The following is a 55728-nucleotide window of genomic DNA, read 5'->3' as shown; positions in this document are numbered from 1 at the left end:
CCACGCGCTGACCACGGCGGTCTTGGCCTGATTGCGGACCTGATCCAGCACGAGGCGGCTCTGCGCCGCCACTTCCTTGGCCTGCCGGGTCTGCGACGCCGCGGTGCCGCCGTCGTAGATCGGTTGCGTGAGCTGGCCGATCACCGAGGCCTGATCGGTGCCGAAGGTGCTGAGCGAGCTGTCGGAGTCGCGGTTCTTGCTGACGCTGCCCTGCACGGTGACACTCGGCATCAGGCTGCTCTCGGCGACCCGGATCGAGGTCGAGGCGACGTCGACGTCGAAACCGGCCGCGGTCACGGCGGGATGCTCGCGCAGCGCAAGCGCGATCGCATCCTCGCGGCTGCGCGGCAGCAGCCGGTCAGTGGTCTCGGCCGGCCGCAATTGCGATGGCGGGTTGCCGACCACCTGGGCATAGGTGGCCTGGCTGATCGCGAAGTTGACCTCGGCAGCATTGAGGTCGGCGAGACCGCGGTTGAGGCGGGCCTCGGCCTGGGCCGTATCGGTCGGCGTGACGTCGCCGGCATTGAGGCGGCGCTGCGTGATCGCCTGGGTCTCCTTCAGGAAGGCGACGTTGGCGCGCTGCGCCTCGACCAGCGTCTGGTTGGCCAGCACATTTGTATAGGTGGTGACGGCGTCGAGCAGCACGCCCTGGCCGACATTGCGCAGGGCCTCGCGGCCGGACTGCACCTGCAGCTCGGCGACGCGGACGCTGTTGGCGGTCTTGAAGCCGTTGAACAGGGTCTGGGTCACCGTGACCCCGATCTGCCACGGCTTCAGCGTCGCAGTCTGGATGACGTTGCCGGGCAGCTGGTCGCGAACCGCCTGGAGGCCGACCGAGAGGCCGGCGATGATCTGCGGGCGGTAGGCGGCCAGCGCCTGCGGCACGTTCTCGTCGGTCGCACGCTGCCGCGCCCGCTCGGCATTGAGCTGCGGATTGGTCTGATATGCCTTGACCAGGGCTTCGGGCAGGCTCTCGGCACGGGCAGCGGGGCCAGCCAGCAGCGCACACGCCAGGGCGCCGAGGCCGATGCCCGACAAAAGCACGTGCCTCGCTACATCGCCAACCCTCGCGGCACGCTCAACCATGTGATCCCGCAAACCAAAACCGCGGCAGTCCGCCTCCGCCGACGCCGCCGACACATCTACCTGTTTAGGGGGGCGTGCCGCCACAGGCAAACCGCCACGCGACATCTGCACATCATTTCAGTTCTTGTCTGTTGCCGGTTCGTCACAGGCGAACGCAACGGTCATATGAAGTATAAGCTCGAACCGTCCGCCGCCGATTCTGTGGCGCCGGTTATCCGCTGCCTGCTCCGGTTTCATTGCTGATGCCCATATTCTTCTCCGACCCCGAGGCGATCGCGGAGCACATCGTTCGTGATGTCGGAACCGAGCTGGTGGTCGGGCTGCCGCTCGGCCTCGGCAAGGCCAACCACATCGTCAACGCGCTGTACGCGCGCGCGGTGGCCGACCGTTCCATCAATCTGACGCTGTTCTCCGCGCTGACGCTGGAAAAGCCGAAGCCGAAGAGCCTGCTCGAGCAGCGCTTCATCGGCCCGGTGATCGATCGCCTGTTCGGCGGTTATCCGGATCTCGCCTATGCGGAGGCGCTGCATCGTGGCGCGCTGCCGCCCAACATCAAGGTGATCGAGTTCTTCTTCCTGGCGGGGCAGTGGCTGCACCAACCGTATGCGCAGCAGAACTACATCTCCGCAAACTACACCCATGCGGCGTCGTACCTGCTGTCGCGCGGAGTGAATGTCGTGCCCCAGCTGGTCGCCAAGCGCGTGGTCGACGGCGTGCCGCGCTACAGTTTGAGCTGCAACACCGATACAACGCTCGATGTGCTGCGTGCGCGCGCGCAGGGGCGGGCGTCATTCAAGCTGATCGGCCAGGTCAATCCCGAGCTGCCGTTCATGCCTGGGCCCGGCGATCTGCCGGCGGATGAGTTTGCGGCGGTGCTCGACGGTCCTGACACAGACTTCCCGCTGTTCGCGCCGCCGTCCGAGCCGATCAGCGACACCAAATACGCGATCGGGTTGCATGCTGCGGGCCTGGTCCGGGACGGGGGCACGTTGCAGATCGGGATCGGGCAGGTCGGCGATGCGCTGGCGCAGGGGCTCGTGGTCCGCCACCGCGACAACGCGCAATTCCAGGGCATCATGCGGCGCCTTGCGCCCGGTCGCGCACAGCTCGGGGCGGCCGAGACCGCGCCGTTCGATAAGGGCCTCTATGGTGTCAGCGAGATGCTGTTCGAGGCGTTCCTCGGGCTGATCGACGCCGGCATCCTCAAGCGCGACATTGGCGGCGTGATCCTGCACGGCGCATTCTTCCTCGGACCGCAATCGTTCTACCGGGCGTTGCGCGAGATGCCACCGGAGCAATTGGCGCGCATCCAGATGATGCCGGTGTCCTTCACCAACGAGATCTTCGGCGACGAGGACGGCAAGCGCCGCGCCCGCGTCGATGCGCGCTTCGTCAACAACGCGATGATGGCGACGCTTCTCGGCGCTGCGATCTCGGATGGTCTGGAGAATGGCCAGGTCGTCAGCGGCGTCGGTGGTCAGTACAATTTCGTCGCGCAGGCGTTCGCGCTGGAAGGCGCGCGCTCCGTGCTGGCGCTGGAGGCGACGCGCCAGTCCGGCAAGCAAGCGCAGTCGAACATCCGCTGGTCCTACGGCCACGAGACCATTCCACGGCACCTGCGCGATATCTTCGTCACCGAATACGGCGTCGCCGATGTCAGAGGCAAGTCCGACGCCGACGTGATTGCCGCGATGCTGCAGGTGACGGATTCCCGCTTCCAAAGCGAGCTGATGCGGCAGGCCAAGGATGCCGGCAAGCTGCCGCGCAATCACGAGATCCCGGCCGCGCATCGCGAAAACTATCCCGAGCGCATCAGCGACGCGCTGAAACCCGCGCGCGACGCCGGGCTTCTGCCGTCATTCCCGTTCGGCAGCGATTTCACCGACGTCGAGCAGCGGCTGATTCCGGCCTTGCAGATATTGCAGCAGGCGCAGCGCACGCCGCTGCAACTCGCGGGCCTGCTGTGGCAGGGCATGCGGCACCCGCCCAATGCTGCCGACCGCGAATGCCTGGCGCGGCTCGGTCTCGACAAGCCGACGCATTTTGCCGAGCGCGCCTATCGCGCGCTCGTCAACGCAGCATTGCAACGGAGCAGAACGGGTTAGCGGTTCTTGTTGACCGGCTTGCGCTTCTCGATGAAGGCCGCCATGCCCTCGGAACGATCCTCGAGCGCGAAGGTCGAGTGAAACAGGTTGCGCTCGACATTCATGCCTTCCGCGAGCGGCGTCTCGAACGCGCGGTTGATGGCTTCCTTGGCCATCGCGACGGCCGGACGCGACATCGAGGCGATCTTCTCCGCTGCGGCGAGCGCCTCTTCCACCAGCTTGTCGGCCGGAACGATCCGCGACACGAGGCCCGAGCGCTCGGCTTCCGCGGCATCCATCATCCGCCCGGTGAGGCAGAGATCCATCGCCTTCGACTTGCCGATCGCGCGGGTCAGGCGCTGCGTACCGCCGATGCCGGGAATGGTGCCGAGGGTGATTTCCGGCTGGCCGAACTTGGCGGTGTCGGCGGCGATGATGATGTCGCACATCATCGCCAACTCGCAGCCGCCGCCCAGCGCATAGCCCGCGACCGCCGCAATGGTCGGCTTGCGGCAACGGGCGACGCGGTCGCCGCCGATCGCGGTGAAGTCGCTGTTGAACATGTCGATGAAGCCCTTCGGCTGCATCTCCTTGATGTCGGCGCCGGCCGCGAAGGCCTTCTCGCTGCCGGTGATCAGGATGCAGCCGATCTTGTCGTCGGCCTCGAGATCGTCGACCGCCGCGGCGATCTCGCGGAACACGCCGAACGACAGCGCATTCAACATTTTCGGCCGGTTCAGCGTGATGACGCCGACCGGTCCCTTGCTTTCGACGATGATGAATTCGAACGTAGCCATAGACGCAAACCCCGTGCTGATTTGGCGGGCAATGTGCCCGCTGGCGGGATGCGCTTCAAGTGGCTGAAACGAGGCACCGGGCCGCGGTGCGGCGCACCCCGCGCCGCAGCCGCAAGCACCCTGGCTAGGCCATGAACATGCGCGCGGCGGAGGCCACCGTGAGCAGGGCGCCGAAGCCGATGAAGATCTTCCCGATCAGCGACGTCTGGTCCAGGCTCGAGCTGTCGCTGCTCGCGAGAACGGGCGCGGGCTTGGGTGCAGCTGCCACAGTCGGCGGCTGCGCCGGGGGCGGCTCCTGCTGGGCGGCCTGCGGTTGAGCCGGTTGCGGCTGTTCCGCCGGCTGCTCCTGCTGCAGGGCCCGGTCGACATCGTTGAGTTGGTCGGATGCCACCACGTTGCTGTCAGGCTGCGCGTCGGCGGGCTTGTCGGCCGCGGCAATCAACGCGTTGGCCTTCACTGTCGTCGCGGCCGCGTTGTCGTCGCCCGAGGTCAGCTCCGCATTGGCATTGGCGACCGTGGCAGGCATGCCTGTCGCGGTGACGCTGCCGGCGTCGTTACCGGCGGTCTTCTTGCTCTCGGATTTGTCGGAAGACTGGTGACGCGCATGGCGCCGGCCATGCCGCGAACTCTGCTGCGTGGACTTGTCGGTGGTCGTGGTGTCGGATTTCGTCACCGATGCGTCCGAACCGGCCGCATGCGCCGGCAACGGACCGGCAAGACCCACGAAAAGCCCGGTAAGCCCTGTCGCTACCATCAAGGCCAAGCGCCCGCTGGCTTTGATCTTCATTTGATGATCTCCCCATTTCGCCCGCCCGAGGGCGAAAAAAGACCCCGCTGCGTGTCCACACCGGGGCAGAAAAAGGGAATCTTCGGGCTTCCGGGGGCAAAAGCTGGGCAATTTCGTCCCGGTGCGTGATCGACGGCAGCAGCACCGATGCTTGTCGAAGCGATCAATGTTATGAGCCGTGACGTCTGGAAACCCGCCGGAGCGATTCTTTGGAGCCGATCCTCGGCGCGGTCTTGTCGGAGGATGATGATCACGAACTCGTGATCTCTTGGCTTGCCGCGTAACGAACTGAAAGATCGGCCGAATTGCAATTCAGGAGCCTGCGTGCGCGAACGTGAGGATGAATGGACCGACCTGATGCGGTCGGCCATTTCAGGCGATGACGCGGCGTATCATCGCCTGCTCAAGGCCATCACGCCGGTACTCCGTGCCGCGACGCGCCGTGGCTTGGCGCGCGCGGGACAACCGGTCGATCAGTCCGAGGACATCGTGCAGGACATCTTGCTGGCGGTACATTTGAAGCGGCAGACTTGGGACACCAACGCGCCGTTCGCGCCGTGGCTGTTCGCGATCGCGCGCAACAAGCTGATCGACGCACTGCGCCGCCGCGGCAGGCGCATCTTCGTCAACATCGACGATTTCGCCGAGACGCTGCCCGGAGAAACGCCGGAGCCGACGGCGTCGCCGAGCGAGGTGACCGCCCAGCTGCAGGCGTTGCCGGCACGGCAGCGCGACGTGCTGCAGTCGATTGCGGTCGACAGTGCCTCGATCAAGGATACCGCGGCGAAATTCTCGATGAGCGAGGGCGCGGTGCGGGTCGCGCTGCACCGCGGGCTTGCGAGCCTGACCGCGAAACTACGGGACCGATGAGCATGGACACGGATCAACTCATTCGAACCCTTGCCGCCGACAATACCTATCGTGCGCGGCCGGTCGGTCTTGCGCTGATGCTGGCGCTGCTGGCGGCGGCGCCGGTCTCGCTCCTGATCTTCTTCGCCGAGCTCGGCGTGCGGCCCGACGTGATGACCGCTATGCATAATCCGTTCTTCGACCTGAAGTTCGCGGTCACGCTGGCGCTCGCCGCTTCGGCGATTGCGGTCAGCCTGCATCTGTCACGGCCGGAAGCCTCGCTGCGCGGCTTCGGCTGGTGGCTGCTGATTCCGGCCGGCATCCTCGTTGCCGCGATCAGCGGCGAGATGATGATGCCGCAGCGTACGCCGATGATGACGCGGCTGATCGGCAGGAACTCGATGGCGTGCATGACCGCGATCCCGGCGATGTCGCTGCCACTCTTGGTCGGCGCGCTGTACGGGCTCCGGCAGGGCGCCCCGGCGCGGCCCGCGGTCTCCGGTGCAATCGCAGGCCTGCTCTCGGCCGGACTGGCGGCGACGATCTATGCGTCGCATTGCACCGATGACTCGCCGCTGTTCGTCGCCACTTGGTACACGCTGGCGACCGCGATCGTCGCGAGCGTCGGCGCCCTGATGGGACAGCGGGCGCTGCGATATTAGAGCGTTTCGAGCGAAGTGGGCACCGGTTCGCGTGAAGAAAACGCGTCAAGACAGAATCTAGAGCCCCGTTACGATTCAATCGGAACGGAAAAGGCTCTAGGCCGCGGGCGCGGACTGCTGCATGCGATGGAAGCGGAGCACCTGCTGCGCGGTGGATGGCCGCAGCCGCTCATAGGTGTCCTTGCAGGCCTGCAGGTCGGTCGGCTCGCCGCCCGAGATTTCGTCGCGCAGATTGATGATCGCCCGCACCGTCGACCATGACAGGCTCGAGACCTTGGCCAGGATCATCACGCCCTCGGCGCGGGTTTCGATCATCATGTTCTCGGCGACGCTGACCGAAACATTGGCGAGCGCGGCAAGCGAAGCATTGGTTTCGTCGAACTTGCCGGCCTCGGCGAAGGCTGCGAGCTGGAATTCGTCGAGCCGGCCGTCCTGATAAAGCGACTTGACCAGCGCATGCGCGATCGCGGTGTCGGGCGTCACGGCTGCCGACGCCGAGCGCGCGCGTCGCGTGGCTTCCTTCACCGCGATCGGAATCTCCTTGGCCTGCTGCGGGATGGCAGCTTCGAGCCGCTGCCTGACCGCGTCCGAGGCCTTGGCGACCAGCTTGAGATAGAGATGCCGCGGGATGTTCGGGCGCAGGCCGACGCAGGTCGACAGATTGTCGTCGCCCTCGGCGCGGCTGACCAGGCGGGTGAAGCCGCGCTCGGTGAATTCGGCGCCAGGATTGTTGACCGCGCTCTGGATCACCTCGTCATTGCCGCGCAGCACCAGCACATCGGTGACGGCGCCGCTCAGCGACTTGCGGTTCGAGATCGCGAGCAGATGCGCCTGGCTCTTGCTGCGCGCGGTCTCGATCAGGGTGTCGTCGTCAAGCCGCGGCGACAGCGTCAGCACCGGGCCGGCGACCTCGATCAGGTCATCGAAGGCGAGGGTGCGGATGGTCTGCGGCGGCGCGGTGTCGATCGGGGCGAGGCGGTTGGAAAGCAGCGCCTTGGCCGAGTTCTCGATGTGCTCGAGCAGGCATTGGAAGACGTCGTCGAACAGCACGATCTGCTCGTCCGAACAGTTCACGGAGCCGTTGATGAAGAGGTCGGTGACGCGACGCAGCGTCTCGACACGGCGTGCGACGGTGCCGTGGGCGAGGGTTGTCTGCAGCTCATCGAGCAGACTTTCGGGGGCGGTCGCGGGCTTCGAACTCATGACTCTGTCCTGGAGCGGTGGCGACGGCTTCTCCGGCGCCGAATAGGGAAATGAAAGGGTTCAGGCGCTGGCGATGCGGTTGCGTCCCCGGGCCTTGGCTGCGTAAAGCGCGCCATCGGCGCGGGCGAGTAATGTGTCGGAGTTTTCGCGCGGCTTCAGCGTCGTGACGCCGGCGGAGATCGTCACCTGCATGCCCGGCGAGAACGCGCTCCAGTCGAGATCGGCGATGATCTTGCGCAGCCGTTCGAGCGCGCGCATCGCCTGATCCTGCGACAGGTCGGGCAGCACGAGCAGGAATTCCTCGCCGCCGTAACGGCCGAAGCGATCGATGCTGCGGAGATTGGCGAACATGCCGATGGCGAAGGTGCGCAGCGCCTCGTCGCCGATCGGATGGCCGTAGACGTCGTTGATCCGCTTGAAATGGTCGAGGTCGATCAGCGCGACCGCGCAGGAGCTGCCGTTGCGGGCGCAGCGCGCGATCTCCTCTTCGAGCGTGCGCATGATGCTGCGGCGATTGGAGGTGCCGGTCAATTCGTCAAGCTCGGCAAGCTCCTCGATGCGGCGGTAGGCCTCCTTCAGCTTCAGTCCACTCTGATACAACGATTGCTGCATCGAGCTGGAGAAGATGCCGAGATACATGCAGCGCCCGATCGTCAGCGCGAACACCAGCATGGTGGCGAGGCGGTCGATCCGGGTGCCGGTCGGCATCCCGATCGCCTTGTCGGTTCCGAGGAAGAGTGCGGCGAGGCCCAGCACCATGATGGTCCAGACGATCGCGGTCTGCCGTGCCGAGGTGCGCAGCGCGCCGAAGCCGAACACCACGAACAGGTTGCAGAGGAACAGCACGCCGACTTCCGGCGCGATGTAGGTGAATACCAGCAGGTTCACCATGTTGATCGCCGATTGCGGCGCGACCAGATAGTGGTCGCGGAAGCGCTCGTGGAAGCCGCGCTCCGACAGCAGCACATAGACGGCGACCAGCGAGAGGCCGGTCAAGGCGTAACTGGTCGCGACCAAAACGGATGTGGTGCCGGCATGCGCGTAGATCAGCAGCACCACGGCATCGAGCACGAAGCAGGCGGCGATCATCGATTGGATCTGGCGGCGCTGCCTGGCGCGGCGCGCGAGGCGGTCGACCGTCAGCCTGGGACGGCCGCTTTCCGATGCGCCCGTGATCGGGCCGGGAAGTGACGACGCAGCGCTGCCCATGGTCTCGCCGTTGGTGAAATCCGGCGAAAATCTAAGTGGGAAAGCCTTTAGGTTTGGTATCTTTGGGAACCGAATCTGCTCCGGTGAAATGCGGGCACCACCCTTGTTTCGTAAGGGGAATCCGTGTCCCGGGGCTGGCTGCGAGCGATCCTGCGGGTGGCCGGCGCCGGTGCTGACGTCGCGAGGGCGCTGGCTTGCGGGCAAAGCCTTGATATGGTCGCGCCGGACGGTGGGCGTCCGCGAGAGTTCTAAGTATTATGATACCTCTTCCTGAGTCTCGGGCGATTTTTCCTTATTGTGATCGCCGACTGTGTCATAGATCACACATGCGGTCTGGACATTGCCGTATTGTGAAGAATCTTGCCTCTCGCGTCGAACCACGCACCATCCCCCTCAGACCAACTTTGCGAGACGGCCATTGAGCGCGACACAGGCGGCTTCAGACGAGGTTCTGATCGCTCGGATCGCTCAAGGCGACCGGCTCGCCATGCAGGTGCTGTACGGACGGCATCATGTCAGGGTGTACCGCTTCGGGCTTCGGCTCGTGCGGGACGAACAGGTGGCGGAGGACCTCATCAGCGAGGTCTTTCTGGACGTGTGGCGTCAGGCGGGCAAATTCGAGGGACGATCCGCCGTTTCGACCTGGCTGTTGGCGATTACCCGGTTCAAGGCTTTGTCTTCGCTACGGCGGAGGAAAGACGCCGAACTGGACGATGAGGCCGCGAACGCGATCGAGGACACGTCCGACGATCCGGAAACGGTAGTGCAGAAGAAGGACACCGGCGATACGCTGCGTAAATGCCTGAGGGGGCTATCGGCGGAACACCGGGAGATCGTCGATCTTGTCTACTATCACGAGAAATCCGTGGAAGATGTCGCTGAGATCGTGGGGATTCCGGAGAATACCGTGAAGACGCGCCTGTTCTATGCGCGCAAGAAACTTGCCGAGTTGCTGAAGGCAGCCGGTGTCGAGCGAGGTTGGCCATGATGGCTGCGAGCAAGAAGATGCTGGGTCAAGAACCCGATGATGTCGAGATGCTGCTGCCCTGGCACGCGGCCGGCACGCTGAACGCGCGCGATGCGCGTCGCGTCGAGGACGCGCTGGCGTCCGATCCGGAGCTGGCGCGGCAGTATGCCGTCATCCGCGAGGAATATGCCGAGACCATCGGCCTCAACGAGAGCCTCGGTGCGCCCTCGGCGCGCGCCATGCAGAAGCTGTTTGCCGCGATCGATGCCGAGCCGGAGCGCAAGCCGTCGGTGGGGGCGCGGATGTCGTCCGGGGTCTCCGAGTTCTTCGCAAAATTGTCGCCGCGGACGCTGGCCTGGTCGTCCAGCCTCGGTGCGGTCGTGGTGTTGCTGCAGGCGGGCGTGATCGGCGCGGTGCTGATGCGCGACCAGCCGGCCTCGATCCAGACCGCGTCGCTGGATGTCGCCGAGCGCAGCGCGGTGGCACCGAGTGCGCCCAGTGCGGCGGCACCGATCACCCGTGACCTCGGCGCCGGCGTCTTGGCGGCGCCGACGCGGCTCTTGGTGCGCTTTGCGCCCGATGCCAGGATCGCCGACATCTCGACGCTGCTCGAGAATTACCAGGCCTCGATCGTCGACGGTAAGGGCGGCATGTTCCGCCTGCAATTCCGTGCAATGGACAAGAGCGGCGTCGCCGCGCTGATTGCCCGTTTGCAGAAAGAGAAGATCGTCAACCTCGCGGTCGAAACGCCGTAGCCGGCGTCGGGCCGCTCTGCGCCTGGTTGAGCTCACCACGACCGCCGCGCCGGCGGGACGTTGCCATCACCGCCGACGACTGGACCAGGGCGCTTCGTTGCAGCACCCGTGGACAAACAGCCGCAGCCCTCGCAGACGCCTGCCGGCAATAACACTTCCGTGAGCCGCGCGTTGCATGCACCCGCGCCGTCGATCGCAGCGATGATTCCGCTGTAAATCACAGTGATTTTCGACGTCGAAGGCCTGCAATGGTGCGATGGAACCACGTCGCCAAAGGTTAAAAAAAACGCGGAGGATTTGAACGTCCGCCATCCTGTCACGACTTATATGTGTGGGAGCGGTTTATCCCTCCCCGGCTATATCAGGCGCGAGCGCCCATCCACCCCAAGCGCCCATATGGCTTTGACCCGTCCGGTTGTCCCCCCGGACGGGTCTTTGCTTTTGGGGCACCCCTGCATGACGGGCTCGACGAACGCGGCCGATCATTCGACGGCGCGCAGCGCGGTCGCGACGCGATGTCTGCCGCGGGCGACCGCATGCGACGGATTGCTGTGGATCATTCGTCCGGACGCGCTTTGCATCACCACGATGCAAGTCGATGACTTGACGGGGGTTCGCGCGAGAAACTCCGTAGTCGAGCGGACTTCTCTCATCGCCCGTTCGCGATTAAGAATTTAGTTAGACTTTATTTACCTTTTCCACAGAATATCAGCGTCGCGTCCAGTTGATTCGGTTCGGTTGCGTCTGCGTCCGTTTCTTTCCCTACGGGCAAGTTGAATGACACATCGGACCGACGTGGCCAGGGGCCAAGAGATCGTTGCGCGCTGGTGCAACCTGGCCGAGCAAAGGCTGGAACACCTTACCGAACTATTCGAAACCGGACGCTGGCGCCGCTATCACAGCGAGCGGGCCTTCCTCGAGAACATCAGGGAAGCACGGGCCGCGGTCGAGATCTGGCGGGAATTGCTGTCGCGCGAGGCCTCGCTCGACAATTCGCCGATTGATCTGTCCTGGCTCGGCCGCGGCAAGTCGATATTGCCGCCGCCTTACATCTCATCGGCGCCCTACGTCTCGCCCGCGCCGGAGCGCCGGTCGGAGGCTGCGACATTGGCGGAGGCCGCGATGAATGCGGTGGCGGCCGCCCTGGAGACGGCGACGGAAGTCCTGGAGGAGCCGCCCACCATGGCTGACGCACCGCCGCTGGAGATGCCGCAGCCGGTGCTGCGGCCGCCGGTGCTCGACCTCGACACCATCCAGCGGCGCTATCCCTTGCTGCGCAACGCGCTGTAGCCGAACGGTCGGCCAATTCGCTCGAAACGCTCTAGCGCCGCACCGCGTTCGCGCCGACCACGAGCTGCGCAAATTGCTGGGCGCCACCTACTGACAGGTCGGTGGTAACCGGGCGGGCGTGGTCGAGCCCGACCACCGCGCCGCGCGGGGTTTCCGAGATCATGTTATTGTTGATCAGCGCGGTGCCGGCGCCCGGCACCACCGAGACGCCGATGCCGACAAAGGCGTTGCGGACGACATTGCCTGAAATCGCGACGTCGCGCAGATATTTGCCCCAGCCGGCGACGATGCCGAAGGTGGGCGCGTTCTCGATCACGTTGCCGGTGACGGCGCTGTCCGCCTCGACATAGATGCCGATGCCGGCGCCGTCGTTCGGGTCGGTGCCGACAGGGCGCTTCGGCAACAGATTGCGGATGATGTTGCCCTGGACCACCGCGATGCGGCCGCCCTCGTTGAAATTGCACACGGAGACACCGATCGCGGCGCCGTCGACCGTGTTGTTGGCGATGACAGCGGCCTCGAACGCGAACTCCGAGTAGAGTGCGACCTCGCGGACATTGCTGACGCTGTTGTCCGTGATGTGGATGTTGGAGGCGGAGTTGCCGCGCACCGCCGAGAAGTCGCAGTTTTTGATGCGATTGCCGCGCACGATCACATTGCCGGCGCGGAACGCGTTGATGGCGTTGCCGTACTGTCCGGAGCCGCCGGGGCCGGCCTTGATGTCTTCGATCCGGTTGTCGGCGACGATCGAGCCGTCATCGCCGATCGCGGTGCGCAGGATCTCGATGCCGTTGTCGTTGGTGCCCTTGATGGTGTTGCGCGAGACCATCAGGCCGAGCGCGTCGAACGACACCAGCGCGGTGGTCGCGATGTCGGTGAAGATGTTGTTGCTGACGTCGCCCGACATCTGCTCGAACCAGATGCCGTTGCCGCCGCTGCCGATGAACTGGCAATCGGTGATGCGGATGTCGCGGCCGGACAGGCAATGCACGAGGCCGCGCCGTGTCGGCAGCGGGACGTTGCCGCCGTCGAAGCTGAGGCCCATCAGGACGATGCCGCCGGCGCCTTCGCCTTCCAGCAGCGAGGCGCCGCCGTTGAACACCAGGCGACTGGCGCCGCGCACGCCGATCAGCTGGCTGCCGGGCGCAAGCCGCAACAGCCCGGTGCGGTAGACGCCGGGCGGGAAAGCCAGCGGCACCTGCGCGCGCGCCGCATCATCGATCGCGCGTTGCAAATTGCGGGTCTGGTCGTCGGGGCTGCCGGGGCGGACGCCATATTGCGTGACGTCGCGGCCGAGCGAGCCGGTAGATGCCGCGGCGCGCGCAGCGTCCGGCGACATCGCAAGCGCACCGGCTGCGCCGGCAGCAGTTGCTCCGATCAGATGGCGGCGGTTGACGTCCATGGTGCATGCCCTCGCAAGAAGACGCGAGCAGTGGCGTTCGCGCCTGTTAGGTAACGCGAAATGCGGCGCCGCATGGTGAACACGCCGACGCAGCGGGGCGATTGTTGCCGGTAGGGTTAACCCCCGGTGCAGCCGATTCACATTGTCAAACAGCGATTTCACGGCGTCATCACCCGCGCAGGCGGGTGATCCAGTATTCCAGAGACGCCTGTCGTTGAGCCTCGCGGCCGCGGCGTACTGGATCGTCCGCTTTCTCTGGCCTGACACCGGGGAGAATGAGAGCCCACGGCTCCTTCCCCGCGTCGTCCTGGCGAAGGCCAGGACCCATAACCACCGCATTGGGTGATGAGCCGGATCGTGGCCTCGGCGTCGCGCAGCAATTGAGATTTGGGGTAGTGGGTCCTGGCTTTCGCCAGGACGACACCGAGTGTGTGGCGTGGCCCGTGAATCATCGTTCCACGTTCTCGCGACATAATCTGCCCGAGCTTTGCTCTTCGTTCCGCCCTCTCTCTTCACAGAGGGCGCAGGGAAAGCCGGGTGCCGATCGCACCCATGGGCCCCGAGCAAAAGGTAGAAAGCTCGGGGGTAGGACCACAGGTGTAACCGGGAACTCCGGCTTTCCCTGCGCGATGGTTGTGCGGCTTATACGTGCTCTCCCGGCGAGACTGGGCTTGTTTGTCACCGCCGCCGCGAAGATGCTTCGCATCTCGCGGGGGACACCGGCCGCTAGGGCGTCAGGACCACACGACTTCACCGTCCGCTTCACGTGCTCTCGTCAGTATCACGCACAGCGTCCACCGCATCCCGCCGCACGTTCGTGACGATCGCGATACGCCCCTCATGCCGGGCGGGACGGGGATTCATAGCCGTGAGTTGGGGTGCGTGTCAAGATTATTTCTGATAATCGGAAGTAGATCAAGGGCGTGTACTCAGAGCCGCAATGCTCGATCAACCTGCATCACCGGCGGCTCACGCTTATGTGTCCGGCGACGCCACACGCTGCAGCAATGTCTGTTGAATTACGACCGTTATGTTATATTATGATCGTAATTCAATCGAGCTGCACCTGCCGTTCGCGGCAGTGCGATGCCGCGTCTCAGCTCTTTTGCGAGGATTTCATGGACGACACGATCGGCACCTCACGTCACGCCGCATCGCGAGAAACCGCGGAGCTTACTTCGCTTGGGCTCGCAGCCGCCGCAGCCGCAGTTCGTAACGGCGACATCACGTCGGAGACCTACACCACGGCGCTTCTGCAGCGCGCCGGAGCGCTCGCGGAGCTCAATGCCTTCATCAATATCGACGAGGCGGCCGTGCTCGCAGCCGCGAGGAATGCGGACAAAGCGCGCGCGACCGGGGCGGCAGCCCCTCTCCTGGGCGTGCCGCTCGGAGTTAAGGACAGCTATTTGACGAAAGGGCTGTCTACCAGCCTGGGTCTTGGCAGTCTCGCTGACTTCGTGCCGCTGGAAGATGCGGACGCTGTCCGCGCCATCAAGGGGGCGGGCGCTCTGGTCTTCGGCAAGAACAACCTCGTCGAGATGTCTTACGGCCTGACCGGGCACAATGCCCGCTTTGGTCAAGTGAAGAATCCGCTCGCCATCGATCGCGTGTCAGGTGGCTCATCGAGCGGATCCGCCGCGTCCGTAGCAGCCGGCATCGTTCCCGCGTCTTTAGGGGGTGATTCCGTCGGGTCGATCCGGGTGCCCGCTTCACTCTGCGGCGTGGTGGGATTCAAACCCACGACCGGGCGATGGCCGCGCAATGGCGTTGCGCCGATCTCGCATACCCTCGACACAACGGGCGTGTTCGCCCGCAGCGTTGAGGATTGCGCTCTTGTGGATCAGGTGGTGACCGGTGAAATTGCCGTGGACCCATCCGGGCGCGGATACGACGTGAGGCGGAGGCGGCTGGCCTACGCGCCGCGTCAATTTCTCGACTTGGTCGATCCGGAAGTCGAAGCACGCTTCCGCGAGGTGGTGCGTCGACTGCGGGACGCGGGCGCCGAGGTCATTGAGGTGGACCTTGGCGATGACTTCGGCGCCCTTACGCAGACGGCGACATGGAGCATCTTCTTCCATGAGACGATGGGCGCAATCTCGGGGTTCCTTCACCGCCACGATATCCCAACCACGTTTGAGGCGATCATCGAGGGGCTTAAGCCCGAGCTTCGCGACACGTGGAGACACGTTGTCCTGCCAGCAGGTGCAGGAGCTATCTCTGCAGAGGCCTATCAGACCGCGCTGGCGGTGAGCCGCCCGGAAATCCAGCGCCGGCTCGACGAGGCGTTCGTCGCCCGAGGGGTACAGGCCATGCTCCAACCGACCACGCCTTGCACGGCGCCTTTGATCGAACAGCAGACGAACTTCCAAATCGCAGGGCGGCAGGTTAGCCACCTCGCCCTGGCGAACCACACCGTGGTGGCGAGCAGCGTGGGCCTGCCGGGTATTAGCCTTCCGGTTGGCCTGTCGCGCGACGGCCTCCCCATCGGCCTTGAACTGGACGCTCCCTTGGGGAGTGACCGGACGCTTTTGGACCTTGCACGCCAGATCGAGAGCGTCCTGGGCACCTAGTCGGCTTTGGCCGATTCAGCGACGATGAAGTTGATGCCGTCGTGCAGCGGCTTCATCGCGACCTATACGCGGCTGCTGGGGCGGCTGCGACCTAACGACAACGGGAAGGCACGATGCGTTTCGAGAAAGGTCATAAGGCGGCGACACGACGGCACATAGTCGATGTAGCATCGAAGTGCATCCGCCGAGACGGCGTCTCCGCAGCCGGGATCGCTGGAATAATGGGCGAGGCTGGCCTGACCAACGGGGCATTCTATCCGCACTTCAAGTCCAAGGAAGCGCTCGTTCGCGAGGCGCTGGCGAGCGCGCTCGCCGACCAGCAGCATCGCCTCGATGAAGATCAGCGGACAGGGCTGGACCTCGAGCGCGCGATCAGGAGTTACTTGAACCGCGCTCACCTCGAAGACCCCGCAGGCGGGTGCCCCTCGGCGGCGTTGCTCCCGGAAATCGCCCGTCAGCCCCGGGCCACGCGGCGGGACTACGAGAAAGGCCTACGAAGCTACGTTTCGACGCTGGCCGCGCTGCTTCCTGACGCCGATTCCGTAGCGAACGACCGCCGCGCGATGGCCATCTTCGGCCTCATGATGGGCACCCTCCAGTTCGCTAGGGCCGTGCCCGACGCTGCCCAGGCGGAGCAGATCCTGGAAGGCGGCATTGAGGCTGCGTTGCACCTGGCACGAGCTCCATCTTCCTGAATTAGGGAGGCCGGAGGCTCAGCTTGGACATCTTTGTGGGCGGGATCACCGAGGTCAGCGACTGGCCCGACCGGACCTCCGGAGAGGTCCGTTTTGTGCGCCGCTGTTGAGGCATTGTAGATTTCAACGACGCTCAGGCGCGCAGCGTCCCGGTTCGCGAAGACACACTCCAAGCCGCGTCGCTTGCGCGCGCGGCCTGCCGGGGCAGCTTCACCAGCTCCAGCAGCATGGCTTCGCCGGCATCGCGCGCCGGCCGTGCATCGATGCCGCTACGCAAAACCACATGCTTGAGCGGGACATTGCTGGTTCCGAACCGGAAATTTCGTGCCTTTTTGATCTGGATCAAGGCCGGGAAACGATGCGCGGAATTGGCTCTAGAGCGTTTTCGAGCGAAGTGGCTACCGGTTCGCGTAAAGAAAACGCGTCAAAACAAGAATCTAGAGCCCCGTTCCGATTCCATCGGAACGGAAAAGGCTCTAGGTGTCGGTAATCTCATTTGGGAGACATGCATGATGCGCTTGGCTGCGGGTGCGCTTTTCGTTGGCGGGTTGTTAGCGGTGTCGCCATCCTCAGTTGGCGCTCAAACGTCGATCACCGAACAAGAGGCGCACGCGATCGGCGTCGATGCTTATCTTTATTTTTATCCGCTGATTTCGATGGACGTTACGCGGAAGGTGGCCACGAATGTGGAAGCCGGCAAGATACCGGGCTTCGGCCCAGCCAACATGTTTCACAACTTCACAGCCTATCCGGCCGCTGACTTCAAGGCCGTGGTTCGGCCGAACTTCGACACGCTCTACTCCACCGCCTTTCTCGACCTGACGACAGAGCCGTTGATCGTGTCGGTGCCCGATACCAACGGCCGGTATTATCTGCTGCCGATGCTCGACATGTGGACCGACGTCTTCGCTTCACCCGGTTGGCGAACGACCGGCACTCAGGCGGCCAACTTTCTCATCACGTCGCCTGGCTGGAGCGGAAGCCCTCCCTCGGGAGTAACGCGCATCAGTGCACCAACGCCCTACGTGTGGATCATTGGACGAACCAAAACGGACGGCCCGCCGGACTATGACGCGGTTCACAAGATTCAGGCTGGCTACAAGATCACCCCGCTGTCGGACTGGGGCAAGCCGGCAAAGCCTGTGGAAGTGAAGATCGATCCGGCCGTCGACATGAAAACCTCCCCGAAGGTTCAGGTCGATACCATGCCTGCAGACAAGTTCTTCGCTTACGCCGCTGAGCTTCTCAAGGTCAACCCGCCTCACATGACCGATCAGCCTATCATCGCCCGGTTGAAGAAGATCGGCCTCGAGCCCGGCAAGAGCTTTGAACTGGATAAGGCGGACCCTGTCATTCGCAGCGCTTTGGCGAATGCTCCGGAGGATGCGCAGAAGCTCATCGCGTGGAAGTTGCCAACCCTTGCCCGGGTCGTGAACGGCTGGTCGATGAACACCGACACCATGGGTGTGTATGGCAACTACTACTTGAAGCGTGCCCTGATCGCGCAATTCGGCCTCGGCGCGAACGTCCCTGAAGATGCCGTCTACCCGGCCAATCTGGCCGATGAATCCGGCAAGCCGCTCGATGGTTCAAACAAATACGTGCTTCACTTTGAGAAGGGCAACACGCCTCCGGCGAACGCCTTCTGGTCGATCACCCTCTACGACAACGATGGTTTCCAGGTGGCGAACCCGCTCAACCGATTCGCCGTCAGCAGTTGGATGCCATTTAGATACAACTCAGATGGGTCGCTCGATCTGTACTTCCAAAACGAAAGCCCCGGCAAGGATAAGGAAGCCAACTGGCTCCCGGCGCCGAAAGGCGCGTTCAACCTGACCATGCGCATTTATGCTCCGAGATCGGAAGCTCTCACCGGAAAATGGAATCCGCCGCCGATCACGCAGGCGCAGGCACTTCCAGGCTTGGCCGCTCAGTAACGGCGGCCAACGATCACGGTTGGGTGGCGGCATGGTCAATATCGCCAGCCCGACCGATGGCATATCGAGGGCACGCAGCTCCGGCCGCTCCCAGGCGTGCCTGCCGCCGCATGCACATCGACCGTGCGTCAATCTGAAGGGAATGCCCCAATGCACTGAAGATGACCATGGGGCCCCAATGATTCCCGACATGCCGTCCGTCGAACAACTTTCGCAGGTGTTTGAACTGGCGGCGGGAGCGCTTGAGACCGATGTCTCGCCGACGCTGCTCGACCGCGCCGCACCGCTCACGCGCGCGCGGCCTGCCGGGTCAGTTTCACCAGCTCCAGCAGCATAGCTTCGCCGGCATCGACGAGCTGTTCCAGCGTGATCTCTGATTTGCCTGATGTGGCCGTTCCGTCATGGGCGAGCGGCGGGACATGGACGAATTGCGCCAGCCGCAGGCCATTGTTGCCGTTCACGGCCTCGATCGCGCGCCAGCTCAGATAGTTGCAGAGATAGCTGCCGGCATCGCGCGACAGCCGCGCGTCGATGCCGGTGGCCAGTGCGGCGCGCAGCAGCTTTTCGCTGTGTGGCCCGAACATTTGCGCATCGGCGCCGCCCTCGATCGATCCTTTGCGGGCATGCTGGCGGCCGGCATCGGGAAATCTGGTCGTCACCGCGTTGCGGGCGCGGCTTTCGATCCGCAAATATTCGGTGCGGCCGGCGAGGCCGAACATCAGGAGCGCCTGCGGGCGATGCGTTGCGATCAGCTCCGGCAATTCGCGATCGACGGCAGCATAGGTGACGTCGAAGATGTGGCTGGTCAGCGCGACATCGTCGAACGCCGGGCGGCGCAGCGTGGTCAGCCGCCTGACCAGCGGCATGGTCGGGTTGAACGGCGCACCCGGGAACGGCCCGAAGCCGGTGAGGAGGATGCGCAGCTTCTCGCTCAATGCAGCATCTCCGCGATCTGTCCGGCGGCGACCGCGGGCGAGATGCGGCCGGCGGCGACCTCGGCCTCCATCTTCTTCACCCTGGCGCGGATCGCGGCATCGGCGCGCAGCCGCGCCATCATCCGGCCCTCCAGCATCGACCACATCCACTTCACCTGCTGCTCGCGGCGGCGGGTCTCGAATTCGCCGGAGGCATTCATCGCGCTGCGGTGGTCGAGGATCTTCTGCCAGAGCCGGTCGAGCCCGGCGCCGGTCAGCGCGGAATAGGTCTCGACCGGCGGATGCCAGTGTTCGGAGCGCGGCGCCAGGATGTGCAGCGCGCTGCGATAGTCGGCGGCGGCGAGGTTGGCGCGCTTGAGGTTGTCGCCGTCGGCCTTGTTGATCGCGATCATGTCGGCGAGCTCGACCAGGCCCTTCTTGATGCCCTGCAGCTCGTCGCCGGCACCCGGCAGCATCAGCGCCAGGAAGAAATCGGTCATATCGCAGACCGCGGTCTCGGACTGGCCGATGCCGACGGTCTCGACCAGCACCACGTCGAAGCCGGCGGCTTCGCACAACAGCATCGCCTCACGGGTTTTCGCCGCGACGCCGCCGAGCGTGCCCGAAGACGGCGAGGGACGGATGAAGGCCTGGTCGGAGACGGCGAGCCGCGCCATCCGGGTCTTGTCGCCGAGGATCGAGCCGCCGGTGCGCGCCGAGGAGGGGTCGACCGCCAGCACCGCGACCTTGTGGCCGCGCTCGATCAGAAACATGCCGAGCGCATCGATGGTGGTCGACTTGCCGACGCCGGGCGAGCCGGTGATGCCGACCCGCACCGCCTTGCCGGTGTCCGGCAGCAGCGTCTGCACCAGCTCGCGCGCCGCCGCCTGGTGATCACCGCGCCGGCTCTCAACCAGCGTGATCGCCCGCGCCAGCGCGGCGCGATGGCCGGCGCGAAGGTCTTTGGCGAGGGTACGGATATCGGGAGAGGCAGGCTTCGACGCGGTCATGGCACTGGTTTACAACGGCCGGCGATTGCAGGCGAGGGGGACGCGGAGTGGCGCCAGCGAGGCTTGTTGATGACGTCTATTGCTGGTCGTCCGCGTCGCCCTTGGGCCGTGCACTGCCAAAAATCCTGGCGCCTTCCGGCGTCAGATACGGCTTCAGCGTCTCCCACGGCACGAAGACGACATACTGGCCTTCGGCATAGGGGCCGACGGCATAGGGCGGGTAGTGGAAGGTGAGGCCGGAGCTCTTGCCTGACACGGTCGACGGCGCCAGCGTCACGGCGCCGATCTTGAGCAGGGTCGGCTTCAGCTCCTTGTACCACTCGGCGGTGGCCGTTTCGCCGGCGCCGCGCCGCTTCTTCTCGGCGTTCAACGCGCTGACGATGGCCCTGCGCATCGCCGTCAGGGTCGGGCCGTTGTCAGCGGTCTCGGTGAAGAAGGGGCGGATGCTGATGCGCTTCTTCGCGCTCGCGTCCCACAGGATGGTGTTGACGTCGGTGTTCGGGTGCGCGCCGGGCGTGTCCATGTAATCGTCGCGCAGCACGCTCACATAGCGGTCGTCAACGACGGAGCGCACGGAATATTTGCGTTCGAATGAATAGCCGCCGCGGTCCTTGAAGAGGTCAGGCTCATCCTTGCGCGCCGCCGCGGCCTCGGCGGCGTTCTTGTCGATCCATTTCCTGCCTTCGGCGAGGCAATCGGCCGCCAGCGCGCTATCTGCCTTGATCTTGTCGTCGAGATAGACGGTGGCCTCGATGCTCGCGGTCTTGATCGTGGCGTCCGGCTTGGGATCGGCGGCGCGCGCGGGAAGGCAGAGGCAGGCCAGCAGGCCGGCAAGACAAAGCAAGTAAACGGGCGTCACGAGCCGCGCGGCACGCATTGAGAACTCCGTTCGGAGGACAGGCAATCGCGTAATAGCGCTGGTGGGGTTCTGGAGCCACCAATTCGCCATCGTCATGGCCGGGCTTGGCCCGGCCATCCACGTCTTTCTTCCGTTAGAACCAAAGACGTGGATGCCCGGGACAAGCCCGGGCATGACGAGTCTTGTGGACGGGGACGCGGCAGCGTTACTCCGCTGCCGCCTCGCTGTGGCCGAGCCGGGCGTTGAGCTTGCGGATCAGCTCCTCGGCGGCATCCGAGATCACCGTGCCCGGCGGGAAGATCGCCTCGGCCCCCGCGGCATAGAGCGCGTCGTAGTCCTGCGGCGGCACCACGCCGCCGATGATGATCATGATGTCCTCGCGGCCGTGCTTCTTCAGCGCGGCCTTCAATTCCGGCACCGCGGTGAGATGCGCCGCGGCCAGCGAGGAGACGCCGAGGATATGGACGTCGTTCTCGACCGCTTGCCGCGCAGCCTCGTCGGCGGTTGCGAACAGCGGCCCGATATCGACGTCGAAGCCGACATCGGCGAAGGCGGATGCGATCACCTTCTGGCCGCGGTCATGGCCGTCCTGGCCGATTTTTGCCACCAGGATGCGCGGCCGGCGGCCCTCGGCTTCCTCGAAGGCGTCGATCAGCTCCTGCACCTTTTCGACCTTGTTGGACATCGCCGCTGCCTCTCGCTTGTAGACGCCGGTGATGGACTTGATCTCGGCGCGGTGGCGCCCGAACACCTTTTCCATCGCGTCCGAAATTTCGCCGACCGTGGCCTTCGCGCGCGCGGCGTCGATCGCGAGCGCCAGCAGATTGCCGTTGCCTTCGCCGGCCGAGCGGGTGAGCGCGGCGAGCGCCGCGTCGACGTCTGTCTGGTTGCGCTCCTTCTTGAGCCGGCCGAGCTTGTCGATTTGCAAACGCCGCACGGTGGAGTTCTGCACCTTCAGGACGTCGATCGGCTTCTCGTTCTCCGGCTTGAACTTGTTGACGCCGATCACCGCCTGGCGGCCGGCATCGATCCGCGCCTGGGTCTTGGCTGAGGCTTCCTCGATCCTGAGCTTCGGCACGCCGGCCTCGATCGCCTTGGCCATGCCGCCGAGTTCTTCAACCTCCTGGATGTGACCCCAGGCCTTCTGCGCGAGATCGCGGGTCAGTCGCTCGACATAATAGGAGCCGCCCCAGGGATCGATGATGCGGTTGGTGCCGCTCTCCTGCTGCAGGAACAGCTGCGTGTTGCGGGCGATGCGCGCCGAGAAATCGGTCGGTAGCGCCAAGGCCTCGTCGAGCGCGTTGGTGTGCAGCGACTGGGTGTGGCCCTGGGTCGCCGCCATCGCCTCGATCGTGGTGCGCATCACATTGTTGAAGACGTCCTGCGCGGTCAGCGACCAGCCCGAGGTCTGGCAATGCGTGCGCAGCGAGAGCGAGCGCGGATCCTTCGGATTGAACTGCTTGAGCAGCTTGGCCCACAGCAGCCGCGCCGCGCGCATCTTGGCGACTTCCATGAAGAAGTTCATGCCGATCGCCCAGAAGAACGACAGCCGCGGCGCGAAGCGGTCGACGTCGAGGCCCGCGGCAAGCCCGGCGCGCAGATATTCGACGCCGTCGGCCAGCGTATAGGCGAGCTCGAGGTCCTGCGTCGCGCCGGCCTCCTGCATGTGGTAGCCGGAGATCGAAATGGAATTGTATTTCGGCATCCGCTGCGAGGTGTAGGCGAAGATGTCCGAGATGATCCGCATCGAAGGCGCCGGCGGATAGATATAGGTGTTGCGCACCATGAACTCTTTCAGAATGTCGTTCTGAATGGTGCCCGACAGCTTTTCCGGCGGCACGCCCTGTTCCTCGGCAGCCGCAACGAACAGCGCGAGGATCGGCAGCACCGCGCCGTTCATGGTCATCGACACGCTCATCTGGTCGAGCGGGATGCCGGCGAACAGCGTGCGCATGTCGTAGATGGAATCGATCGCGACCCCAGCCATGCCGACATCGCCGGAGACGCGCGGATGATCCGAGTCATAGCCGCGGTGGGTGGCGAGATCGAACGCGACCGACAGGCCCTTCTGTCCCGCCGCGAGGTTGCGGCGGTAGAACGCGTTGGAATCTTCCGCCGTGGAGAAGCCGGCATATTGCCGGATAGTCCAGGGCTGGTTGACATACATGGTCGGGTAGGGGCCGCGCAGATAGGGCGCAATCCCCGGCCAGGTCTCGAGGAAGTCGATGCCTTCGAGATCGGCCTCGCTGTAGGCCGATTTCACCGGAATGCCCTCGGGCGTCAGCCACGGCTCAGCGCTCGCGGCCGGCATTGCCGGGGCAACGGGCTGGAAGGCGACATCGGCGAAATTGGGAATGCGGGTCATTCCTAGGCTTCCTCAAACTGGCGATTTCGTTCGATCAATCGCTGTAGATTCTTCTTGTAGACGGGATCTTCGAACCCGGTCTTGCGCGGCTCGATCGGAGCATTTTCTGGATCATGCGACGCATTTTCGAACGCCCGGACTGCGAGCAAGATCGCAAGATCCGGTGAAAAGAGCGCAGTCGTCAGGAAATACCACATGGTCCAATTCTAGCACGGTCGGAGCCGGTCATGTGCCGCGAAACCTCAATCATGGTCCGGATGCTGATGGCTGGTGATGGTCGCCATCTTCTCCGGTCCATAGTTCTGCATCGTGGTCTGGCTGGGCAGATTGGCGATACCGACCACCCAGCCGTGCCGGGACTCGGTTCCGAATTGCTGCGTCGGGATCACCCGGTCGGGCCGGTCGAAGGTGCCGGTCATGATCTCGATGCGGGGACCGTCGATCCGGCGGAAGCTGAGCGGCGTGCCGCAGGCGGCGCAGAAGTCGCGCTCGGCGATCGAGGAGGATTTGAACGCCGCCGGCTTGCCGCGGGTCCAGGTGAAGTTCTCACGCTCGATATCGGCGAAGGAGGCGAACGGCGCGCCGGAGGCCTTTTGGCACATCCGGCAGTGACAGATGCTGATCTTGGCCGGGACGCCCGTGACCGCAAAGCGGACGGCGCCGCACTGGCAACCGCCGGTCAGAACGTGGGTCGATGGTGCTTCTGCAGTCATGCCTGCTCCATCCGCCGATAGGCGTCGCGCAATGTCGCCAGCGCATCACCGCCGGCGAACACGAACTCGCCTATGCCGGCCGCTCGCAGCGCCGCTTCCTGGTCGCCGGGCCGCCCTGCCAGATAGATAAGCCTTGCTCCGGCGCCGTGAAGGGCCTTGGCGGCGTCAGCGGCGCTCGTGGCATAGACCTTGTCCGAGGAACAGATGCACGCTATCGCGGCGCCCGAGGCCTTGAAGGCCGCGGCAAGCGCCGCCGCATCGGCAAAGCCCTCGCTGTCGATGGCCTCGATCCCGCCAGTCTCGAAGAAGCTTTTTGCGAACGTCGCGCGCGCGGTGAAATCAGCTGCTGTCCCGAGATTGCCGAGAAAGACCTTTGGCCGCGCGCCGCGCGCCTTCAATGCGGCGTCGGACTTGTCGCGCAGCGCCTCGAACGGTTCGGCGAGCCGCATCGGCGCGAGGGCGTCGAATTTGACCTTGGCATCGGCTGACGACACCGGCGCGGACGGCTTCACGTCCAGCACCGCGATGTCGGCCTCGTGCAGGTTCGGGAATTCGCTGGCGCCGGTCAGCACGTCGCGGCGCTTCGCCACATTGGCTTCGCGCTGCGCCCGCGTCGCCGCGACTTTCTTTTGCAGCAGCCCCTGCTGGAGTGCCGGGAAGACGCCGCCGGCCTTTTCGAGCTCCTGGAACAGCGTCCACGCCGCCTCGCAAAGCTGCGCGGTCAGCGTATCGATGCTGCCTGAACCCGCCGCGGGGTCGGAGACTTTTGCAAGGTTGGATTCCTCGAGCAGCACGAGCTGGGTGTTGCGCGCCACGCGCCGGGCGAAATCATCCGGCAGGCCGAGCGCCAGCGTATGCGGCAGCACGGTGATCGCGTTGGCGCCGCCGAGCCCCGCGGCAAACGTTGCCATGGTGGCGCGCAGCAGGTTCACATTGGGGTCGCGCTGGGTCAGCATCCGCCAGGCGGTCTGCGCGTTGACGAAGATCGGCTTCGGCGCAAGACCGCAGGCCTCTTCGATCCCCGCCCAAAGGCGACGCAGCGCGCGGAATTTCGCCATGGTCAGGAACTGGTCGGCGTCGGCGCTGAGCCGGAACGAGACGCCTGCGCGCGCCGCATCGAGGTCGATCCCGGCGGCTTCCAGCATGCGCAGATAGGCCAGCCCCAGCGCGAGCGTGAAGGCCAGTTCCTGTACCTCCGAGCCGCCGGCATCATGCACCGGCCGGCCATCGGCCAGCACGAACGGCCCCTTGAAGCCGCGCTTGATCAGCCCGTTGACCACCTGGCCGAACGGCTTTGCGTAGTCGGCCCAGGCTGCGGCCGCCGCACCGCGTACGGCCGCCGTGCTGAGCGCCTGGTAATTGAAATGAAGGTCGAGCTTGGCTGGATCGAGCTTGCGGGCCTCGACCATGTCGGCAAAGGTCTCGCCGGCGTTCTCGCGTCCGAGCACCGGGTTGAGCGCGATCATGATGCCGGCATCGAGATGGATGCCGCCGCAGGCCCGCGCCAGCGTCTTCTTGCTGGCATCGGCAAGACCGAAGCCACGCGTGCCGGGACCGCCGGCGAACTCGAATTCGAGACCGGTCGCCCCGTTCTCGAGATCCTCCAGCGCCTGCGCATTGGCCTGCGCGGCATCGGGATGGTCGACCCGTTGCAGGATCTGCCAGGGGGCCGCAGCGGCGCGGCCGGGAAGTGGGCCCGTGTTGGTGGCGCGGCGGTAGATCGGATCGATCTTGAGGCCATCATAGGTCTTGCCGACCAGCTTCTCGAACGGGGCGCCCTTCAGCACGCCGTCGACCAGCTTGCGCCAGTCGTCGTAGGTCGCCGATGCAAAATCCGAAGCCAGAGGCAAGTCGTCAGTCGAGGTCGTCATCCGCCCAGAATATCCTTCACCGGCCCCCGCGAGGGGGTCCCTTGATTTGGCCGGAAATTGCCACGGGCGGGCGGCCAAGCCAAACGGTTGTTTGCGGTGGTTCGGCTTTAATCGAGGTCCGCTAGACGGAAAATACCGTCGGCGGAGACCTCGGCCAGCGCGTCCGCGACGCGGCGCCCGGCGATGATGCGGTCCGGAACGATCTCGGCCAGCGGCACCAGCACGAAGGCGCGCTCGAACAGGCGCGGGTGCGGCAGCGTCAGTTCCGGCTTGTTCAGTGTGACGTCGTCATAGGCGATCAGGTCGAGGTCGAGGGTGCGCGGGCCCCAGCGCTGCTCGTTCTTGCGGTCGCGGCCGAACTTGGTTTCGATCTTGTGCAGCGTGAACAGCAGCGCATGCGGATCGAGGCTGGTCTCGATCTCGATGCAGGCATTGATGAAGCTGTCCTGCTGCTGATCGCCCCAGGGCGGCGTCGAATAATCCGACGAGCGCGCCAACAGCGCCGCCTGCGTCATGCCGCAGATATTGGCGATCGCCTTGCGAAACGTCGCGCGGACGTCGCCGACATTGCCGCCGAGTGCGATCAGGACATCAGCCATCGGGGGTCACCCTTGGGGCGGTGAATGCGGCGGCGGATGGCGCGAGCGGGTCAGCACCACGCCGACATCGTCGAAGATCGCGGCGATCGGCGCATGCGGCTTGTGCACGGTGACCTTGACCGCCCTGACGCGCGGGAAGGTGGCCAGGATGTCGTCGGCCACCGCGCCGGCGGCGCGCTCGAGCAGCTTGTAGTTGGTGTTCTTGAACGCCGAGGTCGCGGTCGCCACCACGTTGGAATAGGAGACGGTGTCGGAGAGGCGGTCGGTGCGCGAGGATTCCGAGAGGTCGGTGTAGAGCTCGAGATCGATCACGAAGCGCTGCCCGACCTCGGTCTCATGTTCCATCACGCCATGGCGGGCATGGATGACGATCCCGGTGATGAAGATCGTGTCGGTCATTGCTGTCCCTTGATTGCTGCGGCCACCCGCAGCGCCTGAACGGTTTCCGCGACGTCATGCGCGCGGATGATGCGGGCGCCATTCTGCACGGCGATCAGGTGCGCGGCGATCGAGCCGCCGATCCGCTGTTGCGGCTCCGAGGGCACGACCGTGCTGATGAAGCGCTTGCGCGAGGCGCCGACCAGCACCGGCAGGCCGAAGCAGTCGAGCTCGGCGAGCCGCGCCAGCGCCATCATGCTCTGCTCCGGCGTCTTGCCGAAGCCGATGCCGGGATCGAGCACGATCCGGTCGTCGGCAATGCCGGTGCGCGCGGCAATCTCGAGCGAGCGTTCGAAGAAGGCGGTGATATCACGCATGATGTCGATCGTCGGATCGGCCTGCTCGCGATTGTGCATGATGATCACGGGCACGCCGCGCGCAGCGACCATTGGCGCCATGCCGGCATCGCGCTGCAGGCCCCAGACGTCGTTGGCGATCGCAGCGCCCTGATCGAGCGCCCAGGCCACGACCTCCGACTTCATGCTGTCGATCGAGACCGGCACGCCGAGCGCGATCACCTCGGCCAGCACCGGCTTCAGCCGCGCCATCTCGGCATCGGCGGAGACCGGCTGCGAGCCGTAGGGACGGGTGGATTCCGCGCCGATGTCGATGATGTCGGCGCCCTCGGTGACCAGCCTGCGGGCCTGCGCCAGCGCCTGCTCGGGTGCGACGAACTGTCCGCCGTCGGAGAATGAATCCGGCGTCACGTTCAGGATGCCCATCACGGCCGGATAGGGCATCGACAATAGCGCCGGCAGCACCGCTGATACGGCCGTGCCGGCCCCCGCCGATGCTATGGGCTTGGTCGCCATCATGCGGTGGCTTTGCGCTGACGACAGCGGCAAGTCAAGATGTCGCAGGGATGCATGGGCGCCTGCGGCCGCTGAGTGCCTTTAAGGAGGGCTAATAGGTCACCCTAGTAGGTGATTTTGGGAGGCAGCTTGCGTGCCTGCTCGATCAGCAACTCGACCGATTTCTCCGACGGCATCACGCGGACGAGCTTCCGTCGCACATTGGCGTCCTTCATGCTCTGCGCCAGCCGAGACGGGTTGCGGTGGGCGAGCTCGCGCACCGTGGTGACGCCGGCTGCGCGGACCAACCCGACCTTCGCCTTGCCCATGCCGGGAATCCGCATGTAGTCGGAGATGTTGGCCCACTCGAGCAGTTGCTGTTCGCTGATCCCGGTCTTGGCGGACAGCTCCTTGCGTCCCTTGACGGTGCGGGCGGCTTCAAGCAGCCCTTCGGTCGTGCGGATACCCTGCGATTTCAGTTTGTTGGCGCAATAGGCGGACAGGCCTTCGATCTCGGAGAGGGGGTATGTCATGATACTCGTATGCAGGTAGAAGGGAGCGCACGCGCAAAAGGCGTTGGGAAAATGCTTCAGGCGAACTGGCTGAGGCCCGGCGTCCCCGAGATGATCTCGCCCATTTGATCCGCTCCGATTTTGTCGCGGCCAAACCTAAAAAGTTCACGCGCGACGTTCTGTATCTCACTCATGCTCAATCCGAGCGCCATCAGCCGGGTGCCGACGGCCATCAGCCCGCCACCCATCAACCGCGATAGACCACCGCTGTTGTTGGCGGTGGCAATTGCCGCTTCGGCGCCGGGGATTTGGTCAATCAGAGCCTGGACCTTGTCGGAAGGTCCCTCATTACGGAGGAAACCCAGAACGATGCCGATGGTTTTTTCAGCGACAGCACCATCGATGCCGGCCTTCGCGGCCAGCCGTCCAACCAATTCGTCCATATTGCCCCGCCTCAACCGGCTTTAGCCGGATCGTTCTTGAGGATTTATCTTGAGCGCCTGTGTCACGAAATTCAAGCGATCCGCGCATTTCAGTTCGTTTTCTTTTTCGATCGCGCCGTGACTGTTGCCTCGCTGCAAGAGTGAGCGGCGGATTCACACTATCTTGTCGCAATGCGCAATGCCTTTCGTCACTTGGCCGGGAATAAAGTATGAGGAACTGGTGAAGCGACAATCTACGTCGGCACGCGTCGATGGTTTCAATCGACCTGCAAGATGCAATATGATGGCGTAGGTTCGACACATCGAACCGATCTAATCCGCGCGAAGAGGCGAAGCGATGGCGACCTCCGACAACAAATTGGCCGATACGGACGAGAAGATTTTTATCGGCAAGGGCGAGGAGACGGCGTGGCTGACGCTGGCGCTGGCCAACCGGCATGGCCTTGTCACCGGCGCAACCGGAACCGGCAAGACCGTCTCGCTGCAAGTCATGGCCGAAGGATTTGCACGCGCCGGCGTTCCGGTTTTCGCAGCCGACATCAAGGGCGATCTCTCCGGTATCTCCGAAATCGGCGAGGCCAAGGACTTCATCGTCAAACGCGCCAAGGACATGGGGCTGACGTTCCAGCCGGATCAGTTCTCGACCGTGTTCTGGGACGTGTTCGGCGAGCAGGGCCACCCGGTGCGCGCCACCGTCACCGAGATGGGACCGCTGTTGCTGTCGCGGATGCTCGATTTGAATGACGTGCAGGAGGGCGTGCTCAATGTTGCCTTCCGCGTCGCCGACGAGAACGGCCTCACGCTGATCGACATGAAGGATCTGCGTGCGCTTCTGGATGCGATCGCGCCCGACGGCAGCAAGAAAGCGGCCGACGACGAGGAATATCCGCTGGCGCCGATCCGCAAGGCGGCCCAGAGCTACGGCAACGTCTCCAAGGCGACGGTCGGAACGATCCAGCGCCAACTCCTGGTGCTCGAGAACCAGGGCGGCGCGAAGTTCTTCGGCGAGCCAGCGCTGACGCTGAAGGATTTCATGCGCACCGACCGCGACGGCCGCGGCATGGTTAACATCCTCGTCGCCGACAAGCTGATGCAGAGCCCACGGCTTTACGCCACGTTCCTGCTCTGGATGCTCTCGGAATTGTTCGAGGAATTGCCGGAGGCGGGTGACCTGCCGAAGCCGAAGCTGGTGTTCTTCTTCGACGAGGCGCATCTGTTGTTCACCGACGCGCCGAAGGCGCTGATGGACAAGATCGAGCAGGTGGTGCGGCTGATCCGCTCCAAGGGCGTCGGCGTCTATTTCGTCACGCAGAATCCGATCGACGTGCCGGACAAGGTGCTGGCGCAGCTCGGCAACCGTGTGCAGCACGCGCTGCGCGCCTTCACGCCGCGCGACCAGAAGGCGGTCGCCGCGGCCGCCCAGACCTTCCGCCCCAATCCGAAGCTCGACACCGCACGGGTGATCATGGAGCTCGCCAAAGGCGAGGCGCTGGTGTCGTTCCTCGAAGGCGGCGGCACGCCGTCGATGGTCGAGCGCATCATGGTGCGGCCGCCGTCGGCGCGGATCGGGCCGATCACGCCCGAGGAGCGCAAGGCGATCATGGATGCGAGCCCGGTGAAGGGCAAATACGACACCGCTGTTGACGCCGAATCCGCCTACGAGATCATCCAGAAGCGGCTGTCCGGGGCGGCGGCAGCGCCGGCCGATGGCGGCGGCGAGGGTGGCGGCATCCTCGGCCAGATCGGCTCGATCGCGGCCACGATCTTCGGCACCAACGTCAAGCGCGGCCGGCTCTCGACCGGGCAGGTGATCGCGCGCAACGTCACGCGCTCGGTGACCGACAAGGTGATCGGCGGTGTGGTTGCCGATCTCGGCAAATCGGTCGGCGGTTCGGTTGGCGGCTCGATCGGCCGTGCCCTGGTGCGCGGCGCGCTCGGCGGAATTCTGCGCCGGTAGCGTCGCGCCGCTCCGGGTGGAGCGCGGGAGCGGCTTTGCCTCCGGCGGCCGGCGCGCTACAAGTTGGCGCAACGTCCAACCAATAGGATATCCGCGATGTCCAATGCCAAGCTGCAGCCCGTCCTCGACCGCATCGACGCCGATTTCGACAACAGTCTGGAGCGGCTGTTCACGCTCCTGCGGATCAAATCGATCTCGGCCGATCCGGCCTTCGCCAATGACTGCAAGGCTGCCGCCGAGCATCTCGCCAAGGATATCGCAACCCTCGGCTTCAAGACCGAGGTGCGGCCGACGGCGGGCCATCCGGCCGTGGTCGGCAAGCTGAACGGCTCGACCGACGGCCGTCCGCATGTGCTGTTCTACGGCCATTACGACGTGCAGCCGGTCGATCCCTTGAATCTCTGGCACCGTCCGCCATTCGAGCCCGTGGTGACCGACCATGCCGACGGGCGCAAGATCATCGTCGCGCGCGGTGCCGAGGACGACAAGGGACAGCTGATGACCTTCGTCGAGGCATGCCGTGCCTGGAAGAACGTGACGGGATCGCTACCGGTCGACATCACCATCGTCATCGAAGGCGAGGAGGAGATCGGCTCGAAGAATTTCGTGCCGTTCTTGGAGGCGAACAAGGATGACCTCAAGGCCGACTTCGCACTGGTCTGCGACACCGGCATGTGGGACCCCAACACGCCGGCGATCACGACGTCGCTGCGCGGCCTGGTTTATGACGAGGTCAAGATCAAGGCCGCCAACCGCGACCTGCATTCCGGCGTGTTCGGCGGCGGCGCGCAGAACCCGATCCGCGTGCTGACGCGGATCCTCGGCGGCCTGCATGACGAGAACGGCCACATCACCATTCCCGGCTTCTATGACGGCGTGAAGGATCTGCCGCTGGACATTCTGGCGCAGTGGAAGCAGCTCAACCTGACGCCGGACAGCTTCCTGAAGCCGATCGGCCTCTCGCTGCCGGCCGGCGAAAAGGACCGGCTCCTGATCGAGCAGGTCTCCTCGCGCCCGACCTGCGACATCAACGGCATCGTCGGCGGTTACACCGGCGAGGGCTCGAAGACGGTGATCCCCGCCGAGGCGTCGGCGAAGGTCTCGTTCCGCCTGGTCGAGGGACAGAATCCCGAGAAGATCCGCCAGGCGTTCCGCGACTACGTGAAGGCGCGCGTGCCGGCGGATTGCAAGGCCGAGTTCACCGATCATTCCTCAGCGCCGGCGATTGCGCTCGACTGGAACATGAAGCCGCTCGCGGCCGCCCGCCGCGCGCTGACCGATGAATGGGGCAAGGAGGCGCTGCTGGTCGGCTCCGGCGCCTCGATCCCGATCGTCGCCGACTTCAAGCGCACGCTCGGCCTCGACAGCGTGCTGGTCGGCTTCGGGCTCGACGACGACAACATCCATTCGCCGAACGAGAAGTACGACCTCAAGAGCTACCACAAGGGCATCCGCTCCTGGGCGCGGATTCTGGCGGCGTTCGCCGACGCCAAATAGCGCGAGGCGCCCCGCACGTAAAAACGCCGCCCGGAATTGGGCGGCGTTTTGATTCCGAACGTGCAGAGGGTGTTGGCGAACAGTTTACCCGAAGATTGTGAAATTTCAATCGCGGTAGCCGGGGTTCACCCGGTCGAGCTTGCGCAGCAGCGGCGGCCAGACGAGCTGGGTCGAACGCAGTTCGGCGCGGTCCGGGTTGGACAAGAGCTCGGTGTTCTTGTCGATCGCCTCCGCCTCGACCGGATAGGCGATCGGGCCAAGTGCGCGGGTCGCCACCTGCATCGAGCAGGCACGCTCCAAATGGTACATCCGCTCGAAGGCGGAGGCGACCGAGCGGCCGACCGTCAGCGTGCCGTGATTGCGCAGCAGCATGTGGTTCTTGCCGCCGAGATCGCGCTGCAGGCGCGGGCGCTCGTCGTGATCGAGCGCGATGCCTTCATAGTCGTGATAGGCGAGGTCGTGGGTGACGAGCTGCGCGGTCTGGTTCAGCGGCAGCAGTCCCTCCGGGCTCGACGACACCGCGGTGCCGTCGACGGTGTGCAGATGGAGCACGCAGCCGGCGTCCTCGCGCACCTCGTGGATCGCCGAATGAATGGTGAAGCCGGCCGGGTTGATGCTGTAGTCGCTCTGCGAGAGCTGGTTGCCGTCGAGGTCGACCTTGACCAGGCTGGAGGCGGTGATCTCGTCGAACATCAGCCCGTAGGGGTTGATCAGGAAGTGATGCTCGGGTCCGGGCACGCGTGCCGAGATGTGGGTATCGACCAGATCATCCCAGCCGTAGAGCGCGACCAGCCGGTAGCAGGCGGCGAGATTGACCCGCTGTTGCCACTCCGCGTCCGTCATGCCGGACGGAATTTCCTTCAAGCGTGCTTCGGCCGGCGACATGGGTGGGGTCTCCCGTGAATATTGGTTGTCTGGGAAGGATAGACCCGTGTGCTTCCCCCAGCAAGGCACGGGCGGGGTGGCAGTCATGCGTCGGCGGCGTTTCGCGCGGAATGTGCGAGATTGTTGACGAAGTTCGCCAGCATGTTCGCGCCGATCACCGTAGCGATCTCGACGATCTCGGCGTCGCCGAATCCCGCGTCGCGGACGGCCGCGAACTCCACGGCATCGACACCGCCGCGCGCAGCAATCACAGCCTTGGTGAACCGCAAGACCGCGGCCGCAGCCCGGTCCCGCGAGCCGAATGCTGTTGCCGCATCGAGCTCCTGATCGCTGACGTCGGCGCAACGCGCAAGGTGGCGGTGGTTGACAAGGCAGGAGTTGCAACCGTTTGTGTTGGCGACCGCAATGGCGATCCGTTCGCGCAAGGCTGCCGGCAGCACTCCGCCCTTCAAGGCGGCGCGCAGTGCGAGGTAGCCGCGCAGGGCCGCCCGCGAATGCGAGAGCACGCGCATCAGGTCAGGCACGAAACCCAACTCCCGCTCGATCGCCGCAATGGATATTGCGCTGTCGCCCGTCAGTCTCTCGATAGCGAGGGGCTTCAGATCAGACATTGTGCTGCTCCCGCGCAACGGGGCCGTCTGGTCGACGGCCCCGGGTCATCGTCAGCTGGCCGGCGGCTTGCAGGCCGAGCAGCCCTCGACAATGAAGGACCGGAAGTTCGCGGCTTTGTCGCGGATCGCCGCGAGCTCGGCTTGCTCGGGCGCATCGTGCCAGGCCTGCGCCTTTGCCAGGCTGTCGAAGATATAGATCGTAATACGATGCGGCAGCGGAGTTCCGGCGACGGCTTCGGCCTTCCCGCCGCGCGCCAGGAAGCGGCCGCCGAATTTGTCGATCAGTTCGCCCTGCCGCTTGGCGTAAGTGGCAAAGCCCGCCTGATCGGTCACGTCGACCTCGTTGACGACATAGGCGGGCGCAGAAGCCGTGCCTTGTGCGTGCAGGCCGGACAATGCGAGGAAGCCGAGGCTCACGGCCGCGGAAGTGACGCGCGCGAATTTCGAAGTCGGTGTCATGGCGGTCTCCGTCGAGAGGGGCGAGCATGTTGGTGCTCAACGGCCGTCACCTTGCTGCGACAGGGCTATAATCAGAATGGCGAAATATCGCATAGGGGTATAATAATATCTGATGGTTGGGAAACTCACGGATTGGGAACAGCGTATCGGCCGCCGGCTTCGTCTGCGCGACCTGCATGTGCTGGCGTCGGTCACCAAGCTTGGCAGCATGGCGAAGGCGGCTGCGGAGCTTCGGCTCACCCAGCCGGCGATCTCGCAGGCCATCGCGGATCTCGAAGCCGCGCTAGGTGTCCGCTTGCTCGACCGTTCACCGCGCGGTGTGTCGCCGACCGCCTATGGCGAGGCGCTGCTCCGGCGCGGCACCGAGGCGTTCGACGCGCTGGCGCAGGGCATCAAGGACATCGAGTTTCTGTCCGATCCCGGCAAGGGCGAGGTATGGGTCGGAACGTCGGAATCCTATATCTCCGGCGGGCTTCTTTCGGCCGTCATTGCCGGACTCGCCGAGCAATATCCGCGCATTGTCGTTCACGTTCTCGAGGCGAATACGGCTGCGATGGAATTTCGCGAGTTGCGCGAGCGCAAGGTCGGCCCGGTGCGCGACGACGATCTGAAGGTCGACGTTCTCTATGACGAGCCAATCGTGGTTGCCGCCGGCACGAACCATCGTCTCGCCCGGCGCAGGCAGCTCACCCTCGGGGATCTGACCGATGAATCCTGGATTCTTGCGCCGCCGGGTACGGCGGTGCGCGACCTCGTGAGCGGCGCGTTCAGCGCGCAGGGACTTCCGGTGCCGCGATTGGGCGTCACGACCTATTCGATGCAGTTGCGCATGCAGCTGATGGCGACCGGTCAGTATCTTACACCGGTGCCGGCTTCATTGCTGCAGTTCAATGCCGAACGCTGGTCGCTAACGGGCTTGCCGGTGTCGCTCGGAAAGCCCTTGCCGGTCGCCATTGTCACGTTGAAGCGCCGGCTGCTTCATCCGGCTGCGCAGCTGCTGATCGAGCAAGCGCGGAAGGCGACGGCTTCGGCTTCGAAGGCCGGCACGACAAAGCGTGCCACGCGAGGCTAGGGCATTTTCGGTTCTGATTGGATCAGAACCGAAGCTCTAGCTTTTTGTTTTGACGCGTTTTCTTCACGCGAACCGGTGTCCACTTCGCTCGAAAACGCTCTAGGCGGTCCCGGTATCGTACGCTACGGCGCCGGGATCGCCAGCAGGCTCGAGATGCTGCGGCCGCGGATGTCGTAGACGCGGGCGAACACGACGTCGTCGCGCTTGATCTCGACCATCACAGGCGCGGTGAGGCCCTTGCAGTAGAATTCGCCGAGCGTCATGGCGAAGTCGGCGGCATTGCTGTCCCAGCCGATCGTGAAGTCGGGCCCGAGCGCGACCTGCGCGGGGCGTTGCGGTCCGCACACCGCGACCTTCCACTTGCGATGCTGCGGCGGCACTTCCTGCCGCTCCGCCAGCTGCTCACGCAGCCCGTCGGAGGCCTGCTTCAGCGCCAGGCCCCAATAGTCCAGCATGAAGAAGTTGTCCGCGGTCCGCACCGTGCCGGCGATGTGGTTGAAGTGCGTGTACTGATAGGGATGCAGGCGGATCATTTCGCTGAGCGGCAGCAGCAGGCCGAACGCGAACACGGCGAGCGCCGCAGGCTGCCAGGCGCGGCGGTTCTCGCCGAGCCAGTCCATGCCGCGGGCGAATGCGACGCCGGCGAGCACCGCCATCGGCGGGATCACGAAGATGAAATGGCGGATGCCGTTGTAGAGCGCCGGCCGCTTCACCATCGCGATCACCAGCGGCAGCGTCGCCGCCAGCGTCAGCATCAGCATGATCGACTTGCGCTTCGCCGGCACCTCGGCGCGCGACAGTGACATGAAGGTGATGACGATGGCTGCGGTCAGCAGCACCAGCATCACTTCGGGCAGCTGCAGCGCGAACAAAGTGGGCAGATAGGACCACGGCATGTCCGGCACCGACACCAGCGCGCCGTCGAACATCTCCTTCCACGGTTTCTCGAAGAAGTGCGAGAAATAGGTCACCGCTTCGAACGGATGCCCGGGCTCCATGATCGACCACGGCCAGATCAGGCCCATCACGAGATAGCCGAACACAAGCCCCGGCAGCAGCACATAGATGACATGGGCAAAGCGATGGGTCGCCTCGCGCGCGCCCTGCTTGCGGAGTTCCTCGATCCAGAGCGGAGCGAAGCCGACGACGGCGTAGATCAATGCGAGCCCGCCGAGGACGCGGCAGCCGATCGACAGGCCGGCCCCTAAGCCCACGATCAGGATCGTGCGCGGCGAGGGCGCCGGATATTCTTCCATCAGGCGGACGAGGCCCATGATCAGGATCACCATCGCCACGGCGAACGGCGCATCCTTCGGATTCATGAACATGTGGCCGTAGAAGGTCGGGCACAGCGCCAGCAGCAAGAGCGCCGCAAGTCCCGCCAGCGGACCACCGACGCGGCGCGCCAGGCGCCAGGTTACGGCGAGGCCGATCACGCCGACGATCGCGCCGAGCAGGCGGCGCGTCTCGAACAGTTCGAGCGGGATGATCTTGTGCAGCAGGGCAGCGGCCATATCGAAGCCGCCGCCGTACATATAGAGGTTGGCAAACGACAGCGCGCCGGTGTCCTTGAACCCGGACCCGTACATGCGCAACAGCAGGTCGGCGTATTCAGCGTGGGTGTAATCGTCCCAGCCCAGGCCGTAATCGCGGAATGTGAGACCGGCGACCACGGCGACCACGCCGAGGACGAGGAATGCGAGATCGTCGCAGGTCTTCTCCATCGAGCGCCGCGCAGGCGCCTCGAATGCAGACGTCGTAATCGATGACATAGCTAGTGGTACCGGCGTGCCTGTGGCCCTGTTTGGCGCTCTAGGGCCTCATTCCCCGGCATCCATAGCGCAGTTCCGTTTCCAAGTAATTGGTAATTGTGGCGTAATTTCCCAGATGCATTGCAATATATTGGCAGCAATTCGTCGTCAGTAAATTTACGGGAGCTGTGCTGCGGCGCAGTCGTTTGGAGCGCGATCAGCCGTGCGCCGCGCCGGTTAAGCGGGATGTTAGGGAACTCTGCCTACAATTGGCGGTTGGCGGTGTGGGCACTATGACGGTATCGTGGCGTCGGTGGCTCGCGCCGATTTTCGGTCGGGTCTCCCGGGGGTTAGTTCGATGAAGGTTGGTCTGTTGGTCGTCGGTGCGGGCCTGGTTTTGGCAGGCTTGGCGGCGGTCGGCTTGGGAATCCAGGACAAGGAGTTCAGCTTCGGCAGCACCATGATCCTGGTCGGCGTGACCGGTGTATGCTCGGGCGCGATCGTCCTGGGCCTCGCCGCAGTCGTTCGCGAGCTCCAGGCCATGGGCGGACGGCTCGACGCGGTTGTTGCCGCGGGTATCCGGTCCGGGGGCCCGTCGCCGTCTTCAACTTCCCCGCGTAATGCCGCCGACGATCCGGTGTTCCCGCCGTCGCGTGAGCCGAAGGTCGCGGCGCCTCCGCCGCTGGCTCCATCGGTCCAGCCATCCGCGCCCGCGGCGCCGCCGCCCTGGCACGACGAAATCCCCCAGCGTGGCGCGTCGGGCGAGGTGCCGCCGCCCGTGCCGGGCGCAACGCCCGCGGACGGCGAAGGGCCGCCCAAGCGGCGCAACCTCTTGTTCTCGTCCTCGCGGAAGGAGCGCGACAGAACCCAGGGGCGCGCTGCCGAGCCGCTCACGCCGGATCTGTTGTCGCCGGAACTGCGTCCGAATCCGGCCGCTGCGGCCGAACCTGCGCCGGCAACCTTCGATGATGCCTGGCCGAAGGCCGAGCGGCCGAGATCGGTCGATGTCGCCCCGCGGCGTACGCCCCGGCCGTCCACCTTCGGCGAGACCCAGTCGGCCGCCGCCGCCGCGCCGTCGCCGTCATCAGGCCATCCGCCGGCGCCGCAGGAGCAGCCCCCGGTCACCGTGCTCAAATCGGGCGTCGTCGACGGCATGGCCTATTCGCTCTATTCGGACGGATCGATCGAAGCGCAGATGCCCGAGGGCATGATGCGGTTCGCCTCGATCGACGAGCTCAGGTCGCATCTCGAGCAGCGGCCGTAGATCCGCGCCAATACTTGCGAGCCGCCGGCGTGAAGCCTAAAATTCGGCCGTTCTTGTCAGGCTTGCTGCAATCCGCTCATATTCGCCAAGTAGTACGCGATTCCATTTATGTATTGCTGCACATGGATACTGTCCGGTGGGCGCCGGGCCGTCGCTAGCACGGGGAAGATTGAGCCATGTCCGATATCTCAGGCAAAACACCGGTCGAGCTGACCGCAAGCATCGTTTCGGCCTATCTCAGCAACAATCCGACGCCGGCCTCGGAAATTCCGAACCTGATCAGCCAGGTCCACGCCGCCTTGCTGCGGGTGTCCAGTGGGCGCAGCGACACGCCGAGCGAGCCGGCCAGGCCTGCGGTGTCGATGAAGAAGTCGATCACGCCGGAATATCTGGTGTGTCTCGAAGACGGCAAGCGCTTCAAGTCGCTCAAGCGCCATCTGCGCACCCAGTACAACATGACGCCGGAGCAATATCGCGACAAATGGGGTCTGCCGGCGGATTATCCGATGGTGGCGCCGAACTACGCGGTGGCGCGGTCGCAACTCGCCAAGAAGATGGGACTGGGCCAGCAGACCCGGAAGCGGAAGTAGGAGCCTACGCCGCGGACGCCAGCGCCTCGCGCGCATCGTTGCGGATGCGATCGACCATCGAGCGGAGACCGTTGGAACGCTGCGGCGTCAGATGGTCGCGGAAGCCGAATTCGTCGAACAGCGCGAGCGCATCGGTGGCGAGGATGTCCTTCGGCGTATGCCCGGAAAACAGCGTCAGCACGATCGCGACCAGGCCGCGCACGATGTGGGCATCGCTGTCGCCGACATAGATCAGGCGGGGTTTGCCATTGGCATCGCGCTCGACCCGTTTCGACAGCCAGACCTGGCTGACGCAGCCCTGCACCTTGTTCTCGGCCGAGTGCTCCGCTTCCGACAACGGCTCGAGCGTGCGGCCGAGCTCGATGACGTAGCGGTAGCGGTCGTCCCACTCGTCCAGCAGCGCAAAATTGTCCCTGATTTCGTCGATCGTCGTCATCGTGGCCAGCGTCCTATCCTTAACGGCTTATATAGGGAAGGCGGGCCGCGAAAGCGACGAAAATGGAACCGGTTCCGCGGCTATTATTGTTTCGACCTGTTTTCTTGACGCGAACCGGTACCCACTTCGCTCGAAAACGCTCTCATTTTGCGCCTACGGCGTCGGCGGCAGGCGGAATTCGATCGTCTGATCGTCCGCTGTCAGCGTGTCGCGGGATGTGGCAAGGGCTGACGCGGTATCGTCTCCGCCGATCGAGCCGGTGTGATCAGGCGGCTTCTTGTCGGTGATGAGCTGGTAGAGCTTGCGCGCGCCGTCGGTTGCGCGCTGGCCGATCGCGGTCGCGGCCTGGCCGCCGACTTCGCAGGCGGACGGCTGGCGCTTGCAGAACTGGCCCATGTCGTTGATCGTCGCCGTCGCGGCCGACACCGCGTCCGACGCGTTGATCTGCGGCACCTTGTCCGCTTCGGGTGTTTTGTCTCTCGGCAGCAGCACGAGCACAAGCCCGAGCCAGAATGCCAAACGCAGCAGGAAGAACATGGCGCGATCCCGGTCGTCTATCTTGTCTTTTGCTTCTTGGGCGGTCGATGCCGCAATTGCCCTCAGGCTTAGCAGCGGTCGATAAATCGGAAGTATCTGCATTGAGGTAAATCCGCCGAAAAATCGCGGAAAATTCGCCTCAATTGATTCGCCGTAAATATTCGATTGATGGCGGCTGATGAGCGCCGGATGCGCAGAATGCGCTGCGTCCACCCTTTCGAAACCATAGATCGTCGTATCCGGAAACCAGTCGTTCACCATCCCCGACAAATGGGCGGTGAATGGCTGCGTCAAAGCCTCGCCAATGCACGGTGTTTGGCAGCAGGCCGCATTGCCTTAGCGTTCGCTTAAGTTCGCTCTGACACGTTGACCTGCAATCACCAAGGAGGCGTTCCGGCGCGTCTGTCTGACGACTAAGCCGAAGCGCGAGTGCTGTGAGTAGTTTGAGTCTGATCCGCGATTGCCTGGATGCGCTGCTGCATCCGTCGGCGCAATATGATGCGCTGACGCGTGCGCGCCATCGTGCCTTCATGGCGCCGCGGCTGCTCGGCAGCCTGGCGGCGCTCGCTTCCTTTCCGGCCTTCCTGGCGATGCGCGGTGCGCCCACAGCGATCGAGGTCGCGGCATTTGCCTGGCTGATCGCGCCGATCCTGCTGTCATGGTTCCTGTCGCGCACCGGCCGCTATGAAGGCGCGCATGTGCTGTCGTCGCTGGCGCTCGCGGGTCTCGTGATGATGATCGCGGCGTCCACCGGCGGCATCGCGTCGTTCGCCACGGTTTGGCTCGTCGTGATTCCGATCGAGGCCGCATTGTCGGCCTCGCGGCGCGTGGTCGCCTTTGCGTTCGCGCTCGCGATGATCTGTGCGGCGTTGCTCAGCGTGCTCGGCCATTATCACCTGTTGCCGGTCGCCGATCCCGCGGTCGCGACCAACGGCACGCTGATCGGCTTCGGCGTCGTGTCGGCGATCTTCTATGCGGCCGGGCTCGCCTTCGGCGCAGAATCGCTGGCGCGCACCAGCGTGGCGCTGCTCTATGTCGAGGAAGAACGTTACCGCCTGCTCGCGCACAACATGAGCGACGTGCTGTCGCGGCACAGCCGCAACGGCGCGGTACGCTTCATTTCGCCTGGGGCCGAGATCATGCTCGGCGTGCCGGCATCGCGGCTGTTGGGCCATGGCCTGTTCGACCGCGTTCATGTCGCCGATCGCCCGGCCTATCTCACCGCGCTGTCGGACGCGGCACGCGGCGAGTCCCGCAGCGTCGAGTTCCGGGTGCGCCGCGACGCCGCGCGCGGCGAGACCGCCGAATTCATCTGGGCCGAGATGCGCTGCCGTCCGCTGGAGCAGACCGCCACCGATGCCGAGGTCGTCGCGGTGATCCGCGATGTTACCGATCGCAAGGTGCAGGAGCAGGCGCTGGAACAGGCGCGCAACGCGGCCGAGCAGGCCGATGCCTCGAAGACGCGCTTCCTCGCCACCATGAGCCACGAACTGCGGACCCCGCTCAACGCCATCATCGGCTTCTCCGAGATGATCGCGCAGGAAGACGTGCTCGGGCTCGATGCGGCCCGCCGCAAGGAATACGCGCAGCTCATCAACGACTCCGGCCAGCATCTGTTGTCCGTCGTCAACGGCATCCTCGACATGTCGAAGATGGAGTCCGGCAATTTCGAGATTTCGCCGGAGCCGTTTGCGCCGCGGCCGGCGCTGCTCAATTGCTGCAATCTGGTGGCGCTGAAGGCACGCGAGAGCGGTGTCGACCTCGTCACCCGGGTGCCCGACGATCTGCCGATCGTGAACGGCGATCCGCGCGCGTTCAAGCAGATCGTCCTCAATCTGGTCTCCAACGCCATCAAGTTCACCGAGCGCGGCGGCAAGGTGACGGTATCGGCCGCCGTCGAGGGATCGCGCCTGCTGCTGTGTGTCTCGGACACCGGCGTCGGCATCGCCGCAGACGATCTCAAGCGGATCGGCGATCCGTTCTTCCAGGCCGGCAAGACCTATCAGCGCCGCCACGAAGGCACCGGCCTTGGCCTGTCCATCGTCAAGGGACTGGTGGGCCTGCATAACGGCGAAATGAACCTGGAGAGCAAGGTCGGCGAGGGCACAATTGTGTCAGTCGCGCTGCCGCTGGCGTTCACCCCGCCGGCCGCCGTCGAGCCGTCCAGCAATGTCTCGACCCTGAAGCCCGCGCTGCGGTCCGGATTACAAGAGCAAACCCATCAGGTGAAGAAGAGTGCCTAGACAGACTTTGGATGACGATGAAACGCCGCGCCGTCGCCGCGGCGCCAAGGCAGTGGCCATCGCGGCCGAGGAACGTGGCCTCGTGCTGCGTCTGCTGCTGCACAGTCCGAAGGATCTCGTCGCGGGTGTGCTGGCCGTTTCCGCCATCGTTGCAATCCTGATCAATGCGCTGTTCCTGCAGGCCGGCCGCCATCCGTCGCCGATGTTCGGCGGTTCGGTCGTGACGCTGCCGCCGGCACCGCCCGTAGCGGCCGCCAGTCCGTTGCCGCGCCCGCGCCCGGCGGAGGCCGCCGCTGCCCTGGAGCCGCCCCGGCCGGTCGAGGTGAAGCCGGTGGAGACCAAAGCGGTTGAAGCGAGGCCAGTCGAATCCAAATCCGTTGAAGCAAGATCCGCCGAACCCAAGCCGGTTGAAGCGAAGCCGGTCGATCCGATGGCGAGCCTGGTGATGAAGTCGACCGCCGCGCCGCCGGCCGCCGCACCGTCGAGCGTCATTCGTCCGCCGGCACCGATCCCGACGTCGCATCTGAGCCCGGCGGGCAAGCGCATCGCGGCGGTCCAGCGTACGCTGACCGAATATGGCTACGGCCAGCTCAAGCCGACCGGAACGATCGGCGCGGACACGCAGACTGCAATCGCGAAGTTCGAGCGCGCCCGCAAGCTGCCGGTGACCGGGCAGATGTCCGATCGCCTGGTGCACGAACTCAGCGTGATGATTGGGCATTCGATCGACTAGGCTTTGTCCTCTCGTCATGGCCGGGTGTCATCCGGCCATGACGTCTCTCCTCGACGCGTTGAACTGTCGTCAGACAGCTTCGCCCAGCAGAACGTCCCTGACCTCGTCGGAGAACAGCTTCTTCCGGCCGGCAAGCAGCACCCATTCCGGATCGTCGCGATCCGGGACGGCGCGTGGCATGCCGTGATCGAGCAGGGCGTGCGCGCAGCCCACCCAATCGCCGCCGCTGACCGGCTCATTGCAGGAGGCCCACGACAGGCTGCCGGACGCGTTGTCGCCAAAGCCGTGCTGCTCGGTCCACTCCGCGCCGTGCTCGAGCAGGAAGCGCGTCAGCGCGGCGTTGCCGCGGAATACGGCGTGATTGAGCGCCGAGCCATCCCAGTCGCCGCCGCGCACCGTGATGGGCCAGCCCAGCTCGACCATCAGCCGCACCGCGTCGTCGCCGCCTGCCGCGGCGAGCTCCGGAAGCAGGCGCAATTGCTGTGGTGAAAGCGCGCCGGGAAGGTCGGGCCGGCTGGCCTGGATCCGCCGCGCTTCACGCGCGTCGCCGCTGCTGCACGCTGCGACGAAGCGTTCGTCATCGGCCAGCGTCTCGGCACCGGTGCGCTCCCGCAGCAGCTCGGCGACCTCGGTCAGTCCGAATTGCAGGGCGTAACGGTAGGCGCTGAGACCGTCCGGTGTCGTGATGTGCGGGTCGGCGCCCGCGTCGAGTAAGGCCGCGATGCACGTCCGCGACCGCCGCCGCCGGATCGCCCACATCAGCGGCGAGCCGCAATCGGTCAACGGCGCGTTGCGGGCGGGCTCGTTTGGATCTCCGCCATGCTGCAACAGCAATTCGAGCGCCGCCACGTTCTCGTCGTCGAGCACCTTGTACATCGAATTGGTGCCGGCGATCCGTGCGCCATGCGCGAGCAACACGCCGGTCGTCACGAAACCTTCCAGCGAGTGGTACAGCGATTCATTGTCGTTGGGATTGGCGCCCGCTTCGAGCAAAAGCCTGGTCAGCTCGAGATCGTGATTGCGCCCCGCGGCGCCATACAGGGCCGACAGCGGATTGCTGTCATCGGGCGCAGCGAGCGATCCCGGCGGCCAGCGGCTGCCGATGTGCTGGTCCGGATCGGCACCGGCCTGCAGCAACAGGCGCGCGCAGCGATGCAGCCGCGGCTGAAATTCCGGAATCTGCAGCAGGCTGGAATGCGTGACCGCGACCAGCGGCGGCAGCTTGAGCGGACCACCGGGACGGTTGACCCATGCCGGATCATCGGCTGCGGTGCGCCGTATCGTTTCTTCATCGCCAATGGCGCAGGCGAGATAGGGATCATCGGCGGCAAGACCGGGATCCTCTGCGAGCATCCGTACCGCAACGCGCGGATTGGCGCGATTGGTGGTGCCGTCGACGTCGGCGGCATAGACCAGCTGCAGCCATCGCCGCACGCGATCGTCCCTGCTTTTGCCGGGCGGCAATTGCGTCTCGACGTAACGCCGCAGGTCCGGCCACGACGCAAAACCAAGATCGCGTGCCACGCAGGACTGCGCGTCGTGGAGCCGCAGATTGAGTGCGGCGATGTCGGCGTCGCTGCGCCCGGCCGCGGCCGGAAGCGCGTGGCGGAAACGGGCGTAAGCCTCTGGCGTCTGCCGCCGGTAAAGGCGGATCAGCTCCTTGGCCTGCTTCTTCAGATGTTCGAGATTCAATCGCGCGCGCGATCGGTCCATGGAAACCTCCGTGCATCACGCCGATGGTCCACAAAACCGGCTGCACAAAGGCTTGATTTGCCGCTTCAATGTTGCAAGTGGGTTCAACCCTTCCCGTGGACCCGGGCGCGGCTTGCACCGCAAGCTGAGGATATGAGCGGCCGGCGCGACGGTCAACCCGCCGTTTGGCGTGCGGCGATTGGACGGCGTCACGCCGCTGGCCTATAGGTCTGCGCATGCGATTGAAAACAAGTATTTGGGTGGCGGCCTATCTGCGCCGCTGCCAGACCGAGGGCGTGTTCGGCGCGATCCGCAAGAAGGGCGCGGAGGAGGCCGGTGCCGTCTTCGTCAAGGTGGCGCTGATGGACGGCAACGCGATGTTGTACGCGCCGGCGCCGCAGACGGTCTATGACGACAGCCGTCCGGCGGAGCGGCTGTTCGTGCCGGCGGCACCGCAGCCGGTGTCCGAGCCGTCGGTCGAGGAACGCTTGACCAAGGAGCTGCGCTTCGATCCCGACGCCTGGATCGTCGAGACCGAGGACCGCGCCGGGCGGCACTTTCTCGATCTGGCGAAAGGCTAACTTCCGGACTTCTGGTTGCGAACGGCGGGCGCGCTGCCGGGCTGCACCGCGGATCGCGTCTGCGAGGCTGCTGCACGCACGCGATGGCGCTCATCGTCGTAGAGCGACGAGCGATACTTGGCGCGCGCCACCGCCATGGTCGAGCCGCGCCACGCCGCCAGCATCACCAGCGCCGAGCGCTCGCTCAGATGATCGTACAGCCGCGACAGGCGGTAGACATAGTTGACCGACGAGCCAGCTTCCGGATTGAGGAACATCAGGATGCGCTGGAACGCGGCGCTCGACACATCGAGCGCCCGCATTGCGCAGGCGAGCGGCTCGCCGCCGGGATCATTCACCACGTCGGCAGCGATCCGCGACGGCAGGATCAGCGCCTCGCCGAGTTCGAGCGTGAAATTATCGATGTCTTCGGCAAACGCCGCCATCTCCAGGATATGGATCGCCCGCGTGGCGCGGGCGGCCGGAATCCGCGCCGCCGCCTTCAGCGGCGTCTCCTGCAGATTGTGCAGGATCTGCGTGCGTTCCTTCGCGTTGGCGGCAAAGAACATGTCGGAGATCTCGGCGGCATCGTTCGGCCGCATCGCGAGGCTCGCCGCCATCCGCAGCTCGGCTTCGGTCGGAATCTTGGCGGGCAGCGCTGACGGTGACGGCGCGGGAATTGGACCGGCAGCCGGCATCGGCTGGTCTGGACCGCCGCGCCGTAGCCCGAGCTTGTCCATGATCCCAGCGGGCGTTGCCGGATAGATCGCAAGCCGCGCGCGCACGGCGGCGCGTGTCGCGTCGTCGACCTCGTCGATCAGGCGCGAGGTCAGCTCGACGAACTGGCGCTCTTCGTCCGCCGAGTGTGCGCTGGCCTGCACATAGAGGTCGGTCAGGACGCGCAGCAAAGTGGGGCGGATGTCGACGCCCTCGCGGCGGGAGAGCGTCATCAGCCCATCGAAACCAGGAAATAACGGAGCTGCGCTCATCTCGGGCGTACGCGACTTGCCAGTAAGGAATCGGTTTGAAAACCTTGTGGCAGCGAGCCTACGCAGGCTGTTTTAAGAGCCGGTTAAGGAAAACAAGCCGTGAAGGCGAATGCTCGCATTTGCGCGTGTCCATTAAGGCACAGCGCCATATCCGTAACCGTCCGTATCGGCGGCTTAAGATGTCATTAACCATGCGCGTTCTTAACTCGGCAGGCGCGGGGCAAATCATGTCCGTGCGGGGCCAGAGAGAGCGGAACATGGGCACCATCGTTGAGTTTCCGGCGGATGCGGCTGCGCGGCGGCCGAGCATGGCCGGTGCTGCCGGCGAAGGCATGGGGACCGTGCTGATCCTTCCCGTCGTCCGGATCGAGCGAACGACGGAGGAGACCGGTGGTGATCGCGGACCGGAGCAGGGCACTGCGCAGGGCCGCCGTCGCCGACGTCGCTCCTGATCGCGGGCATCGTGCAATGCCGGAGCTTGTGCAGCGGATCGCCGCGTGGCGGCCATTCCCGGCGCTGATCCTGCTGCTGGCGGGCTCGGCGCTCGCGGGCTGCAGCGGCGGCGATTTCGGCCGCACCCGCGCCGATTTCCGCAACGACGACATGCATCGCTGGATGGGTGCGGAGGCGAACGGCAGCGTCGGCAAGAACGCCTCGCAATTCCAGCTCACTGAACACGAACGTCAGCTGCGCGATCTCGCCTACCAATTCATCGAGCCGCCGCTGTCGCGTCCGGCGTGGAAGAGCGTGTTCGGCGACTACCAGCCGCTGCCTGCGCCCTGGCGGCAGAGGGTCGTGTTCGACCGCACGGCGTATGGCCGCAATCTGATCGACGAGCCGCATCGTTCATTCGCCTCGCGCTATTCGCTCTTGATCGACGAGGTCCGCGACGACATCACCCGGTTCGAGCCGTTCTTCGCCGTCGCGATCCAGGTGATCGAGCTCGACCGCAAGCGCAATGCCAGCCTCAAGATGATCGCGGACGTGTCGCCGCGCGAGCGCGCTGATGCGGTCGCGCGGATGGAAGAGAACACGCTGATCGTGCAATGGGTCGGGCAGAGCCTGGAGCGGCGGATCGCGTCCTATCGCTGGGCGCTGGAGCGGCTGGTGATCCAGGCGCCCGACGGCATGGCCGCGGACGCCGAACGCCAGATCAACGAACTCGCCCGGCTCACCGCCAATGCGCCGCTGGTGTCCGCGCCGGTTGCCGGCCAGGCCGTGGTGACGAAGGGCTAGGCCCGCTTCGCTTTCCTCGTTGTTGATCTGACGCGGCGACTGCTCGGTTGCTGCGGCAGGCTCGCGATGAACGCCTTCAGCGCATCCGATGGCGGGTGGGCCGCGGGATAGGCGAGGCCGACCTGGCGCGTCACGTCGGTATCGAGCGCCCGCACCGCGACATCAGGATTGCCGCGCGCCACGCCTTCGGGGACGATCGCAACCCCGACCCCGGCCGCCACCAGCGCCATCGCCCATTCCTCGGATTCCGCGATCGCCACCGGTCTGCGGGGCGGTGACGTGCGCTTGAAGAATTCCTGCTGCTCGCAATGGCAACGATCGATCATCGAAACGCCGGCGAAGTCGGTGGTCCGGAGCGTCTCCTTCAACGTCAGGGGATGCGACGGCGGCAATGCCGCGACATAGCGCTCGCTCCAGAGCGGGATGAAGTGCTCGCCGGCGGTGATCATGGTTTTTGCGACGATCCGCGCGTCGGCCTTCTCATTGGCGCCGACCAGCCGGAGCGCGAGGTCGGCATGGCCCGTCAACGGCTTCAGCAGCGCGATGGTGCGGGCCTGATCGAGCGTCCGCAACAGGCCGAGCGTCAGCGCCTGCCGCGTCGCGGGCTTGCGAAACAGGTTCCGCGCCGCGTCCGCCTCGTCGATGATCTTGCGGGCGATGCCGTGAAACTGCGCGGCTGACTCGGTCGGGGCCATGCCCTTCTTGTGCCGGATGAACAGAGTGGTGCCGAGCTCGGCCTCGAGATTGGTGATCGCCGCCGAGATCGACGGCTGCGAGATGAAGCAGCGCTTCGCCGCGGCGGTCAGGTTGCGCTCGCGGTAGACCGCGGCGAAATAGCGGAGTTCGCGGATATCCATAGATACATCCTATCGTATAGATAGAGAGACAATATTTTACCTATGGAAAGGCGGGTGGCAAGCCTGCGCTGAATTCAGCGGAGGACTGGTCATGCGCATCCACCATCTCAACACCGGCACCATGTGCCCGATCGGCAAGCGGCTCGTGAACGGCAGCGGCAGCATCTTCCAGCGGGCGCGGATGGTCTGTCACTGCCTGCTGGTCGAGAGCAATGACGGCCTCGTGCTGGTCGACACCGGGATCGGGCTCGGCGATATCGCCGACCCGCCGCGGCTCGGACGCAAATGGGTGCGGCAGACGACGCCGCGGCTCGATCCAGCCGAGACCGCCGTCCAGCAGGTGAAGGCGCTCGGCTTCTCGCCTGATGACGTGCGCCATCTGCTGCTGACGCATCTCGATCGCGACCATGCCGGCGGCGTGCCGGACTTTCCGAAGGCCAAGGTGCATGTCCATCGCAACGAATACGACATGGCGGTGACGCATCAGGTCGCGCCGCCGCAAGGACGCTACATCACGGCACAGTGGCAGCACGGGCCGGACTGGGCGTTCTACGACGCCGATGGCGAGGACTGGTTCGGTTTCAAGGGCGTGCGCGCGCTCGGCGACCGCGAGCCGGATATCCTGATGATCCCGCTGCCGGGGCACACGCTCGGCCATTGCGGGATCGCGGTGCGCTACAAGGACAGGTGGCTGCTACACGCCGGCGATGCCTATTTCCATCACGCCCAGCTCGACGCCAGGCCGCGGATCCCGCTGGTGCTCGGCATGTTCCAGCGGCGCGCGGACATGGATCGCGCGACGCGCATCCAGAACCAGGAGCGGCTGCGCCAATTGAAGGCTGTGCACGGCGCCAGCATCACCATCGTCAACAGCCACGATCCCGTCGACTACGAGACCTGCCGCTGCGGCCGGCACGCGCTGGCGGCGAGCTAGCGCTTGCGCGCCGCGGGCGGTGGTGCCGGCGCGGGCAGCGGCGGCGGCGCCTCCTGCTTGGCCGCGACCGGCTCGGTTTGCGGCTTGCAGGAGGAGGCCGCGAGCGAGGCCTGCGCCTGCGGCATCAGGCCGGGCTCCGGCGCCAGCGCCTTCAGCAGGATCAGGCCGGTTGATGTCGGGGAGTCGATGATCAGCCGGTCGGCGGCGGTGACTTCCTCGTCCTCCGGCAGCTCGTTGTGCTGCGCTTCGGTCATCAAATAGAGCTCGATCACCTTCTTGCCGGCGGAGCGGTCGTTGATGGCGTAATAGGCGACCTCGTTGCGGGTGTAGAACGACACCGACGTGTAGGCCTGGCTGACCGGCACGGTGAGCTTCAGCGGCGCGCTGGAGAGATCGTAGCGGCAGATCGCCATCGCGAACGCCGGATCCATCAGCGGCATCGGCGAGTGGGTCGGGTCGGCCAGCGGCAGCTGCGTCACCTCGTTGAGCTTGGTCATCGGCGTCAGCCGCGAATAGGCGTCCTGCGAGGCGATGCGCGGCAGCGCCAGCACGCTGACAAGATGCACCACGCCGCCGAGCAGCACGCCTGCGAGGATGGTGAACAGCAGCCGGATCATGGGCAGCCCGTGGTTGCGATCGAGGGCATCGGCGCGTCGCGCTGGGTGCGGGTCGCGACCCCGACCGGCGTGTCGTAGAGGCGCAGCATCAGCGCGTAGCGCTCGATGCCGCCGGTCGGCAGCCAGTTGCCGGCGCGCGAGCGCGAGGCGATGTGGATCTCGAACGTGCCGTCGGAGGCGCGCATGATCTCCTGACTGGTGAAGCCGTAGCGCTGCAGCGAGTTGGCGACCAGATGGCCCTTGCGGTCGAACAGCGTCAGCGTCCAGAACCGCGCCGCCGGCGTCACGCCGCTGACCACGATGTCGCAGCGGCCGTCGAGCGGTTTGTTCTTGTCGTCTGATGTCGCCGAGAACGCGATGCCGTCGCCGGTGCCGATCGGCAATTCGCCGCTGCGCGCGATGGTGGCGCGCGAATAGGGGTCGACGTCGGAGGTGCCGTTTTTCGGCCGCGCAGTCCAGGCGCCGATCTTCAAGGTGCCGAGATCGGTGCCGCGCGTCGCCGTCGCGTAGGTCAGGCCGAGGCCGACGGCGGTGGCGATGACGAGGGCCAGCAGGGTGGTGAGGAGGAGCCGCACGTCAGTTCTTGCGTGGCGCAGGAATTGTTGTCGCGCCGTCCGGCCCGGCCGCGGCAATGTAATTTTCGGGGAACGCCAGCGCGCTCGAGGATTCCGGCTTGCCGGCCTTCGAGGGCTCGTTCAGTGTGGTCTTGTTGGCGGTCTTGGCCGCGTCGTCGAGCAGCTTCTCGACCCGCACCAGGATGTCGGCGCCGCGTTTGGTCAGCACCGGCGGCGGACCCGGCTTGGTCTCCAATATGCGCGGCGCGGCGTTGGCCTGGGCATTGGCCTGCACCGGCTGCGGCGGCAGCTTCTGGCCCATGCCGACGCCGTTGAGTTCTTTCACCTCAACACCCTGATGCGCGGCGACCATGATGTCGTGCCAGGTCTGCGCCGGCAGCGAGCCGCCGGTCATGCGGTTGGTCGGTGAATAGTCGTCATTGCCGTACCAGACCGCGCAGGTGAAGTTGCCGGTGTAGCCGACGAACCAGGCATCGCGATACGCGTTGGTGGTGCCGGTCTTGCCCGCGGTCGGAATGCCGTCGAGCGCGGCGCGGCGCGCGGTGCCTTCGCTGACCACGTGGCTCATCATGCCGGCCATGTCGGCGGCGATATTCGGCGGAATGGCCTGCCGCGGCTTCGGCCCGTCGCGGTCCCAGCGCCACACCAGGTCGCCGGCGCCGGTGCGCACCTCGAGCACCGAATGCGGCGTCACCGCCTTGCCGCGGTTCGGGAAGGTCGCATACGCCACCGCATGCTCGATCACCGTGACTTCGTCGGAGCCGATCGGCAGCGACGGCGTGTCGGGCAGCGGCGCCTTGAGGCCGAAGCGGCGCGCGACCTCGATGATCTTGGCGCGGCCGGCCTTCGGGCCGCCAATGTTCTTGCCGAGCTCGATCGAAAGCTTGACCGGCACCACGTTGATCGAGCGGGTGATTGCCTGCGTTAGCGTCACCGAGCCGGAATAGGAGTGGCCATAGTTCTGCGGGCACCAGTTGCCGATGCAGACCGGGCCGTCGACGATCTTCGAGTTCGGCGTGAAGCCGTTCAGCAGCGCCGTGGTGTAGACGTAGGGCTTGAACGACGAACCGGGCTGCCGATAGGCGTCGACGGCGCGGTTGAACTGGCTCGCACCGTAGTCGCGTCCGCCGACCATGGCGCGGATGCCGCCGTCGAGATCGGACACCACGGTCGCCGCCTGCGTCGCGTGATAATCACGCCCGAACTGCCGGAGCTGATTCTCGATCGCTTCCTCGGCCGCCTTCTGCACGTTCATGTCGATCGCGGTGCGGACCACGAAGACGCGCTCGGTGTAGGATTTCGGGAAGGTGTCGACCAGCTTGCGCATCTCGTCGAAGGCGTAGTCGAGATAGTAGTTCGGCGAATTCTCGTCACGCCGGTCGACCGCGACCGCCGGATTGCGGCGGGCGCCGAACACCTGGCCCTCGGTCATGAAGCCGGCATCGACCAAATTGTCGAGCACGACGTTGGCGCGAGCGCGTGCCGCGGGCAGGTTGATGTGCGGGGCGTATTTGGTCGGCGCCTTGAACAGGCCGGCGAGCATCGCGGCCTCCGCGAGGTTCACGTCGCGCACCGACTTGTTGAAGTAGAAATGCGCCGCGCCGTCGACGCCGAAAGTGCCGCCGCCCATATAGGCGCGGTCGAGATAGAGTTTTAATATCTCGTTCTTGGTGAGGCGCGTCTCGAGCCAGATCGCGAGGAAGGCTTCCTTCACCTTGCGTTCGATGGTGCGCTCGTTGTTCAGGAACAGGTTCTTGGCGAGCTGCTGGGTGATCGACGAGCCGCCCTGGCGGACGCCGCCGGCCTGCGCGTTGGTGACGAGCGCGCGGGCGAGGCCCGGAAAGTCGATGCCGAAATGGTCGTAGAAGCGGCGGTCTTCGGTCGCCAGCGTCGCCTTGATCAGATTGTCCGGAAAATCTTCCAGCGGGATCGAGTCGTTGTGCTTGATACCGCGGCTGCCGATCGGGTTGCCGTAGCGGTCGAGGAACGTCACCGCGAGATCGGACTTCTTCAGCCAATCCTCGTCGGCGGTCTCGCGGAAGGCGGGGATCGCGAGCGTCAGCATCAGGATCATGCCGCCGAGCCCGATGGTCGCGGCTTCCGACAGCGGCTCGATGAACACCCAGCGCTTCCAGCGGCCGACATAGAAGCGGTCCATGAAGGTGGAATAGCGTTCGTAAAGCTCGCGCAGGCCCTTGCCCGACGAGAACAGCGTCGAGTCGATACGCGCATCGAGGTCCAGGAAGAAGTTCCGGACCTTCTGTTTCCAATGCGACGGCATGATCTGGCGGACCGGACCCTTGATCAGTTCGACAGCGCTGCGCCTGCCCAAAACGGGCACAGGCCAGCGTCTTGCTTCGATGTTGCGGCAATCCCAAGGCGCTTTTGCGTCGTTGGGGACTCGTTCGTTGTTCTATCCGAGCGGCTGCCATAAACCAATGGCGCGGCTGGTGAATTTAATGAAAGCCCTAACGCTGCCCACCGGCTTTTGCGACCCCGCAGGTGCACCCCCTTGCGGAGCCGGCGCCGGCATCCCAAGAAGAGCTGCACCGCCATGTCAGGGATATCATGACCGCACCGCCCAAACGCCCGTCGGACCAGGAGGGATTCTTCTGGAAAACCAAGATGTTGGAACAGATGTCTAACGCCGAATGGGAGAGCCTGTGTGACGGCTGCGCACGTTGCTGCCTGGAGAAGCTCGAGGACGAGGACACCGGCAAGATCTATTTCACCCATATCTCCTGCAAGCTGCTCGATGCCGGCCTGTGCACCTGCAAGGACTATCCGAACCGCTCCGACCAGGTTCCGGATTGCGTCCGCCTGACGCCCGAAAACGTCCGGACCCTGAACTGGCTGCCGCCGAGCTGCGGCTACCGGCTCGTGGCCGAGGGGCGGGACCTCTATTGGTGGCACCCTTTGATCTCGGGCGATCCCAACACCGTTCATGAAGCCGGCGTCTCGGTGCGCGGGCGGGTGCAGGGCACCGAGATCGACGTCAACGACGCCGATCTCGAGGATCATATCGTGCGCTGGCCGGGATTGTTGCCGAAGCAAGCACGGCTGAAGAAGCGGCCGAAAGCGCTGGGCAAGACGACCAAGGCGTGACGTCGCAACGAGCGCCGCGATCACGTCATCGCGAGAAGGTCGCGGCGGGATGCACCCATGCGCTGGGGTGCCTGCCTCAGCATCGATTTGCTGCATAAATTGCGAAGCAGAGAATGATTCCATCGCGGGATCAGCCCGCGCAGCAGCATTACGCCTCAAATGAACAAGTATGAACGGCAGAGCCGGATTCCTGCCGACCAAGCGACATTGCCCGACGACATTGCCGAAGAGCTGTCCCGCCTCCCGAGCGAGGTGATCGAACTCAGCGACGCGCCGCCGCTGGCGCCGCCGGCACCGCTCAATCCGGATGAAGTCCGCACCATCGTGATCAGCCTGATGCTGACGATGTTCCTGGCCGCGCTCGACCAGACCATCGTCGCCACTGCGCTGCCGACGATCGGACGCCAGTTTCACGACGTCACCAATCTGTCCTGGGTGATCACGGCCTATCTGCTCGCCTCCACCGCGGTGGCGCCGGTGTTCGGGACGCTGAGCGACATCTATGGCCGCCGCGTCATGATCATCACCTCGCTCAGCCTGTTCGTGGTCGGCTCGGTGCTGTGCGCGATCGCGCCCAACATCACCATGCTGATCGTTGCCCGCGGCCTGCAGGGGCTTGGCGGCGGCGGCATCATGCCGGTTGTCCAGACCGTGATCTCCGACGTGGTGACCCCGCGCGAGCGCGGCCGCTATCAGGCTTATTTCTCCAGCGTCTGGATGGCCGGCGGCATTCTCGGCCCCGTCGTCGGCGGCGTGTTCGCCGAGCATCTGCACTGGTCGATGATCTTCTGGATCAATTTGCCGCTCGCCGCGGCGGCGCTGGCGCTGCTGCTGCCGAAGATGAGCAAGATCCCGGTGTTCCACCGCAAGCGCAAGGTCGACTGGCTCGGCGGCGTGCTGCTGATGGCCTCGGCCGTCGTGCTGATGCTGGTGCTGACCTGGGGCGGCACCCGTCTGTCCTGGCTGTCGCCGACCATCACGGCGATGATCGGCGCCTCGATCGCGCTCGCCGGCGCCTTCGTCTGGCATGCGCGCCGGGCCGACGAGCCGTTCCTGCCGTTGTCGCTGCTCGGCGGCTCGGTGGTGCCGTTCGCGATGGGCGCGGGCGGCTGTGCGCTTGGCGCCATGGTTGGCCTGACCGTGCACCTGCCGCTGTATTACGAGGTGGTCTATCACCTCACCGCCAGCGAGGCCGGCCTTGCGCTGATCCCGCTCGCGGCGATCTCGACCTTCGGTGCGGCGATCGCCGGACGGACGATGGCGAAGGCCAGGCACTACAAGCGCGTCGCGATCGTCGGCACCTCGGTCGCTGCGATCTGCGCCGTCGGCATGGCGGTGACGACGCTGCCGCTGTGGGGGTTGCTGCTGTTGATGAGCGTGTTCGCACTCGGGCTCGGCACCACATTCCCGATCAGCGTGGTGTCGCTGCAGAACGCAGTGGCGCGGCCGCAGGTCGGCACCGTGACCGGCGCGATGAACTTCTTCCGCGCGATGATGGCTTCCTTCACGGTCGCCGCCTTCACCACGATCCTGCTGATGACCTTGGGCCCCGATATTTCGCTCAACGGCGAGCATCATGCTGCGGCCGCAGGCGCCGTGAGCGCGATCCCGATGGCCGACATGATCACGGCGTTCCGCTACGTGTTCGGCGCCGCCGCCGCGCTGCTGACCACGGCTTCGATCTGCATGATCACGATGGAAGAGCGCCCGCTCGCCGGGCCAGCTGCGGCACCGGCCGAGATGGCGGAGTAGGGCGTGAGCCAAGCTCACCGATGTCGTCCCGCTGAACGAACGCAGGAATGATTCTGCGACGACGCCAAATTCACCGCTGTCGTCCCGGCCTAGGTATTTAGTCCCAAGCTTTGATGGTGCATTCTTATCGCACGATTCGAAGGATGCGCTATGGGACAGGTTTTACACGGCTGCGCCACCACGACGGAGGCAATCCGTCGAGCAATACAAGATAGTCAAGAGAGCCTGAGAGCGCTCGCCAGGCGCTACGGGATCAACCAAAAGACCGTCGCGAAGTGGAAGGGGCGCGAGACAGTCGCCGATCTCCCGACAGGCCCAACGGAAGCCAAATCGACCGTGCTTTCCATCGAGGAGGAGGCGATCATTGTTGCTTTCCGGCGGCATACGCTATTGCCGCAATCGACGATTGCCTCTATGCGCTTCAGCCGACCATCCCACATCTGACGCGATCATCCCTGCATCGCTGTCTCCAGCGCCACGGCATCAGTCGATTGCCGGAGGTCGAAGGCAGTAAGCCTCCGAAGAAAAAGTTCAAGGCTTATCCGATCGGCTATTTCCACATCGACAT

The 55728-nt window shown here is 65.1% G+C and carries 53 protein-coding genes and 1 pseudogene (1 of these 54 only partly in view); 23 read left to right on the top strand and 31 right to left on the bottom strand.

All coding sequences use genetic code 11. The features are described from left to right. On the bottom strand, nucleotides 1–1086 hold the 5' portion of the coding sequence (locus K359_RS0126940; RefSeq protein ID WP_029082099.1) for a TolC family outer membrane protein. It extends 333 nt beyond the left edge of the window; only the first 1086 of its 1419 coding nucleotides appear in the window; it begins with the start codon at nucleotides 1084–1086; its stop codon lies beyond the left edge, outside the window. Between the two features lie 242 nt (nucleotides 1087–1328). Here K359_RS0126940 and K359_RS0126935 point away from each other — a divergent pair, with 242 nt between their 5' ends. Beyond that, entirely contained in the window at nucleotides 1329–3191 is a 1863-nt protein-coding gene (locus tag K359_RS0126935; protein WP_029082098.1) for an acetyl-CoA hydrolase/transferase C-terminal domain-containing protein, read from the top strand. Here K359_RS0126935 and K359_RS0126930 read toward each other — a convergent pair. Both K359_RS0126930 and K359_RS0126925 read right to left on the bottom strand, forming a co-directional pair. Continuing rightward, nucleotides 3188–3967, bottom strand: coding sequence for an enoyl-CoA hydratase (locus K359_RS0126930; RefSeq protein WP_029082097.1), 780 nt, complete (start codon nucleotides 3965–3967; stop codon nucleotides 3188–3190). The genes K359_RS0126935 and K359_RS0126930 overlap by 4 nt on opposite strands. 124 nt (nucleotides 3968–4091) lie before the next feature. After that, the gene (locus K359_RS0126925; protein WP_029082096.1) at nucleotides 4092–4754 is read right to left on the bottom strand and encodes a hypothetical protein; all 663 of its coding nucleotides are present in this window, start codon (nucleotides 4752–4754) and stop codon (nucleotides 4092–4094) included. Nucleotides 4755–5078: 324 nt separating this feature from the next. Here K359_RS0126925 and K359_RS0126920 point away from each other — a divergent pair, with 324 nt between their 5' ends. Together K359_RS0126920 and K359_RS0126915 are read left to right on the top strand one after the other, a co-directional pair. After that, complete coding sequence (locus K359_RS0126920) at nucleotides 5079–5624, top strand: sigma-70 family RNA polymerase sigma factor (protein ID WP_029082095.1); 546 nt, start codon at nucleotides 5079–5081, stop codon at nucleotides 5622–5624. 2 nt (nucleotides 5625–5626) lie between these two features. After that, complete coding sequence (locus K359_RS0126915) at nucleotides 5627–6265, top strand: NrsF family protein (RefSeq protein ID WP_029082094.1); 639 nt, start codon at nucleotides 5627–5629, stop codon at nucleotides 6263–6265. 96 nt (nucleotides 6266–6361) lie between these two features. Here the strand turns inward: K359_RS0126915 and K359_RS0126910 are convergent, their stop codons facing one another. Then, nucleotides 6362–7468, bottom strand: a complete 1107-nt coding sequence (locus K359_RS0126910; RefSeq protein WP_029082093.1) for a DUF2336 domain-containing protein — start codon at nucleotides 7466–7468, stop codon at nucleotides 6362–6364. A gap of 60 nt (nucleotides 7469–7528) precedes the next feature. Further along, nucleotides 7529–8677: a GGDEF domain-containing protein gene (locus K359_RS0126905; RefSeq protein ID WP_029082092.1), complete on the bottom strand. Its 1149-nt coding sequence runs from the start codon at nucleotides 8675–8677 to the stop codon at nucleotides 7529–7531. 418 nt (nucleotides 8678–9095) lie between these two features. Between K359_RS0126905 and K359_RS0126900 the strand changes: the two genes are divergently transcribed. The 3 genes from K359_RS0126900 to K359_RS0126880 all read left to right on the top strand — a co-directional run bounded on the left by K359_RS0126900 (nucleotide 9096) and on the right by K359_RS0126880 (nucleotide 11689). Next, nucleotides 9096–9665: a sigma-70 family RNA polymerase sigma factor gene (locus K359_RS0126900; RefSeq protein WP_029082091.1), complete on the top strand. Its 570-nt coding sequence runs from the start codon at nucleotides 9096–9098 to the stop codon at nucleotides 9663–9665. Beyond that, the gene (locus K359_RS0126895) at nucleotides 9662–10399 is read left to right on the top strand and encodes a hypothetical protein (protein ID WP_029082090.1); all 738 of its coding nucleotides are present in this window, start codon (nucleotides 9662–9664) and stop codon (nucleotides 10397–10399) included. The genes K359_RS0126900 and K359_RS0126895 overlap by 4 nt, the downstream gene beginning before the upstream one ends. Nucleotides 10400–11176: 777 nt before the next feature. After that, nucleotides 11177–11689, top strand: coding sequence for a TIGR03809 family protein (locus tag K359_RS0126880; RefSeq protein ID WP_029082089.1), 513 nt, complete (start codon nucleotides 11177–11179; stop codon nucleotides 11687–11689). A gap of 31 nt (nucleotides 11690–11720) precedes the next feature. On the opposite strand, the gene K359_RS0126875 is transcribed toward K359_RS0126880, so the two are convergent. Then, nucleotides 11721–13091 carry a TIGR03808 family TAT-translocated repetitive protein gene (locus K359_RS0126875; protein WP_029082088.1) on the bottom strand — a complete coding sequence of 457 codons (1371 nt, stop codon included), beginning with the start codon at nucleotides 13089–13091 and terminating at the stop codon, nucleotides 11721–11723. Nucleotides 13092–14209: 1118 nt separating this feature from the next. Between K359_RS0126875 and K359_RS0126870 the strand changes: the two genes are divergently transcribed. Together K359_RS0126870 and K359_RS0126865 are read left to right on the top strand one after the other, a co-directional pair. Then, complete coding sequence (locus K359_RS0126870; RefSeq protein ID WP_029082087.1) at nucleotides 14210–15661, top strand: amidase family protein; 1452 nt, start codon at nucleotides 14210–14212, stop codon at nucleotides 15659–15661. Nucleotides 15662–15774: 113 nt separating this feature from the next. Further along, on the top strand, nucleotides 15775–16356 hold the full coding sequence (locus K359_RS0126865; protein WP_029082086.1) for a TetR/AcrR family transcriptional regulator: 582 nt from the start codon (nucleotides 15775–15777) through the stop codon (nucleotides 16354–16356). 133 nt (nucleotides 16357–16489) lie between these two features. On the opposite strand, the gene K359_RS0126860 is transcribed toward K359_RS0126865, so the two are convergent. Further along, entirely contained in the window at nucleotides 16490–16702 is a 213-nt protein-coding gene (locus K359_RS0126860) for a hypothetical protein (protein WP_029082085.1), read from the bottom strand. Nucleotides 16703–16865: 163 nt separating this feature from the next. Here K359_RS0126860 and K359_RS0126855 point away from each other — a divergent pair, with 163 nt between their 5' ends. Next, nucleotides 16866–18293, top strand: coding sequence for a DUF1254 domain-containing protein (locus tag K359_RS0126855; RefSeq protein ID WP_035977196.1), 1428 nt, complete (start codon nucleotides 16866–16868; stop codon nucleotides 18291–18293). A gap of 287 nt (nucleotides 18294–18580) precedes the next feature. Here K359_RS0126855 and K359_RS0126850 read toward each other — a convergent pair whose 3' ends face one another. The 12 genes from K359_RS0126850 to K359_RS0126795 form a co-directional block, all read right to left on the bottom strand. Next, the gene (locus K359_RS0126850) at nucleotides 18581–19228 is read right to left on the bottom strand and encodes a pyroglutamyl-peptidase I (RefSeq protein WP_029082083.1); all 648 of its coding nucleotides are present in this window, start codon (nucleotides 19226–19228) and stop codon (nucleotides 18581–18583) included. Then, the gene (meaB, locus tag K359_RS0126845) at nucleotides 19225–20217 is read right to left on the bottom strand and encodes a methylmalonyl Co-A mutase-associated GTPase MeaB (protein WP_029082082.1); all 993 of its coding nucleotides are present in this window, start codon (nucleotides 20215–20217) and stop codon (nucleotides 19225–19227) included. Before meaB ends, K359_RS0126850 begins: the two co-directional genes overlap by 4 nt. 76 nt (nucleotides 20218–20293) lie before the next feature. Next, nucleotides 20294–21094, bottom strand: a complete 801-nt coding sequence (locus K359_RS0126840; RefSeq protein ID WP_051346435.1) for an RsiV family protein — start codon at nucleotides 21092–21094, stop codon at nucleotides 20294–20296. Between the two features lie 187 nt (nucleotides 21095–21281). Further along, nucleotides 21282–23441, bottom strand: coding sequence for a methylmalonyl-CoA mutase (gene scpA, locus K359_RS0126835; RefSeq protein ID WP_029082080.1), 2160 nt, complete (start codon nucleotides 23439–23441; stop codon nucleotides 21282–21284). A gap of 2 nt (nucleotides 23442–23443) precedes the next feature. Next, nucleotides 23444–23638, bottom strand: coding sequence for a hypothetical protein (locus K359_RS0126830; RefSeq protein WP_029082079.1), 195 nt, complete (start codon nucleotides 23636–23638; stop codon nucleotides 23444–23446). A gap of 45 nt (nucleotides 23639–23683) precedes the next feature. Then, nucleotides 23684–24154: a GFA family protein gene (locus K359_RS0126825; protein WP_029082078.1), complete on the bottom strand. Its 471-nt coding sequence runs from the start codon at nucleotides 24152–24154 to the stop codon at nucleotides 23684–23686. Then, nucleotides 24151–26025 (bottom strand): methylmalonyl-CoA mutase family protein, encoded by a 1875-nt coding sequence (locus K359_RS0126820; RefSeq protein ID WP_029082077.1) that lies wholly within the window; start codon nucleotides 26023–26025, stop codon nucleotides 24151–24153. The genes K359_RS0126825 and K359_RS0126820 overlap by 4 nt, the downstream gene beginning before the upstream one ends. 107 nt (nucleotides 26026–26132) lie before the next feature. Then, nucleotides 26133–26624 carry a 2-amino-4-hydroxy-6-hydroxymethyldihydropteridine diphosphokinase gene (gene folK, locus K359_RS0126815; RefSeq protein ID WP_029082076.1) on the bottom strand — a complete coding sequence of 164 codons (492 nt, stop codon included), beginning with the start codon at nucleotides 26622–26624 and terminating at the stop codon, nucleotides 26133–26135. 6 nt (nucleotides 26625–26630) lie between these two features. Then, entirely contained in the window at nucleotides 26631–27023 is a 393-nt protein-coding gene (gene folB / locus K359_RS0126810; protein ID WP_029082075.1) for a dihydroneopterin aldolase, read from the bottom strand. Next, nucleotides 27020–27877: a dihydropteroate synthase gene (folP, locus tag K359_RS0126805; protein ID WP_029082074.1), complete on the bottom strand. Its 858-nt coding sequence runs from the start codon at nucleotides 27875–27877 to the stop codon at nucleotides 27020–27022. The genes folB and folP overlap by 4 nt, the downstream gene beginning before the upstream one ends. Before the next feature lie 101 nt (nucleotides 27878–27978). Beyond that, a complete protein-coding gene (locus K359_RS0126800) occupies nucleotides 27979–28386 on the bottom strand; it encodes a DUF4332 domain-containing protein (RefSeq protein WP_029082073.1) in 408 nt (135 codons plus the stop codon). Between the two features lie 56 nt (nucleotides 28387–28442). After that, a complete protein-coding gene (locus K359_RS0126795) occupies nucleotides 28443–28808 on the bottom strand; it encodes a hypothetical protein (protein ID WP_029082072.1) in 366 nt (121 codons plus the stop codon). A 337-nt stretch (nucleotides 28809–29145) separates the two neighbouring features. On the opposite strand from K359_RS0126795, the gene K359_RS0126790 reads away from it, so the two are divergent. Further along, nucleotides 29146–30765 (top strand): helicase HerA-like domain-containing protein, encoded by a 1620-nt coding sequence (locus K359_RS0126790; RefSeq protein WP_029082071.1) that lies wholly within the window; start codon nucleotides 29146–29148, stop codon nucleotides 30763–30765. Nucleotides 30766–30861: 96 nt separating this feature from the next. Continuing rightward, entirely contained in the window at nucleotides 30862–32262 is a 1401-nt protein-coding gene (locus K359_RS0126785; RefSeq protein WP_029082070.1) for a M20/M25/M40 family metallo-hydrolase, read from the top strand. Nucleotides 32263–32367: 105 nt separating this feature from the next. Here K359_RS0126785 and K359_RS0126780 read toward each other — a convergent pair whose 3' ends face one another. The 3 genes from K359_RS0126780 to K359_RS0126770 form a co-directional block, all read right to left on the bottom strand. Further along, nucleotides 32368–33147: a class II aldolase/adducin family protein gene (locus tag K359_RS0126780; protein ID WP_029082069.1), complete on the bottom strand. Its 780-nt coding sequence runs from the start codon at nucleotides 33145–33147 to the stop codon at nucleotides 32368–32370. An 83-nt stretch (nucleotides 33148–33230) separates the two neighbouring features. Continuing rightward, nucleotides 33231–33758 (bottom strand): carboxymuconolactone decarboxylase family protein, encoded by a 528-nt coding sequence (locus tag K359_RS0126775; RefSeq protein WP_029082068.1) that lies wholly within the window; start codon nucleotides 33756–33758, stop codon nucleotides 33231–33233. A gap of 51 nt (nucleotides 33759–33809) precedes the next feature. Continuing rightward, a complete protein-coding gene (locus K359_RS0126770; RefSeq protein ID WP_051346433.1) occupies nucleotides 33810–34217 on the bottom strand; it encodes a DUF1330 domain-containing protein in 408 nt (135 codons plus the stop codon). Between the two features lie 112 nt (nucleotides 34218–34329). Between K359_RS0126770 and K359_RS0126765 the strand changes: the two genes are divergently transcribed. Then, nucleotides 34330–35289, top strand: a complete 960-nt coding sequence (locus K359_RS0126765) for a LysR family transcriptional regulator (RefSeq protein WP_035977192.1) — start codon at nucleotides 34330–34332, stop codon at nucleotides 35287–35289. A gap of 122 nt (nucleotides 35290–35411) precedes the next feature. Here the strand turns inward: K359_RS0126765 and K359_RS0126760 are convergent, their stop codons facing one another. Then, a complete protein-coding gene (locus K359_RS0126760; RefSeq protein ID WP_029082065.1) occupies nucleotides 35412–37061 on the bottom strand; it encodes a glycosyltransferase family 39 protein in 1650 nt (549 codons plus the stop codon). Nucleotides 37062–37398: 337 nt separating this feature from the next. Here K359_RS0126760 and K359_RS0126755 point away from each other — a divergent pair, with 337 nt between their 5' ends. Next, nucleotides 37399–38304 (top strand): hypothetical protein, encoded by a 906-nt coding sequence (locus K359_RS0126755; protein WP_029082064.1) that lies wholly within the window; start codon nucleotides 37399–37401, stop codon nucleotides 38302–38304. Between the two features lie 176 nt (nucleotides 38305–38480). Then, complete coding sequence (locus K359_RS0126750) at nucleotides 38481–38894, top strand: MucR family transcriptional regulator (protein ID WP_029082063.1); 414 nt, start codon at nucleotides 38481–38483, stop codon at nucleotides 38892–38894. A gap of 4 nt (nucleotides 38895–38898) precedes the next feature. On the opposite strand, the gene K359_RS0126745 is transcribed toward K359_RS0126750, so the two are convergent. Both K359_RS0126745 and K359_RS0126740 read right to left on the bottom strand, forming a co-directional pair. After that, nucleotides 38899–39330: a SufE family protein gene (locus K359_RS0126745; protein ID WP_029082062.1), complete on the bottom strand. Its 432-nt coding sequence runs from the start codon at nucleotides 39328–39330 to the stop codon at nucleotides 38899–38901. Nucleotides 39331–39483: 153 nt separating this feature from the next. Beyond that, nucleotides 39484–39867, bottom strand: coding sequence for a DUF5330 domain-containing protein (locus K359_RS0126740; protein ID WP_029082061.1), 384 nt, complete (start codon nucleotides 39865–39867; stop codon nucleotides 39484–39486). A gap of 434 nt (nucleotides 39868–40301) precedes the next feature. On the opposite strand from K359_RS0126740, the gene K359_RS0126735 reads away from it, so the two are divergent. Both K359_RS0126735 and K359_RS0126730 read left to right on the top strand, forming a co-directional pair. Continuing rightward, complete coding sequence (locus tag K359_RS0126735; protein ID WP_035977191.1) at nucleotides 40302–42110, top strand: ATP-binding protein; 1809 nt, start codon at nucleotides 40302–40304, stop codon at nucleotides 42108–42110. Next, nucleotides 42103–42843 (top strand): peptidoglycan-binding domain-containing protein, encoded by a 741-nt coding sequence (locus tag K359_RS0126730; protein ID WP_029082059.1) that lies wholly within the window; start codon nucleotides 42103–42105, stop codon nucleotides 42841–42843. Before K359_RS0126735 ends, K359_RS0126730 begins: the two co-directional genes overlap by 8 nt. A gap of 69 nt (nucleotides 42844–42912) precedes the next feature. Here the strand turns inward: K359_RS0126730 and K359_RS0126725 are convergent, their stop codons facing one another. Then, nucleotides 42913–44556 carry an ankyrin repeat domain-containing protein gene (locus K359_RS0126725; protein WP_029082058.1) on the bottom strand — a complete coding sequence of 548 codons (1644 nt, stop codon included), beginning with the start codon at nucleotides 44554–44556 and terminating at the stop codon, nucleotides 42913–42915. Between the two features lie 215 nt (nucleotides 44557–44771). Here K359_RS0126725 and K359_RS0126720 point away from each other — a divergent pair, with 215 nt between their 5' ends. Further along, the gene (locus K359_RS0126720) at nucleotides 44772–45116 is read left to right on the top strand and encodes a DUF1491 family protein (RefSeq protein ID WP_029082057.1); all 345 of its coding nucleotides are present in this window, start codon (nucleotides 44772–44774) and stop codon (nucleotides 45114–45116) included. Here the strand turns inward: K359_RS0126720 and K359_RS0126715 are convergent. Further along, nucleotides 45113–46045 carry a DUF2336 domain-containing protein gene (locus K359_RS0126715; RefSeq protein WP_156928683.1) on the bottom strand — a complete coding sequence of 311 codons (933 nt, stop codon included), beginning with the start codon at nucleotides 46043–46045 and terminating at the stop codon, nucleotides 45113–45115. The genes K359_RS0126720 and K359_RS0126715 overlap by 4 nt on opposite strands. Nucleotides 46046–46341: 296 nt before the next feature. Between K359_RS0126715 and K359_RS0126710 the strand changes: the two genes are divergently transcribed. Together K359_RS0126710 and K359_RS0126705 are read left to right on the top strand one after the other, a co-directional pair. Beyond that, nucleotides 46342–46536, top strand: coding sequence for a hypothetical protein (locus K359_RS0126710; protein WP_029082055.1), 195 nt, complete (start codon nucleotides 46342–46344; stop codon nucleotides 46534–46536). A 16-nt stretch (nucleotides 46537–46552) separates the two neighbouring features. Then, nucleotides 46553–47320, top strand: coding sequence for a hypothetical protein (locus K359_RS0126705; protein WP_029082054.1), 768 nt, complete (start codon nucleotides 46553–46555; stop codon nucleotides 47318–47320). Here K359_RS0126705 and K359_RS0126700 read toward each other — a convergent pair. Then, a complete protein-coding gene (locus K359_RS0126700; protein WP_029082053.1) occupies nucleotides 47317–48177 on the bottom strand; it encodes a LysR family transcriptional regulator in 861 nt (286 codons plus the stop codon). The genes K359_RS0126705 and K359_RS0126700 overlap by 4 nt on opposite strands. 91 nt (nucleotides 48178–48268) lie before the next feature. On the opposite strand from K359_RS0126700, the gene K359_RS0126695 reads away from it, so the two are divergent. After that, entirely contained in the window at nucleotides 48269–49111 is an 843-nt protein-coding gene (locus K359_RS0126695) for an MBL fold metallo-hydrolase (RefSeq protein WP_029082052.1), read from the top strand. Here K359_RS0126695 and K359_RS0126690 read toward each other — a convergent pair. The 3 genes from K359_RS0126690 to K359_RS0126680 are packed head-to-tail and all read right to left on the bottom strand — an operon-like array spanning nucleotide 49108 to nucleotide 52584. Then, the gene (locus K359_RS0126690; RefSeq protein WP_029082051.1) at nucleotides 49108–49728 is read right to left on the bottom strand and encodes a DUF1254 domain-containing protein; all 621 of its coding nucleotides are present in this window, start codon (nucleotides 49726–49728) and stop codon (nucleotides 49108–49110) included. The genes K359_RS0126695 and K359_RS0126690 overlap by 4 nt on opposite strands. After that, on the bottom strand, nucleotides 49725–50303 hold the full coding sequence (locus tag K359_RS0126685; protein ID WP_029082050.1) for a DUF1214 domain-containing protein: 579 nt from the start codon (nucleotides 50301–50303) through the stop codon (nucleotides 49725–49727). Before K359_RS0126685 ends, K359_RS0126690 begins: the two co-directional genes overlap by 4 nt. Before the next feature lies 1 nt (nucleotide 50304). Beyond that, nucleotides 50305–52584, bottom strand: coding sequence for a transglycosylase domain-containing protein (locus K359_RS0126680; RefSeq protein WP_029082049.1), 2280 nt, complete (start codon nucleotides 52582–52584; stop codon nucleotides 50305–50307). Nucleotides 52585–52871: 287 nt separating this feature from the next. Here K359_RS0126680 and K359_RS0126675 point away from each other — a divergent pair, with 287 nt between their 5' ends. The 3 genes and pseudogenes from K359_RS0126675 to K359_RS53130 form a co-directional block, all read left to right on the top strand. Then, nucleotides 52872–53408, top strand: a complete 537-nt coding sequence (locus K359_RS0126675) for a YcgN family cysteine cluster protein (protein ID WP_029082048.1) — start codon at nucleotides 52872–52874, stop codon at nucleotides 53406–53408. Nucleotides 53409–53567: 159 nt separating this feature from the next. Further along, on the top strand, nucleotides 53568–55160 hold the full coding sequence (locus tag K359_RS0126670) for an MDR family MFS transporter (protein ID WP_029082047.1): 1593 nt from the start codon (nucleotides 53568–53570) through the stop codon (nucleotides 55158–55160). Between the two features lie 150 nt (nucleotides 55161–55310). Then, nucleotides 55311–55728, top strand: a pseudogene (locus K359_RS53130) (IS481 family transposase); the annotation flags it as partial.

The sequence above is a fragment of the Bradyrhizobium sp. th-b2 genome (assembly GCF_000426785.1).
In the GTDB taxonomy this organism is placed as follows: Bacteria; Pseudomonadota; Alphaproteobacteria; order Rhizobiales; family Xanthobacteraceae; genus Bradyrhizobium; species Bradyrhizobium septentrionale.
The sequence above is the reverse complement of the archived record's forward strand: the minus strand, read 5'-3'. Positions and strand labels throughout refer to the sequence as shown.

What these genes read in the sequence shown, in the direction of transcription:
- folB (WP_029082075.1), bottom strand. Translation starts at nt 27,023, where the DNA reads ATGACCGACACGATCTTCATCACCGGGATCGTCATCCATGCCCGCCAT.
- K359_RS0126740 (WP_029082061.1), bottom strand. Translation starts at nt 39,867, where the DNA reads ATGTTCTTCCTGCTGCGTTTGGCATTCTGGCTCGGGCTTGTGCTCGTG.
- K359_RS0126695 (WP_029082052.1), top strand. Translation starts at nt 48,269, where the DNA reads ATGCGCATCCACCATCTCAACACCGGCACCATGTGCCCGATCGGCAAG.
- K359_RS0126700 (WP_029082053.1), bottom strand. Translation starts at nt 48,177, where the DNA reads ATGGATATCCGCGAACTCCGCTATTTCGCCGCGGTCTACCGCGAGCGC.
- K359_RS0126765 (WP_035977192.1), top strand. Translation starts at nt 34,330, where the DNA reads ATGGTTGGGAAACTCACGGATTGGGAACAGCGTATCGGCCGCCGGCTT.
- K359_RS0126795 (WP_029082072.1), bottom strand. Translation starts at nt 28,808, where the DNA reads ATGGACGAATTGGTTGGACGGCTGGCCGCGAAGGCCGGCATCGATGGT.
- K359_RS0126925 (WP_029082096.1), bottom strand. Translation starts at nt 4,754, where the DNA reads ATGAAGATCAAAGCCAGCGGGCGCTTGGCCTTGATGGTAGCGACAGGG.
- K359_RS0126725 (WP_029082058.1), bottom strand. Translation starts at nt 44,556, where the DNA reads ATGGACCGATCGCGCGCGCGATTGAATCTCGAACATCTGAAGAAGCAG.
- K359_RS0126840 (WP_051346435.1), bottom strand. Translation starts at nt 21,094, where the DNA reads ATGCGTGCCGCGCGGCTCGTGACGCCCGTTTACTTGCTTTGTCTTGCC.
- K359_RS0126910 (WP_029082093.1), bottom strand. Translation starts at nt 7,468, where the DNA reads ATGAGTTCGAAGCCCGCGACCGCCCCCGAAAGTCTGCTCGATGAGCTG.
- K359_RS0126880 (WP_029082089.1), top strand. Translation starts at nt 11,177, where the DNA reads ATGACACATCGGACCGACGTGGCCAGGGGCCAAGAGATCGTTGCGCGC.
- K359_RS0126870 (WP_029082087.1), top strand. Translation starts at nt 14,210, where the DNA reads ATGGACGACACGATCGGCACCTCACGTCACGCCGCATCGCGAGAAACC.
- K359_RS0126785 (WP_029082070.1), top strand. Translation starts at nt 30,862, where the DNA reads ATGTCCAATGCCAAGCTGCAGCCCGTCCTCGACCGCATCGACGCCGAT.
- K359_RS0126865 (WP_029082086.1), top strand. Translation starts at nt 15,775, where the DNA reads ATGCGTTTCGAGAAAGGTCATAAGGCGGCGACACGACGGCACATAGTC.
- K359_RS0126930 (WP_029082097.1), bottom strand. Translation starts at nt 3,967, where the DNA reads ATGGCTACGTTCGAATTCATCATCGTCGAAAGCAAGGGACCGGTCGGC.
- K359_RS0126690 (WP_029082051.1), bottom strand. Translation starts at nt 49,728, where the DNA reads ATGATCCGGCTGCTGTTCACCATCCTCGCAGGCGTGCTGCTCGGCGGC.
- folP (WP_029082074.1), bottom strand. Translation starts at nt 27,877, where the DNA reads ATGATGGCGACCAAGCCCATAGCATCGGCGGGGGCCGGCACGGCCGTA.
- K359_RS0126710 (WP_029082055.1), top strand. Translation starts at nt 46,342, where the DNA reads ATGGGCACCATCGTTGAGTTTCCGGCGGATGCGGCTGCGCGGCGGCCG.
- K359_RS0126715 (WP_156928683.1), bottom strand. Translation starts at nt 46,045, where the DNA reads ATGACGCTCTCCCGCCGCGAGGGCGTCGACATCCGCCCCACTTTGCTG.
- K359_RS0126905 (WP_029082092.1), bottom strand. Translation starts at nt 8,677, where the DNA reads ATGGGCAGCGCTGCGTCGTCACTTCCCGGCCCGATCACGGGCGCATCG.
- K359_RS0126855 (WP_035977196.1), top strand. Translation starts at nt 16,866, where the DNA reads ATGATGCGCTTGGCTGCGGGTGCGCTTTTCGTTGGCGGGTTGTTAGCG.
- K359_RS0126780 (WP_029082069.1), bottom strand. Translation starts at nt 33,147, where the DNA reads ATGTCGCCGGCCGAAGCACGCTTGAAGGAAATTCCGTCCGGCATGACG.
- K359_RS0126820 (WP_029082077.1), bottom strand. Translation starts at nt 26,025, where the DNA reads ATGACGACCTCGACTGACGACTTGCCTCTGGCTTCGGATTTTGCATCG.
- K359_RS0126755 (WP_029082064.1), top strand. Translation starts at nt 37,399, where the DNA reads ATGAAGGTTGGTCTGTTGGTCGTCGGTGCGGGCCTGGTTTTGGCAGGC.
- K359_RS0126775 (WP_029082068.1), bottom strand. Translation starts at nt 33,758, where the DNA reads ATGTCTGATCTGAAGCCCCTCGCTATCGAGAGACTGACGGGCGACAGC.
- K359_RS0126675 (WP_029082048.1), top strand. Translation starts at nt 52,872, where the DNA reads ATGACCGCACCGCCCAAACGCCCGTCGGACCAGGAGGGATTCTTCTGG.
- K359_RS0126875 (WP_029082088.1), bottom strand. Translation starts at nt 13,091, where the DNA reads ATGGACGTCAACCGCCGCCATCTGATCGGAGCAACTGCTGCCGGCGCA.
- K359_RS0126750 (WP_029082063.1), top strand. Translation starts at nt 38,481, where the DNA reads ATGTCCGATATCTCAGGCAAAACACCGGTCGAGCTGACCGCAAGCATC.
- K359_RS0126825 (WP_029082078.1), bottom strand. Translation starts at nt 24,154, where the DNA reads ATGACTGCAGAAGCACCATCGACCCACGTTCTGACCGGCGGTTGCCAG.
- K359_RS0126790 (WP_029082071.1), top strand. Translation starts at nt 29,146, where the DNA reads ATGGCGACCTCCGACAACAAATTGGCCGATACGGACGAGAAGATTTTT.
- meaB (WP_029082082.1), bottom strand. Translation starts at nt 20,217, where the DNA reads ATGACCGCGTCGAAGCCTGCCTCTCCCGATATCCGTACCCTCGCCAAA.
- K359_RS0126895 (WP_029082090.1), top strand. Translation starts at nt 9,662, where the DNA reads ATGATGGCTGCGAGCAAGAAGATGCTGGGTCAAGAACCCGATGATGTC.
- K359_RS0126830 (WP_029082079.1), bottom strand. Translation starts at nt 23,638, where the DNA reads ATGTGGTATTTCCTGACGACTGCGCTCTTTTCACCGGATCTTGCGATC.
- K359_RS0126760 (WP_029082065.1), bottom strand. Translation starts at nt 37,061, where the DNA reads ATGTCATCGATTACGACGTCTGCATTCGAGGCGCCTGCGCGGCGCTCG.
- folK (WP_029082076.1), bottom strand. Translation starts at nt 26,624, where the DNA reads ATGGCTGATGTCCTGATCGCACTCGGCGGCAATGTCGGCGACGTCCGC.
- K359_RS0126680 (WP_029082049.1), bottom strand. Translation starts at nt 52,584, where the DNA reads ATGCCGTCGCATTGGAAACAGAAGGTCCGGAACTTCTTCCTGGACCTC.
- K359_RS0126720 (WP_029082057.1), top strand. Translation starts at nt 44,772, where the DNA reads ATGCGATTGAAAACAAGTATTTGGGTGGCGGCCTATCTGCGCCGCTGC.
- K359_RS0126705 (WP_029082054.1), top strand. Translation starts at nt 46,553, where the DNA reads ATGCCGGAGCTTGTGCAGCGGATCGCCGCGTGGCGGCCATTCCCGGCG.
- K359_RS0126800 (WP_029082073.1), bottom strand. Translation starts at nt 28,386, where the DNA reads ATGACATACCCCCTCTCCGAGATCGAAGGCCTGTCCGCCTATTGCGCC.
- K359_RS0126770 (WP_051346433.1), bottom strand. Translation starts at nt 34,217, where the DNA reads ATGACACCGACTTCGAAATTCGCGCGCGTCACTTCCGCGGCCGTGAGC.
- scpA (WP_029082080.1), bottom strand. Translation starts at nt 23,441, where the DNA reads ATGACCCGCATTCCCAATTTCGCCGATGTCGCCTTCCAGCCCGTTGCC.
- K359_RS0126745 (WP_029082062.1), bottom strand. Translation starts at nt 39,330, where the DNA reads ATGACGACGATCGACGAAATCAGGGACAATTTTGCGCTGCTGGACGAG.
- K359_RS0126670 (WP_029082047.1), top strand. Translation starts at nt 53,568, where the DNA reads ATGAACAAGTATGAACGGCAGAGCCGGATTCCTGCCGACCAAGCGACA.
- K359_RS0126915 (WP_029082094.1), top strand. Translation starts at nt 5,627, where the DNA reads ATGGACACGGATCAACTCATTCGAACCCTTGCCGCCGACAATACCTAT.
- K359_RS0126935 (WP_029082098.1), top strand. Translation starts at nt 1,329, where the DNA reads ATGCCCATATTCTTCTCCGACCCCGAGGCGATCGCGGAGCACATCGTT.